The organism is Variovorax sp. ZS18.2.2 (assembly GCF_024701975.1).
Classification (GTDB): Bacteria; Pseudomonadota; Gammaproteobacteria; order Burkholderiales; family Burkholderiaceae_C; genus Variovorax.
Genome location: NZ_JANLNM010000001.1, coordinates 391065 through 446804, shown reverse-complemented (window position 1 = coordinate 446804; position 55740 = coordinate 391065). Strand labels below are relative to the sequence as shown.

At 65.6% G+C, this 55740-nt stretch carries 57 protein-coding genes and 2 tRNA genes (2 of these 59 running past the window's edge); 24 read left to right on the top strand and 35 right to left on the bottom strand.

The features are described 5' to 3' along the window. Positions 1 to 1068: the 5' portion of a phosphoenolpyruvate synthase gene (gene ppsA, locus NU688_RS02200; RefSeq protein ID WP_257858924.1), read on the bottom strand. Its footprint begins 1326 nt before the window's first position; 1068 of the gene's 2394 nt are visible here — the first part of the coding sequence; the start codon lies at positions 1066 to 1068; the stop codon falls past the left edge of the window. Between the two features lie 190 nt (positions 1069 to 1258). On the opposite strand from ppsA, the gene NU688_RS02195 reads away from it, so the two are divergent. Continuing rightward, positions 1259 to 2080: a pyruvate, water dikinase regulatory protein gene (locus NU688_RS02195; RefSeq protein WP_206178262.1), complete on the top strand. Its 822-nt coding sequence runs from the start codon at positions 1259 to 1261 to the stop codon at positions 2078 to 2080. 22 nt (positions 2081 to 2102) lie between these two features. Then, positions 2103 to 2861 carry a hypothetical protein gene (locus tag NU688_RS02190; RefSeq protein WP_257858923.1) on the top strand — a complete coding sequence of 253 codons (759 nt, stop codon included), beginning with the start codon at positions 2103 to 2105 and terminating at the stop codon, positions 2859 to 2861. Between the two features lie 21 nt (positions 2862 to 2882). Here the strand turns inward: NU688_RS02190 and NU688_RS02185 are convergent, their stop codons facing one another. The 8 genes from NU688_RS02185 to ahpC form a co-directional block, all read right to left on the bottom strand. Next, complete coding sequence (locus NU688_RS02185; RefSeq protein ID WP_257858922.1) at positions 2883 to 3692, bottom strand: heme ABC transporter ATP-binding protein; 810 nt, start codon at positions 3690 to 3692, stop codon at positions 2883 to 2885. Beyond that, complete coding sequence (locus NU688_RS02180) at positions 3689 to 4726, bottom strand: iron ABC transporter permease (protein ID WP_257858921.1); 1038 nt, start codon at positions 4724 to 4726, stop codon at positions 3689 to 3691. Before NU688_RS02180 ends, NU688_RS02185 begins: the two co-directional genes overlap by 4 nt. Before the next feature lie 55 nt (positions 4727 to 4781). After that, complete coding sequence (locus NU688_RS02175) at positions 4782 to 5681, bottom strand: hemin ABC transporter substrate-binding protein (protein WP_257858920.1); 900 nt, start codon at positions 5679 to 5681, stop codon at positions 4782 to 4784. A gap of 33 nt (positions 5682 to 5714) precedes the next feature. Beyond that, complete coding sequence (locus NU688_RS02170) at positions 5715 to 6095, bottom strand: VOC family protein (RefSeq protein ID WP_257858919.1); 381 nt, start codon at positions 6093 to 6095, stop codon at positions 5715 to 5717. Beyond that, complete coding sequence (locus tag NU688_RS02165; RefSeq protein ID WP_257858918.1) at positions 6092 to 7174, bottom strand: hemin-degrading factor; 1083 nt, start codon at positions 7172 to 7174, stop codon at positions 6092 to 6094. Before NU688_RS02165 ends, NU688_RS02170 begins: the two co-directional genes overlap by 4 nt. 38 nt (positions 7175 to 7212) lie before the next feature. After that, positions 7213 to 9429, bottom strand: a complete 2217-nt coding sequence (locus tag NU688_RS02160) for a TonB-dependent hemoglobin/transferrin/lactoferrin family receptor (RefSeq protein ID WP_257858917.1) — start codon at positions 9427 to 9429, stop codon at positions 7213 to 7215. A gap of 162 nt (positions 9430 to 9591) precedes the next feature. Continuing rightward, complete coding sequence (gene ahpF / locus NU688_RS02155; RefSeq protein WP_257858916.1) at positions 9592 to 11148, bottom strand: alkyl hydroperoxide reductase subunit F; 1557 nt, start codon at positions 11146 to 11148, stop codon at positions 9592 to 9594. A 91-nt stretch (positions 11149 to 11239) separates the two neighbouring features. Further along, positions 11240 to 11812: an alkyl hydroperoxide reductase subunit C gene (gene ahpC / locus NU688_RS02150; protein ID WP_257858915.1), complete on the bottom strand. Its 573-nt coding sequence runs from the start codon at positions 11810 to 11812 to the stop codon at positions 11240 to 11242. A gap of 255 nt (positions 11813 to 12067) precedes the next feature. Between ahpC and bfr the strand changes: the two genes are divergently transcribed. The 13 genes from bfr (at position 12068) to hemP (ending at position 23137) form a co-directional block, all read left to right on the top strand. Further along, complete coding sequence (bfr, locus tag NU688_RS02145; protein ID WP_013540512.1) at positions 12068 to 12544, top strand: bacterioferritin; 477 nt, start codon at positions 12068 to 12070, stop codon at positions 12542 to 12544. 118 nt (positions 12545 to 12662) lie between these two features. Continuing rightward, entirely contained in the window at positions 12663 to 13307 is a 645-nt protein-coding gene (locus NU688_RS02140) for a PepSY-associated TM helix domain-containing protein (RefSeq protein ID WP_257858914.1), read from the top strand. 65 nt (positions 13308 to 13372) lie between these two features. Then, positions 13373 to 13873 carry a DUF2271 domain-containing protein gene (locus tag NU688_RS02135; RefSeq protein ID WP_374684629.1) on the top strand — a complete coding sequence of 167 codons (501 nt, stop codon included), beginning with the start codon at positions 13373 to 13375 and terminating at the stop codon, positions 13871 to 13873. 47 nt (positions 13874 to 13920) lie between these two features. Continuing rightward, positions 13921 to 14730: a DUF4198 domain-containing protein gene (locus NU688_RS02130; protein ID WP_257858912.1), complete on the top strand. Its 810-nt coding sequence runs from the start codon at positions 13921 to 13923 to the stop codon at positions 14728 to 14730. 21 nt (positions 14731 to 14751) lie between these two features. Then, on the top strand, positions 14752 to 15750 hold the full coding sequence (locus NU688_RS02125; RefSeq protein WP_257858911.1) for an FAD:protein FMN transferase: 999 nt from the start codon (positions 14752 to 14754) through the stop codon (positions 15748 to 15750). Continuing rightward, complete coding sequence (locus tag NU688_RS02120) at positions 15747 to 17105, top strand: sulfite reductase subunit alpha (protein WP_257858910.1); 1359 nt, start codon at positions 15747 to 15749, stop codon at positions 17103 to 17105. Before NU688_RS02125 ends, NU688_RS02120 begins: the two co-directional genes overlap by 4 nt. Positions 17106 to 17348: 243 nt before the next feature. After that, positions 17349 to 19730, top strand: coding sequence for a catecholate siderophore receptor Fiu (locus NU688_RS02115; RefSeq protein ID WP_257858909.1), 2382 nt, complete (start codon positions 17349 to 17351; stop codon positions 19728 to 19730). Positions 19731 to 19817: 87 nt separating this feature from the next. Then, entirely contained in the window at positions 19818 to 20498 is a 681-nt protein-coding gene (locus tag NU688_RS02110) for a Fe2+-dependent dioxygenase (protein WP_257858908.1), read from the top strand. Between the two features lie 113 nt (positions 20499 to 20611). Further along, entirely contained in the window at positions 20612 to 20884 is a 273-nt protein-coding gene (locus tag NU688_RS02105; protein ID WP_093434223.1) for a bacterioferritin-associated ferredoxin, read from the top strand. Between the two features lie 80 nt (positions 20885 to 20964). Next, entirely contained in the window at positions 20965 to 21669 is a 705-nt protein-coding gene (locus NU688_RS02100; protein ID WP_374684607.1) for an energy transducer TonB, read from the top strand. A 22-nt stretch (positions 21670 to 21691) separates the two neighbouring features. Beyond that, complete coding sequence (locus NU688_RS02095) at positions 21692 to 22408, top strand: MotA/TolQ/ExbB proton channel family protein (protein ID WP_257858907.1); 717 nt, start codon at positions 21692 to 21694, stop codon at positions 22406 to 22408. 5 nt (positions 22409 to 22413) lie between these two features. Then, on the top strand, positions 22414 to 22827 hold the full coding sequence (locus tag NU688_RS02090; RefSeq protein WP_257858906.1) for a biopolymer transporter ExbD: 414 nt from the start codon (positions 22414 to 22416) through the stop codon (positions 22825 to 22827). Positions 22828 to 22924: 97 nt separating this feature from the next. After that, on the top strand, positions 22925 to 23137 hold the full coding sequence (gene hemP, locus NU688_RS02085) for a hemin uptake protein HemP (RefSeq protein WP_013540500.1): 213 nt from the start codon (positions 22925 to 22927) through the stop codon (positions 23135 to 23137). Between the two features lie 181 nt (positions 23138 to 23318). On the opposite strand, the gene NU688_RS02080 is transcribed toward hemP, so the two are convergent. Continuing rightward, a complete protein-coding gene (locus NU688_RS02080) occupies positions 23319 to 23726 on the bottom strand; it encodes a heme-binding protein (protein WP_013540499.1) in 408 nt (135 codons plus the stop codon). Positions 23727 to 23888: 162 nt separating this feature from the next. On the opposite strand from NU688_RS02080, the gene NU688_RS02075 reads away from it, so the two are divergent. Beyond that, on the top strand, positions 23889 to 24590 hold the full coding sequence (locus tag NU688_RS02075) for a Bax inhibitor-1/YccA family protein (protein ID WP_257858905.1): 702 nt from the start codon (positions 23889 to 23891) through the stop codon (positions 24588 to 24590). A 47-nt stretch (positions 24591 to 24637) separates the two neighbouring features. On the opposite strand, the gene rlmD is transcribed toward NU688_RS02075, so the two are convergent. From rlmD to surE, 5 genes are read right to left on the bottom strand one after another with little or no spacing between them, the layout of a single operon-like run. Then, positions 24638 to 26074: a 23S rRNA (uracil(1939)-C(5))-methyltransferase RlmD gene (rlmD, locus tag NU688_RS02070; RefSeq protein ID WP_257858904.1), complete on the bottom strand. Its 1437-nt coding sequence runs from the start codon at positions 26072 to 26074 to the stop codon at positions 24638 to 24640. Positions 26075 to 26117: 43 nt separating this feature from the next. Then, positions 26118 to 27140: a sigma-70 family RNA polymerase sigma factor gene (locus NU688_RS02065; RefSeq protein ID WP_257858903.1), complete on the bottom strand. Its 1023-nt coding sequence runs from the start codon at positions 27138 to 27140 to the stop codon at positions 26118 to 26120. A 4-nt stretch (positions 27141 to 27144) separates the two neighbouring features. Further along, entirely contained in the window at positions 27145 to 28053 is a 909-nt protein-coding gene (locus tag NU688_RS02060) for a peptidoglycan DD-metalloendopeptidase family protein (RefSeq protein ID WP_257858902.1), read from the bottom strand. A gap of 11 nt (positions 28054 to 28064) precedes the next feature. Further along, complete coding sequence (locus NU688_RS02055; RefSeq protein ID WP_257858901.1) at positions 28065 to 28838, bottom strand: protein-L-isoaspartate(D-aspartate) O-methyltransferase; 774 nt, start codon at positions 28836 to 28838, stop codon at positions 28065 to 28067. 1 nt (position 28839) lies between these two features. Beyond that, positions 28840 to 29598 (bottom strand): 5'/3'-nucleotidase SurE, encoded by a 759-nt coding sequence (gene surE / locus NU688_RS02050; protein WP_176658481.1) that lies wholly within the window; start codon positions 29596 to 29598, stop codon positions 28840 to 28842. Positions 29599 to 29725: 127 nt separating this feature from the next. On the opposite strand from surE, the gene NU688_RS02045 reads away from it, so the two are divergent. After that, positions 29726 to 30712: an NADPH:quinone oxidoreductase family protein gene (locus NU688_RS02045; protein WP_257860483.1), complete on the top strand. Its 987-nt coding sequence runs from the start codon at positions 29726 to 29728 to the stop codon at positions 30710 to 30712. An 81-nt stretch (positions 30713 to 30793) separates the two neighbouring features. Here NU688_RS02045 and NU688_RS02040 read toward each other — a convergent pair whose 3' ends face one another. The 3 genes from NU688_RS02040 to NU688_RS02030 all read right to left on the bottom strand — a co-directional run bounded on the left by NU688_RS02040 (position 30794) and on the right by NU688_RS02030 (position 32202). After that, positions 30794 to 31138 (bottom strand): H-NS family nucleoid-associated regulatory protein, encoded by a 345-nt coding sequence (locus NU688_RS02040; protein ID WP_206178239.1) that lies wholly within the window; start codon positions 31136 to 31138, stop codon positions 30794 to 30796. Between the two features lie 279 nt (positions 31139 to 31417). Beyond that, positions 31418 to 31493 (bottom strand) — tRNA-His (locus NU688_RS02035). A 76-nt stretch (positions 31494 to 31569) separates the two neighbouring features. Further along, complete coding sequence (locus NU688_RS02030; protein ID WP_257858900.1) at positions 31570 to 32202, bottom strand: YbhB/YbcL family Raf kinase inhibitor-like protein; 633 nt, start codon at positions 32200 to 32202, stop codon at positions 31570 to 31572. 205 nt (positions 32203 to 32407) lie between these two features. On the opposite strand from NU688_RS02030, the gene NU688_RS02025 reads away from it, so the two are divergent. Further along, positions 32408 to 32656, top strand: a complete 249-nt coding sequence (locus NU688_RS02025) for a GlsB/YeaQ/YmgE family stress response membrane protein (protein ID WP_013540415.1) — start codon at positions 32408 to 32410, stop codon at positions 32654 to 32656. A 51-nt stretch (positions 32657 to 32707) separates the two neighbouring features. Further along, positions 32708 to 33040 carry a hypothetical protein gene (locus NU688_RS02020; RefSeq protein WP_013540414.1) on the top strand — a complete coding sequence of 111 codons (333 nt, stop codon included), beginning with the start codon at positions 32708 to 32710 and terminating at the stop codon, positions 33038 to 33040. Between the two features lie 17 nt (positions 33041 to 33057). On the opposite strand, the gene NU688_RS02015 is transcribed toward NU688_RS02020, so the two are convergent. From NU688_RS02015 to NU688_RS01990, 6 genes are all read right to left on the bottom strand, one after another. Next, on the bottom strand, positions 33058 to 33732 hold the full coding sequence (locus NU688_RS02015; RefSeq protein ID WP_257858899.1) for a histidine phosphatase family protein: 675 nt from the start codon (positions 33730 to 33732) through the stop codon (positions 33058 to 33060). Between the two features lie 104 nt (positions 33733 to 33836). Beyond that, on the bottom strand, positions 33837 to 35753 hold the full coding sequence (locus tag NU688_RS02010) for a peptidyl-prolyl cis-trans isomerase (RefSeq protein WP_257858898.1): 1917 nt from the start codon (positions 35751 to 35753) through the stop codon (positions 33837 to 33839). 77 nt (positions 35754 to 35830) lie between these two features. Beyond that, a tRNA-Val gene (locus tag NU688_RS02005) sits at positions 35831 to 35906 on the bottom strand. 27 nt (positions 35907 to 35933) lie between these two features. Further along, the gene (locus NU688_RS02000) at positions 35934 to 36206 is read right to left on the bottom strand and encodes an HU family DNA-binding protein (RefSeq protein WP_007830705.1); all 273 of its coding nucleotides are present in this window, start codon (positions 36204 to 36206) and stop codon (positions 35934 to 35936) included. A 234-nt stretch (positions 36207 to 36440) separates the two neighbouring features. Next, complete coding sequence (locus NU688_RS01995; protein WP_257858897.1) at positions 36441 to 37526, bottom strand: tartrate dehydrogenase; 1086 nt, start codon at positions 37524 to 37526, stop codon at positions 36441 to 36443. Further along, entirely contained in the window at positions 37523 to 38434 is a 912-nt protein-coding gene (locus tag NU688_RS01990) for an alpha/beta fold hydrolase (protein ID WP_257858896.1), read from the bottom strand. The genes NU688_RS01995 and NU688_RS01990 overlap by 4 nt, the downstream gene beginning before the upstream one ends. A 70-nt stretch (positions 38435 to 38504) precedes the next feature. Here NU688_RS01990 and NU688_RS01985 point away from each other — a divergent pair, with 70 nt between their 5' ends. Next, positions 38505 to 39473 (top strand): LysR substrate-binding domain-containing protein, encoded by a 969-nt coding sequence (locus tag NU688_RS01985; RefSeq protein WP_257858895.1) that lies wholly within the window; start codon positions 38505 to 38507, stop codon positions 39471 to 39473. 3 nt (positions 39474 to 39476) lie between these two features. Here the strand turns inward: NU688_RS01985 and NU688_RS01980 are convergent, their stop codons facing one another. From NU688_RS01980 to NU688_RS01965, 4 genes are read right to left on the bottom strand one after another with little or no spacing between them, the layout of a single operon-like run. Then, complete coding sequence (locus NU688_RS01980) at positions 39477 to 40373, bottom strand: DMT family transporter (protein ID WP_257858894.1); 897 nt, start codon at positions 40371 to 40373, stop codon at positions 39477 to 39479. After that, a complete protein-coding gene (pgsA, locus tag NU688_RS01975; protein WP_176658491.1) occupies positions 40370 to 40936 on the bottom strand; it encodes a CDP-diacylglycerol--glycerol-3-phosphate 3-phosphatidyltransferase in 567 nt (188 codons plus the stop codon). The genes NU688_RS01980 and pgsA overlap by 4 nt, the downstream gene beginning before the upstream one ends. A gap of 48 nt (positions 40937 to 40984) precedes the next feature. Continuing rightward, on the bottom strand, positions 40985 to 42970 hold the full coding sequence (uvrC, locus tag NU688_RS01970; RefSeq protein ID WP_257858893.1) for an excinuclease ABC subunit UvrC: 1986 nt from the start codon (positions 42968 to 42970) through the stop codon (positions 40985 to 40987). A gap of 16 nt (positions 42971 to 42986) precedes the next feature. Next, positions 42987 to 43115, bottom strand: a complete 129-nt coding sequence (locus tag NU688_RS01965; RefSeq protein ID WP_257858892.1) for a hypothetical protein — start codon at positions 43113 to 43115, stop codon at positions 42987 to 42989. Between NU688_RS01965 and ggt the strand changes: the two genes are divergently transcribed. Further along, positions 43114 to 45162 carry a gamma-glutamyltransferase gene (gene ggt, locus NU688_RS01960; protein WP_257858891.1) on the top strand — a complete coding sequence of 683 codons (2049 nt, stop codon included), beginning with the start codon at positions 43114 to 43116 and terminating at the stop codon, positions 45160 to 45162. The genes NU688_RS01965 and ggt overlap by 2 nt on opposite strands. 52 nt (positions 45163 to 45214) lie before the next feature. Here ggt and NU688_RS01955 read toward each other — a convergent pair whose 3' ends face one another. Continuing rightward, entirely contained in the window at positions 45215 to 46666 is a 1452-nt protein-coding gene (locus NU688_RS01955; protein ID WP_257858890.1) for a M20/M25/M40 family metallo-hydrolase, read from the bottom strand. An 87-nt stretch (positions 46667 to 46753) separates the two neighbouring features. On the opposite strand from NU688_RS01955, the gene earP reads away from it, so the two are divergent. The 3 genes from earP to NU688_RS01940 all read left to right on the top strand — a co-directional run bounded on the left by earP (position 46754) and on the right by NU688_RS01940 (position 49584). Continuing rightward, the gene (gene earP / locus NU688_RS01950) at positions 46754 to 47863 is read left to right on the top strand and encodes an elongation factor P maturation arginine rhamnosyltransferase EarP (RefSeq protein ID WP_257858889.1); all 1110 of its coding nucleotides are present in this window, start codon (positions 46754 to 46756) and stop codon (positions 47861 to 47863) included. A 175-nt stretch (positions 47864 to 48038) separates the two neighbouring features. Next, positions 48039 to 48593, top strand: coding sequence for an elongation factor P (gene efp / locus NU688_RS01945; protein ID WP_257858888.1), 555 nt, complete (start codon positions 48039 to 48041; stop codon positions 48591 to 48593). Positions 48594 to 48720: 127 nt separating this feature from the next. After that, positions 48721 to 49584 carry a TIGR00730 family Rossman fold protein gene (locus NU688_RS01940; RefSeq protein WP_257858887.1) on the top strand — a complete coding sequence of 288 codons (864 nt, stop codon included), beginning with the start codon at positions 48721 to 48723 and terminating at the stop codon, positions 49582 to 49584. A gap of 13 nt (positions 49585 to 49597) precedes the next feature. On the opposite strand, the gene NU688_RS01935 is transcribed toward NU688_RS01940, so the two are convergent. The 6 genes from NU688_RS01935 to NU688_RS01910 all read right to left on the bottom strand — a co-directional run. After that, positions 49598 to 50284, bottom strand: a complete 687-nt coding sequence (locus NU688_RS01935; RefSeq protein ID WP_257858886.1) for a TetR/AcrR family transcriptional regulator — start codon at positions 50282 to 50284, stop codon at positions 49598 to 49600. Positions 50285 to 50301: 17 nt separating this feature from the next. Continuing rightward, on the bottom strand, positions 50302 to 50829 hold the full coding sequence (locus NU688_RS01930; protein WP_257858885.1) for a hypothetical protein: 528 nt from the start codon (positions 50827 to 50829) through the stop codon (positions 50302 to 50304). A gap of 15 nt (positions 50830 to 50844) precedes the next feature. Next, positions 50845 to 52374, bottom strand: coding sequence for an MFS transporter (locus tag NU688_RS01925; RefSeq protein WP_257858884.1), 1530 nt, complete (start codon positions 52372 to 52374; stop codon positions 50845 to 50847). A 111-nt stretch (positions 52375 to 52485) separates the two neighbouring features. Continuing rightward, positions 52486 to 53649 (bottom strand): MFS transporter, encoded by a 1164-nt coding sequence (locus NU688_RS01920; RefSeq protein WP_257858883.1) that lies wholly within the window; start codon positions 53647 to 53649, stop codon positions 52486 to 52488. Beyond that, complete coding sequence (locus NU688_RS01915) at positions 53646 to 55010, bottom strand: DNA recombination protein RmuC (protein WP_257860482.1); 1365 nt, start codon at positions 55008 to 55010, stop codon at positions 53646 to 53648. Before NU688_RS01915 ends, NU688_RS01920 begins: the two co-directional genes overlap by 4 nt. A gap of 28 nt (positions 55011 to 55038) precedes the next feature. Next, a protein-coding gene (locus NU688_RS01910) for a D-glycerate dehydrogenase (protein ID WP_257858882.1) crosses the window boundary here: on the bottom strand, positions 55039 to 55740 show its 3' portion. 285 nt of this gene lie beyond the right edge of the window; only the last 702 of its 987 coding nucleotides appear in the window; its start codon lies beyond the right edge, outside the window — the gene reads right to left on this strand; it ends in the stop codon at positions 55039 to 55041.

Genomic DNA, 55740 nt, shown 5'->3' with positions numbered 1-55740 from the left:
CTTGTAGCGCTGCTCGGCCTTGCCCTGCTGCTGGCTCTTCACCGTCTCGGGACGCGCCTGCAGGATGTAGAGCAGGCCGTCGGTGCCGTCCTTGCCCCACTCGATGTCCATCGGGCGGCCGTAGTGTTCCTCGATGACCAGCGCATACCGGGCCAGTTGCTCGACATCGGCGTCGCTCAGCGAGTAGCGGTTGCGCTGCTCTGCCTTCACGTCGGTGGTCTTCACCAGCTTGCCGCTCGCCTTTTTCTCTTCGGGCGTCGCGAACTCCATCTGGATCAGTTTGGAGCCGAGGTTGCGGCGAATGACGGCCTTCTTGCCGGCGCGCAGCGTGGGCTTGTGAACGTAGAACTCGTCGGGGTTCACGGCGCCCTGCACCACCGTTTCACCGAGGCCGTAGCTGGAGGTGATGAACACCACCTGGTCGAAGCCCGATTCGGTGTCGATGGTGAACATCACGCCGGCGGCGCCGAGGTCGGAGCGCACCATGCGCTGCACGCCGGCCGAGAGCGCGACCACGTCGTGCTCGAAGCCCTTGTGCACGCGGTAGCTGATGGCGCGGTCGTTGTAGAGGGAGGCGAACACCTCCTTCATCTTGTGCAGCACGTCGTCGATGCCGACCACGTTCAGGAAGGTTTCCTGCTGGCCCGCGAACGAGGCGTCGGGCAGGTCTTCGGCGGTGGCCGAGGAACGCACGGCAAACGAGGCTTCAGGGTTGCCGGCGCTCAGCGTGGCAAAGGCCTCGCCGATAGCTTTCTGCAGGTCGGCCGGGAAGGGCTGGGATTCGACCATGGCGCGGATCTCGGCGCCGGCCACGGCGAGGGCGCGCACGTCCTCGGTGTCCAGCGCGGCGAGGCGCTTGCTGATCTTGTCGGCCAGGCCGTCGTGGGCCAGGAACTGGCGGAAAGCGTGCGCCGTGGTCGCAAAACCGGTCGGCACCCGCACGCCTTGCGGCAGCTGCGAGATCATCTCGCCGAGGCTGGCGTTCTTGCCGCCAACCGCCTCGACGTCGGTCATTCTCAGGTTTTCAAACGGTACGACCAGGGCGGTCGCGTCGAAAAGTGCAGACATGGGGAAGCTCCAGAAGTTGAAACCGGTGCTGCATGCAGGCGGCACGGCACGATCGTTGTCGTTGCTTTGGGTGCGGAAGCGGCCTGCATGAGAAGAATGGGGGTTGGGAAAGCGGATTCCCGATAATGGACCGGATTGTAGGCGTGGCAAGGTCGCCCGCGCCGCAGGACAAGGCCGCAAGAGCAACACCATGCAGACACGCACTGTTTTCTTCATTTCCGACGGCACCGGCATCACCGCCGAGACTTTCGGCAACGCCGTGCTGGCCCAGTTCGAGATGAAGCCGCGCCATGTGCGGCTGCCTTTCACCGACACGGTCGACAAGGCGCACCAGGCGGTGCGGCAGATCAACCACACGGCCGAACTCGAGGGCGTGCGGCCCATCGTCTTCACCACGCTGGCCAACATGGACGTGCTGGAAGTGATCGAGACCGGCTGCAAGGGCATGCTGCTGGACATGTTCGGCACCTTCGTGCGGCCGCTGGAAATCGAGCTGGCGGTGAAGTCGAACCACCGCATCGGCCGCTTCAGCGACGTGAGCAAGAGCAAGGAATACAACGCCCGCATCGCCGCCATCGACTTCAGCCTGGCGCACGACGACGGCCAGAGCAACCGCGACCTGCAGGGCGCCGACGTCATCCTGGTGGGCGTGAGCCGCAGCGGCAAGACGCCCACTTCGCTCTACCTGGCGATGCAGCACGGCCTGAAAGCCGCTAACTACCCGCTGATTCCCGAGGATTTCGACCGCCGCCAGCTGCCGCCGGCCCTGATGCCACACCGCAAGAAGATCTTCGGCCTGACGATCCAGCCCGAGCGCCTGAGCGAGATCCGCAACGAGCGGCGCCCCGATTCGCGCTACGCGAGCCTGGAGAACTGCCGCCACGAGGTGAGCGAGGCCGAGGCGATGATGCGGCGCGCCGGCATCCGCTGGCTCTCGACCACGACCAAGTCGATCGAGGAAATCGCGACGACGATCCTGCAGGAGCTGCGGCCGGAGCGGCTGACGTACTGAGTTGCTGCATTTTTGATAGCAAATGGTCACGGATATCCGCCAACCCGCGCCTTTCCTGCATCCGTTCCCCGACCCGGTCGACGTCTTCAGCGACCCCGTCGACCGGTACGCGCGGCATCTGCATCCGCTGTGCACCATCGACCTGAGCGCCGTCGACCCCGCTTGGCAAGGCCGCATCCACATGCTGAGCCCGATCGAGCCCTATGAGGGATTGATCGGCCAATCGACGGTTGCCCACCACGGCGAGTTCCTGCGCCCCAACTGGCTGGCCTTCGAACTGAAGGACGACCGCTACACGCTGCTCGGGGATTGGCGGTACTTCGAGGTCAACGATCCGGACCTGTCGCCGTCGTTTCGCACCGAGCTCGATATCCGCCACGAGGATTCGCACCTGGCCTTTGCCGCGATGCAAGCGCACTACGCAGGCTGCCATCGACTGGACATCATGCGAACCGGCGCCAGGAATGTGCGCGACCCGGACACCCTCGCGCTGCTGCACAAACGCCGGGAAATTCGCGGCTTCGACAGCGACGGCGACCCGCTGCCCCTGCTGGCGCAATTGGGCGGAGAAGCCTTCGAAGGCAATTGGTCCGAGAGCAGCGAATGGCCTATCGACCGGAATCCTGCGGGCGACCCCGCCCCTCTCACGGCGGACGGCCGCCGCTTCCGCTTCATCGCGCACGTGCCGGGCTACAACTACTGTCTGCATGGCGCGGACAGCATCCTGCTGTTCTACGACCCGCAGGATTCGATCGCGCTCTTCACTTTCGATTGGACCTGAGCGCGCCCCGGTGCCGAGGCCTCAGCCGAACAGGTACTGCACCGTGCCGTCCGCGCTGGCGACCGGCTGGCAGGGCATACCCCAGACCGCCTCGATCAGCGCAGGTTGAAGCACCTCGGCGGTCGGCCCCTGCCGCAAACCATCCGCAGCACCCAGCACCACCACCTCGTCGGCATAGCGACGCGCGAGGTTCAGGTCGTGCAGCACGGCCACCACGCCCACGCCCCGTGCCGCCCAGGCACGCAAGAGGCGCATCGCCGAATGCTGATGCGCCAGGTCCAGCGCGGCAGTGGGCTCGTCGAGCAGCAGCCAACGCGTCGCGCCGTCGGAGCGCGGATGCCAGAGCTGCGCCAGCGCCCGCGCCAGATGAACCCGGGCCTTCTCGCCGCCCGACAGCGTGTTGAGCACGCGCGGCGCCAGCGCCGTCACGTCGGTCAGCGCCATCGCCTCGGCAATGATTCCGTCCTCGTCGCGATCGGGCGCCCGGCGGTGGGGGTAGCGCCCCAGCGCGACGATGTCGTGCGCGGTGAAGTCGAAAGCGACCGCGCTTTCCTGCGGCATCAGCGCGCGACGCAGTGCCAGCGTCGGCATGCCGTGGTCCGCGAGCGGCCGGCCGTCGAGAGTCGCCCGGCCCCGCGTCGGTTCGCGCTGGCCGGACAACACCGACAGCAACGTCGACTTGCCCGCGCCGTTCGGCCCGAGGATCGCGGTCACGCGGCCCGGCGCCAGTTCGACGGAGGCATTCGCCAGCAAGGTCTTCGCGCCGATGCGCACCTCGGCGCCCGCGCACGACAGCGCGCCCTGCCCCGCCTTCATATCCGCCGCCGTCATATGCGCCCCCTGAAGTGCCGCAGCATCAACAGGAACATCGGCACGCCGATGAAGGCGGTGAGCACGCCCAGCGGCAACTCTGCAGGCGCCATCACCGTGCGTGCCACCGTGTCGGCCGCCAGCACCAGCGCGGCGCCCAGCAGCGCCGAGGCCGGCAGCACGATGCGGTGATCGGGCCCCGCCACCATGCGCACCCAGTGCGGCGCGATCAGGCCGATGAATCCGATGATCCCGGTCGTGGCCGTCACCGCGCCCACGGCCACCGCCGTGATGACGATGGCGCGTCGCTTGGTGCGTTCGACGTCCACGCCGAGCAGTGCCGCCTGCGCCTCACCGAGCGCGATGGCGTTCAAGGGCGATGCGAGCGAGGCGGCCGCCCAGCATGAGAGAAACACTGCGACGCAGACCAGGATGACCGCGCTCCAGCGCGCACCGCCCAGGCTCCCCAGTAGCCAGAACTGCAAGCTGCGCAGTTGCTCGTCGGTGGCCATCACGCTCAACAAACCCAGCCCGGCGTTCGCCAGCGCATTGATCGCGATACCCGCCAGCAGCATCAGCGCCACGCGCGTGCCGCCCTCGCTGCGCGAAAGCCCGTAGATCAACAGCGTGACCAGGAAGCCGCCGCCGAAGGCCATGGCCACCAGCGTCCAGCTGCCGAGCGTGCGCGGCAGCACCGGCCAGAACCACGCACCCAGCACGATGGTGACGCCAGCCGCGAGCGCCGCGCCGCTGCTGATGCCGATGAGCCCGGGGTCCGCCAGCGGATTGCGGAACAGCCCCTGCATCAACGTGCCCGCCATGCCGAGCCCCGCGCCAGCCGCGATGCCGAGGACGAGGCGCGGCAGCCGGATGTTGAGAAACACGAGGTGTTCGGGCGACTGGTTGCCACCGCCCTGCCCCAATGAAGTCAGCACGTTCCAGAGCTGCGAAAGACTGATGGCATAGGCGCCCGACACGGCTCCCACCGTGAAGGCTGCGACGAGCAGCACCGCGCTGCCGCCCAGCACGGCACGCGCCCCAAAGCGTTGGCTCATTGCGTAGCCTTCGCGCTTCGCGCTGCGGTATTCGCCTTGGGAACGGCCCGGCGGCTCATGCCAGCGCGGCCTGGAATTTCTCGTGCAGCTCGCCGATGGCGCCCGGCAGCCGCGGACCGAAGCCCAGCAGCAGCAACGCGTCCTGCGTGATGAGTGCGCGCTTTTTATAAGCCGGCGTGAGCGCCAGTTCGGGCCGCTCCCAGAACCTGTCGATGCCGCCGTGCGCCTCGATGCTCTGCGTGCTGGTGAGGATGATGTCCGGTGCGGCGCTCGCCATCGCCTCGGCCGTCATCGGCCGGTAGCCGTGGAAGCCGCCCAGCGCATTCACGCCGCCGGCAAAACCGATCACCGAATGCGCCGCCGTCTTCTCGCCCGAGACCTGCGGGCTCGCGCTGTGCGAGAGCACGAACAGCACCTTGGGCTTGCGCCCCTTCGCCGCGCCCACGCGCTGCTGCACCTGGGCCCAATCGGCATCGAGCCGGGCCTGCAGTTCGCGCGCCCGCGCTTCCCTGGCGGAAGCACGGCCCACGGCCTGCACCTTGCGCTGCACTTCGCCCCAAGTGTGGTCGGCCTCGATGATCTCGACCTTCACACCGGCCGTGCGGACCTGGTCGAGCACCACGGCCGGGCCTGATTCGTTGGTAGCGATGATCGCGTCGGGCTTCAGGGACAGGAGTCCTTCGGCCGAGAGCTGGCGCATGTAGCCGACCTTGGGCGTGCCGCGCGCGGCGGCGGGATAGAGGCTGGTGGTATCGGTGCCCACCAGCTGGCCCTCGGCGCCGAGGATGTAGACCACCTCGGTGATCGCGCCGCTGACCGTCACCAGCCGCGGCAGGCGCTTGTCCTGCGCGAGCGCGGGCCAGGCGGCGGCGCCGAGTGCCGACGCGGAAAGAACGCGCAGCACATCGCGGCGGCGCGCCGAGGGAGGAAAAGGCAAGTCGTGTCGTTCGGTCATGAGGTCACAGCCGGCAATAGATGAAGGCGCGGATCAGCCGCGCCGGGGAATGTTGTGCGCGATGCGCCAGAGCACGCCGCTCGGGTCGGTCAACGTGAAATCGACCATGCCCCACGGGCGCTCGCCGGGCGGCGTGGTGCGGACGCCGTAGCGCTCGACCAGCCCCTGCGCCTGCACGTGGGCCCACCACGCGTGCGCGTCGTCGACCAGCAGATGCATCATGAAATTCTCGGCATGGCTGTGCACGTAGAACTGCTGCAGCAGGAAGCTGCTGTTGCCGTGCAGGAAGTAGGCGATGCCGTCTTCGTTCGACGCCATCGTGAAACCCAGGTCCCGGTAGAAGTCGCAGGACAGCGCGAAGTCCTTTGCCGGAACGAAGGCCTTGATTTCGACGACGTTCAGCGCGACGCTCACGATGCCTGCGCTCCGGACACGGCCAGCCGCGAGAGCTTGCGCACGATCTGGCGCCACTCCTGGCGTTCGGGAACGCCCGGCTTGCGAGCGCCGAAGAACATCGCCATCAGTTCGCCCTCGCCGTCGAAGGCCTCGACCGAGGTGACGATGCCGTCGCTGGTCGGCTTCTCGACGATCCAGACGCTTGCGATGCGGTCTTCGCGCAGATGCAGGTTGAAGTCGGGGTCGAGCACGTTGAGCCAGAGCATCCCGCGAATCTCCATCGGCTCGACGCGCACGACGGGACCGGAGTGGATCTGGATGCAGCCCGGGCTGCCGACGAACACCATGATGGGCGTTCCGTCGAACGTGGCCTCCTGCAGCAGCTCGCGCACCGCGGACGTTTCCGCGCGCTGCGTGAACTCGCCCTCGGTGAGGCGAAAGCTCTGCTGCCGCTCGACACCGAACTTGTTCAGGAGGCCGAAGAACTCGTGCGTGTCCTGCATGCCGCGCCAGGCTTCGGAGAGCCCACTCGCGTCGATGGCGCTGTCGTCGCGCGATGCGGCCTTGGGGTCGGCCGGCACGAACTGCACGGGTGCGTCGGGCGCGGTGTGCGTGTCGATGACCGACTGGAACGCGTCGCGGTCGGTGGCCTCGCGCACGAAGATCTTGTGGACCGCCACGCCGTTCGCATTGAAGAACTGCAGACTCAGCGAAGGCGGCACGCCGGCATTGGCCGCCGCTTCGCTGACGGCAAAGCCGGCATGCCAGCGGCTGAAGAAAAGGCGCAGGTCGATGGCCTCGCCCAGCGCGAGCCCCATCGCCTCGCTGCCGGAGACCTTCTCGTAGACGCCGGTCTTCTCGTGCACCGTGGTCTCGTTGCGCGTGAGCGCGAGCACCGGGCCGCAGAGTTCCAGCGCCTGCAGCAGGTCGACCCACGGGCCCTTCAGCGGCGTGGCGCGCAGCACCTTGTCGTGTGAGCCAGTGTGCGCGGCGATGGCTGCGCCTTCGGAGATACCCATGGCCGCCGCAGCGTCCTTGTGGCGCATGCCCTTGGCACGCAGTTCCGTGAATCGGGTCCGGGTTTCTTCAGCGTTCATCGGGTTTCCTTTGTTGTCGGCGGTTGCTTTGGCGCGGATCAGAAGTCCGCCATGAGCGAGACATTGAAGGCGCGCCCCGGCTGGGTGTAGGCATCGCGCAGGGCCGAGGTCGTCGTCAGCCCGCGCACGTCACTCCACATCCAGTAGCGCTTGTTGGTGAGGTTGGTCACCGAGGCGTTCAGGCGCAGGTCTTTCTTGATACGCCATTGCGCGCTGATGTCCAGCGTGGTGGCCTGCGGCGTGCGGAACTGCAGGCCGGTGGTCACCTCGCTGCGATCGACGTCGCTCCACTTCTTGGCGCCATGATGAACCGCATCGAGGCGAACGCTCCAGACCGGCGCCTGGTACTTGAGACCGGCGCTGAACTTCTGCGGGTCGATGGAATTGAGCGGCCGGTTGTTGGTGCGGTCGCGCCCGCGCGTCTGGCCGTAAGCGAAGGGCACGGAGAAGCCAGTGCCGTTCTCGGTGAAGTCGAGCTCGCCCTTGATCTCGAAGCCGCTGATGCGCGCGCGCCCGACGTTGACCGACTGGAACGTCGCCGGATTGACGCGAGAGCCGAACACGCCGCCAACTTGGCGGTCGTTCTCGATCAGGTCCTTGTAGTCGCCCGTGAACGCGGCCACGTCGTAGCTCAGGATGCCGGTGCGCCCGCGCATGCCCAGCTCGATGTTGCGGCTCTTCTCGGGCTTGAGGTTCGGGTTGGGAATCGTCTTGTAGCCCGAGATCACGTTCTCGAAGAAGTTGTTGACCTGGAACGCGTTGGGCGCCTTGAAGCCGGAGGCGTAGTTGCCGTAGACGCTGAACTGCGGCGTGGTGCGGAACAGCACGCCCAGCTTGGGCGACACCGCCGAGCCCGACAGCGACACCGCCTGCGCGTTGAAGCCCGCCTGCTTCGCATCGAGCGAGAAGCGATCGAAGCGGATGCCGGGCGTGATGCTCCAGCGGTCGTGGATGAACTCGTCCTGCACGTAAAAGGCCGTCGAGGTCTCGCGCGTGTCGGGGAAGCGCTTGAGCGGGTAGCTCTCGCCCGCCGGCGGCACCAGGCCGGTCTGCAGGTTCTCGACGTTGGTGCGGGTGTAGTCGAATCCGTAGGTGATCTTCTGCGCCCAGTCACCCATGCGGATGGTCTTGTCGGCCTGCAGGCCGAGCTGCCAGGTGTTCTCGTCGTATGTGACGTCGCGCGTGCGATCGGCGGCGGTGAAGCGGTCTTCGTAGATGTACTCGCGCGACTTGGCCTTCTGGTAGCTCACGACAGCCAGCAGGTTGTCGGCCACGACGGTGTTCAGGCGCAGGCGTCCTTCGTAGGTGAGGCGGTCGCGGTCGAGATCGGTCTTGGCGTTGAGCCCGACGACCGAGGTGGACGCGTACGGCGGCTTGGCGACGCCCGAGAGCAGGTCGTAGCGGCTGCTCTTCTCGACGTGCTCGAAAGTGAAGGCATGGCGCTGGTCGGCGTTGGGCGTGAGGATGGCCTTGGCCAGCAGCGAGCGGGTGTTGTCGCGCTGCGGATTGGGCGTGGTGCGGTCGACGTTGGGCACGTTGAGCCGGCCCATGTTCTCGAGCTCGCTCGCGCGGCCCAGGTTGGCGGAGATCAGCCACTCGAGCGCATCGTTCGCCTTGCCCGCAAGCGTGACGCCGCCGCGCACGCCGTTGTCGTCGCCGCTGTAGCCGATGTTCGCGCTGCCGCCGAAGGTGCGGCCGTCGCGCAGGAACGACGAAGGTTCGCGGGTGATGAAATTGACGAGGCCTGCGAGGCCGTCCGAACCATAGAGCGCCGACGCCGGCCCCTTGATGATCTCGATGCGCTCGACGAGGCCGATGTCGAAGTAGTCGCGGCCGAAGGCATTGGCGCTGAAGACGTAGCTGCGTGGCGTACGGATGCCGTCGGTCAGCAGCAGCACGCGGTTGCCGTCGAGGCCACGGACGTTGAAGCCCGCGTTGCCATCGCGGCCGGTGTTGCCCTGCGCAAGCCCGAAGCGCGCGGGCGAACGTTTGACCGAAACGTTGGGCAGGTCGCGCACCGCGTCACGGATGTCGTTGATCTGCTTGGATTCGATGTCGTTGCGGTTGATGACCTCGATGCTCAGCGGCAGGTCGTCCTTGGCCTGTTCCGAGCGCGATCCGCTCACCACCACCTCGCCGAGCGCCGCAACTTGCTGGGACCACGCCGTCGTCGTGGCCATGCCGAAGCCGGAGGCGATCAGCAGCTGCAGGAGCGCGAGGCGATGGGGAGAAGTTCGAGGGGAATGAGTGGCCACGAAAAAGGTCCAGAAAACAGTTGAAGAACTGCTTGCTGGACCTTGATGCGCAGGGAGACTGCGCGTGTGACCTGGCTGGCAATGAGGGGGCGAGAAAGAGGTAGTCGCCCGACCTTTTTATTGTATGAGAATAATTCTCATCTAAACAACTTAAGACTTATTTCACGCGGGGGCCGAAGTGCGGATCAGGTGGTCGAACGCACCGAGCGCCGCCTTCGCGCCGTCGCCGGCCGCGATGATGATCTGCTTGAACGGCACGGTCGTCACATCCCCCGCCGCGAACACGCCCGGCACCGAGGTCTGGCCGCGGGCGTCGACGATGATCTCGCCGTGCTTCGTCAGCTCGACCACGCCCTTGAGCCAGTCGGTGTTGGGCACGAGGCCGATCTGGATGAACACGCCTTCGAGTTCGACCTGCTTCAGCTCGCCCGATGCGCGGTCCTTGTAGACCAGGCCGTTGACCTTCTGGTCGCCGGTGATCTCGGTGGTCTGCGCGTTGGTGAACACGTCGACGTTTTTCAGGCTGTGGAGCTTGCGCTGCAGCACGGCGTCGGCGCGCAGCGCGGTGTCGAACTCGATCAGCGTGACATGGCCCACGATGCCGGCCAGGTCGATCGCCGCTTCGACGCCCGAGTTGCCGCCGCCGATGACGGCGACGCGCTTGCCCTTGAAGAGCGGGCCGTCGCAGTGCGGGCAGTAGGCCACGCCCTTGTTCTTGAACTCGTGCTCGCCGGGCACGTTGATGTTGCGCCAGCGCGCGCCGGTCGAGATGATGATCGACTTGCTCTTGAGCGAGGCGCCGCTTTCCAGCTGCACTTCGATCAGATCGCTGCCAGGCACCAGGGCCTTGGCACGCTGCAGATTCATGATGTCGACGTCGTAGTCGCGCACGTGCTCCTCGAGTGCATGGGCGAACTTCGGACCTTCGGTTTCCTTGATCGAGATGAAGTTCTCGATGCCCATCGTGTCGAGCACCTGGCCGCCGAAGCGCTCCGAGGCCACGCCGGTGCGGATGCCCTTGCGCGCCGCATACACGGCGGCTGCGGCACCAGCCGGGCCGCCACCGACGATCAGCACATCGAACGGATCCTTGGCGGCGATCTTCTTGGCTTCGCGCTCAACGCCGCTGGTGTCGATCTTCGCGAGGATTTCTTCCAGGCTCATGCGGCCCTGGCCAAACTCGGTGCCGTTGAGGAAGACGGTCGGCACGGCCATCACCTGGCGTTCCTTGACCTCGTCCTGGAAGGTGCCTCCTTCGATCATCGTGGTGCGGATGCGCGGGTTCTGGATCGCCATCAGGTTCAGCGCCTGGACCACGTCGGGGCAGTTGTGGCAGGTGAGCGAGACGTAGATCTCGAACTCGAAGTCGCCGTCGAGCGCCTTGATCTGGTCGAGCACGGCTTGCTCGACCTTGGGCGGGTAGCCGCCGACCTGCAGCAGCGCAAGGATCAGCGAGGTGAATTCATGGCCCATTGGCAGGCCGGCAAAACGCGGGCCGTGGTTTTCGCTCGGGCGGTTGACCGAGAACGAGGGCTTGCGGTGGTTGTCGTCGCGGCTCTCGGTCAGCTTGACCAGCGTCGAGGACTCCGCGACGTCCTTCAGCAGCGACAACATCTCGCCCGAGGCCTTGCTGTCGTCGAGCGAGGCAACGATTTCGATCGGTTGCGTGGCGCGATCGAGGTAACTCTTCAATTGGGCCTTGGTGCTGGCGTCGAGCATGACGAACTCACTTTCGATAACTGAAAACTATCAACTGGGAACAAAAAAGCCCGGGGCTTCGAGAGCGCCCGGGCTTTCGCACGGGGAGCGCTTAGATCTTGCCGACGAGGTCGAACGAAGGCTTCAGCGTTTCGGCGCCTTCGGTCCACTTGGCGGGGCAGACTTCACCGGGGTGGGCAGCCACGTACTGGGCAGCCTTCACGCGGCGCAGCAGTTCGGCGGCGTCGCGGCCGATGCCGTTGTCGTGCACTTCGATGGTCTTGATCTTGCCTTCGGGGTCGATCACGAAGGTACCGCGGTAGGCCAGGCCTGCATCTTCACCTTCTTCGATCAGCACCTGGAAGGCACGGGCCAGTTGCTGGCTCGGGTCGCCGATCAGCGGGTACTGGACTTTGGCGATGGTGTCCGAGGTGTCGTGCCATGCCTTGTGGGTGAAGTGGGTGTCGGTGGACACGCCGTAGATCTCCACGCCGAGCTTCTGGAATTCGGGGTAGTGGTCGGCCAGGTCGCCGAGTTCCGTCGGACACACGAACGTAAAGTCTGCCGGGTAGAACACCACGACCGACCATTTGCCCTTGAAGTTGTCGTTGCTGACGGGCACGAACTTACCGTTGTGATACGCGGTGGCCTTGAAGGGAATGATTTCGGTGTTGATCAGGGACATTGCTGCTTCCTAGTGATGGGGCTGATGAAAAAAGCGAAGTATCAGTATAACTACCAATCTCATATTATTAATAGTCATGAGCTATTAAAAGTATTGGAGCTTGCTATGTTTGCGATGAGGTCGCGATGCGTTTTGCAGCCCCTCAATACGAACGTGTATCACCATCACACGCATGCAGACCGGCGCAGCATGGGATTGCTTGCAAGCACGCATCGGCCCCTCTGACAATCACCGCTTTCAGAACAAGGAAAAATCATGAAGGGCGACCCCAAGGTCATCGAACATCTGCAGGCGCAGCTCAAGAACGAGCTCACTGCAATCAACCAATACTTCCTCCACTACCGCATGCTCAAGCACTGGGGTCTGGACAAGCTGGCCAAGAAGGAATACGAGGAATCGATCGGCGAAATGAAGCACGCCGACAAGCTGATGGACCGCATCTTCATGCTCGACGGCCTGCCCAATCTGCAGGACCTCGGCAAGCTGAACATCGGCGAGGACGTGCCCGAACTGCTGCGCTGCGACCTCGGTGCAGAAACCGGCGCGCAGGCCACCATCAAGGACGGCATCCAGCATTGCGAATCGGTGCGCGACTATGTCTCGCGCGATCTGCTGCAGGAAATCCTGGACGACACGGAAGAGCACATCGACTTCCTCGAAACCCAGATCGACCTGATCGACCGCGTTGGCCTGCAGAACTACCTGCAATCGCAGATGGGCGAGCTGGAATAAGAGAAGTCTTTGGATTTCAAACAACGGGGCTTCGGTCCCGTTTTTTATTGCTTTACGTAACTTAACGGCGGCCAAATAGCAGTCATTCTCATCTGCACGGATAGAATCCGCGCCTTCGATGACTGCCGCCCGCTCCGACAACCGCCGCCGTGCCTACTGGCTCAAGACCCTGCACGAATGGCATTGGGTGAGCTCAGCGATCTGCCTCATCGGGATGATCCTGTTCAGCGTCACGGGCTTCACCCTCAATCACGCGGGGCAGATCGAGGCCAAGCCGGCAATCACGAAGCTGAACGGCACGATCGACCAGCCTCTGCGCGCCCGACTCGAACAACAACTGCCCGCCGCCAAGGCGCAAAAAGGCAAGGCGCCATTGCCCGCCGAACTGCAAGGCTGGGTCCAGAAGAACTGGGACGTCAGCACCGCCGGCCACGACGCCGAATGGTCGGACGATGAGATCTATCTCTCGCTCCCCCGCCCCGGCGGCGACGCCTGGTTGCGCCTGAGCCTGGCCGACGGCGAGATCGAATACGAGCGCACCGACCGCGGCTGGCTCTCTTACCTCAACGACCTGCACAAGGGCCGCAACACTGGCGCCGCCTGGAGCTGGTTCATCGACATCTTCGCGGGCGCCGCGCTGGTCTTCTCGATCACCGGGCTGTTCATTCTCAAGATGCATGCGGGCAATCGACCGTTCACCTGGCCGATGGTGGGCATGGGGTTGGTCGTGCCGGTGCTGCTCGCGCTGTTGTTCATTCATTGATTGGCCGATTGATTCAGGAAAAGAGGTTTCCCGTGCACGTTCGCTACTCACTCGCGCCAATCGCCATGTCGGCGCTGCTCGCAACCCCGGCCTTCGCGGCGAGCCTGGCCGTCAACATCGAGATTCCGCGGCTGAACGTTTCCGAGTACCACCGCCCCTACGTGGCGACCTGGATCGAGCGCGCGGACAACACGGTCGCGGGCACGCTGGCCGTCTGGTACGACGTGCGCACCAAGACGAACAACCCCGAAGGCGAAGGCACGAAGTGGCTCAAGGACATGCGCCAGTGGTGGCGCCGCGGCGGCCGCGAGCTCGCGGTGCCGGTCGATGGCGTGACCGGGGCCACCAAGCCCGCCGGCAAGCATCAACTGAGCTTCACTGAAGGCTCTGCAGCGCTGCCGAAGCTCGCACCCGGCGCCTACAAGTTGGTGGTCGAAGCGGCCCGTGAAGTCGGCGGCCGCGAGGTCGTGAGCATTCCGTTCCAGTGGCCGCCCACCGCAGCAGCGCAGCCGAGCGCGGCCGGCAAGGAAGAGCTTGGCGAAATCAAGCTCGAACTCAAGCCCTGAGCGACGCCCGCCCCTTCACTGCCAGCTTCATCCATCAAGGACCTCCCATGACCCGCTCCATCCTGCGTGCCACCGGCCTCGCCATCGCCCTGTCGGCCATCGCTTCCGCCTCCATTGCGCACAACGCCTGGCTGCTGCCCTCGTCCACCGTGTTCTCCAAGGCCGACACCGTGTCCGTCGATGCGGCCGTGTCGAACGACCTGTTCGTCGCGAACCACGCGCCGCTGCGGCTCGAGGGCCTGCAGATCACCGCACCCGATGGCAGCACCGTCAAACCCGAGAGCGAAGCCAAGCTCAAGCTGCGCAACGTGTTCGACGTGAGCGTCGCGCAGCCGGGCACCTACCGCATCGCCGTGGTCAACGCAGGCGCCTTCGCGAGCTGGAAGGACAAGGCCACGGGCCAGAACAAGCGCGCACGCGGCACGGCCGAAACCATCGGCAAGGACATCCCGGCCGATGCGCAGGACGTCACCATCACGCAGTCGTCGGGCCGTATCGAGACCTTCGTGACGGTCGGCAAGCCCTCGGCGCTCAAGCCGATCGGCCAGGGTCTGGAACTGATCGTCGCTGGCAGCCCGACCGACCTGGTCAAGGGCGAGAAAGCCAGCTTCACGCTGAACCTCGACGGCCAGCCCGCGAAGAACCTCGAAGTGACCGTGACCGCCGGCAACACGCAGTACCGCGACAAGCTCGAGGAAATCAAGCTCAAGACCGACGACAAGGGCCAGTTCAGCGTGACCTGGCCGACGGCCGGCATGTACTGGCTCGATGCCAGCACCAAGGACAACAAGACCACCGTGCCGCAAGCCAAGGAACGCCGCCTGACCTACGCGGCCACCCTTGAAGTGATGCCCTGATCCCTGAAGCGGCGCGCTCCCTTGGGACTTTCCTTCAGCACCTGGCGCGCAGGCGGCTACGCCAACGCGGCCGTACCGCGCCGCGCGGACCCCGCCACCCTGCAGCAGCTGGGTGGGCAGACCATGGGCACGACCTGGTCGCTGCGCTTCGACAACCCGCGGATGCTTCCGCTGGAACAGGTGCGCGCAACAGTAGAAACAGCGCTTGCGCGGGTCATCGCGCAGATGAGCCATTGGGAGCCGGCGTCGGACATCAGCCGCTTCAACGCGGCGCCTGCGGGTTCGCGGCATGCGCTGCCCGAGGAGTTCGCCGAGGTGATGCGCTGCGCCCTTCACTGGGCGCGCGTCAGCGGACGCGCGATCGATCCGACCGTCGGTCCCCTGGTCACTTGCTGGGGCTTCGGCCCCGACGCGGAAGAGAACGGCTTGCCCGCGCCCGAAGCCATCGCCGAACTGCGCGCGCACACGGGCTGGCAGCGGCTGGAGTTCGACGAAGCGCGCGGCACCCTACTGCAGCCAGGGAACGTCGTGCTTGACCTCTCGGGCATTGCGAAGGGCTTCGCGGTCGATCATGGCGTCGAGGCATTGCGCGGGCTCGGCCTCGGCGATCTGCTGTTCGAGATTGGTGGTGAACTGCGCGGTATCGGGCGCCGTCCTGATGGGCAGCCGTGGCAGGTGCTGGTCGATGGCGAATCGCCCGCCCCGCAGCGCATCCCACTTGCCGACATGGCCATCGCCACATCGGGCGACCGCTGGCATCGCCGCGAGCACGAAGGACGCCACTGGTCGCACACCATCGATCCGCGCAACGGCGAACCGGTCGCGCATGCGCTGGCGAGCGTCACGGTGCTGCATGCGCAATGCATGCAGGCCGACGCGCTGGCCACCGTGCTGACCGTGCTGGGGCCGGACGATGGCCTGGCCTTCGCAGAACGCCACGACATCGCAGCCCTGTTCATCGGCCGCGGTGACGCGGGTCCACGAACCACCCGCGCCTGGATCGCGCAGACCGGCGCATGACCGAGGCGATGTTGCGCACGCTGGGCGCGGGCGCCACGGCGACGGCCTACGCGGCGCTTTGCCTTGCCGTCTACGCGCGGCAGCGTCGACAGCGCACCGCGGCAGCCCGCGAAGCGGCCACGCTGTCGACCGACAGCGAAACGCGCCCGACCCTCGTGCTGTTCGCCAGCCAGACCGGCCAGGCAGAGACGATCGCCTGGCAGACGGCGCGGCAATTGCGTTCAGCGGGGACACCGGTGCGCGTGATGGAGCTCAACGCCCTCGACGCCGCCACGCTCGGCGCCGCCGACCGCGCGCTCTTCGTGGCCAGCACGTATGGCGAGGGCGATGCGCCCGATGGCGCCAGCGTGTTCGCGGAGCGGGTGATGGATTCACCTGTCGCCTTGTTTTCGCTTCGCTATGCCGTGCTGGCGCTCGGAGACCGCCAGTACAAGAACTTCTGCGGCTTCGGTCGCGCACTCGATGCGTGGCTGCATGCGGCCGGTGCCAGGCGCGATTTCGAATGTCTCGAGGTCGACAACAGCGATCCCGCCGCAATGGCCGACTGGCAGGCTCGATGGGGCGACGTTGCCGCCGCTCATGAAGATCCGGTCGATGCATTCGCACCATGGCGGCTCTCAGCGCGCGAGTTGCTCAACGCCGGCAGCGCCGGTGCGCCGGTCTTCCAGTTGGGTCTGGTGCCGCAGTCGGGCGCGATGCCCCGTTGGGCTTCAGGCGACCTGGTGCAGATCGCCGTGGCAAGCGATCCGGCGCGGCCTCGCGACTATTCGATCGCGTCGCTGCCTGCCGATGGCGAACTGCAATTGCTGGTGCGCCAGGAACAGCATCCCGATGGCACCTTGGGTACGGCGTCAGGCCTGCTCACCTCGACGCTCACGGTCGGCGATACGGTTGCATTGCGCCTGCGACCGCATCGCACCTTCCGCCTCGACGGCAATGAGATGCGGCCGCTGATCCTCATCGGCAATGGCACCGGACTGGCCGGCCTTCGCGCCCACCTGCGCGCCCGCGCGGCGGCGGGCCGCAACGACAACTGGCTGGTGTTCGGCGAACGGCAGGCGGCCCACGACTTTCTCTGCCGCGAAGAGATCGAAGCCTGGCAATCCACCGGCGTGCTGCAGCGGCTCGACATGGTGTTCTCACGCGACCAGCCCGAACGCCTCTACGTGCAGCACCGGCTGCTGCAATCGGCCGACCAGTTGCGCGCATGGCTGGACAAAGGTGCGGCTGTTTACGTTTGCGGAAGCCTCCAGGGCATGGCGTCGGGTGTGGACGCGGCCTTGAAGCAGATTGCCGGCGAGGCGTTCTGGCGCGATTTGTCGGCGACCGGACGGTATCGCCGCGATATCTACTGACCCGCCCGACTGCCTCGTAGGCACCTTTTGTCAGTTGCTCATTGGCAACAACATAAGAAGACTTATGGGTTAACTCTTCATTTGTTAACCAAAGGTTAATGAGAAACACTATTATTCGCGTCGATTTGCGTTCCCTCGCAAATTGACTCACCCAGCCAGTCCCCGGTTTTCTCTTTCGAAAGCGCGCGTGCGGACACCGCCAGTCGAGTCCTCCCGCTCGCCGCCCTTTTCGGAGAAAACTACATGGCCTACATCAAGAGCCGCAAACACGCCGTCGCGCGCGCCGTTCCCCACCTCTCCGGCGCTGCCGCCGCCACCCTGATGGCCATCGCGGCGCCCGCCGCCTTTGCCCAGTCTGGCGGCGCGTTGCCCGAAGTGCGTGTGCAGGACTCTTCCGCAGCCGACTACAAGACCGACACCTCGGCCAACCCCAAGTTCACAGCACCGCTGCTGAACACGCCGCAAACCGTCCAGGTGATCAAGGAACAGGTCATCCGCGAACAAGGCGCGACGACGCTGACCGAAGCGCTTCGCAACACGCCCGGCGTGGGCACCTTCTTCCTCGGGGAGAACGGCAACACCAACACCGGCGACGCCGTCTTCATGCGCGGATTCGACAGCTCGAGCAGCATCTTCGTCGACGGCATCCGCGACCTCGGCTCGATCTCGCGCGACGTGTTCAACATCGAGCAGGTCGAAGTCGTGAAGGGTCCGTCGGGCACCGACGTCGGCCGCACCTCGCCTACCGGCTACATCAACCTCGTCACCAAGAAGCCGAAGCTCGAAGACAACTTCACGGGCTCGATCGGCTTCGGCAGCGCAGACTACAAACGCGGCAGCATCGACTGGAACAAGTCGCTCAGCAGCGCCAACGGCATCGGCGCCGCGTTCCGTTTGAACGCCGTGGTGGAAGACTCGGGCGTTGCCGGCCGCGACTTCATCAAGAACAAGCACACGGCCATCGCACCGTCGCTCGCGCTCGGTCTGAACTCGCCCACGCGCTTCTACTTCGACTACCTGCATGTGGACCAGAACAACGTCCCCGACGGCGGCGTGCCGACGATCGGCCTGCCCAGCTATTCGAACCCCGACCCGACGGCGCTCGGCGCACGTCGCCGCAGCTTCCTGAACTATGCGGCGCCGGTCGATCCGAAGAACTTCTACGGCACCGCCTACGACTTCAACAAGGTCACGGCGGATATGTTCACCGCGCGCGTCGAGCACGACTTCACGCCCGACGTCACGCTGCGCAACACCACGCGCTACGGCAAGACGAAGCAGGACTACATGCTGACGTCGTTCATGCTCGGCGGCCTGGGAGCCAACGGCAATCCGCCTCCCTCGGCGAATACGGCATTCCTCAGCACGCCGGTTCCGGGCCTGCCCTCCACCTGGTCGGTCACGCGCAACTCGCCGACCAACAAGAACCAGGAAAACACGATCTTCGTCAACCAGACGAACATGACCGCCAAGTTCGACACCGGCAGCATGAGCCACTCGCTCAGCGCGGGCGTCGAGCTGATCCGGGAAGAACAGACGAACCTGGGCTATTTCGCCCCCGGCGCGTTGTTCAACGGCAAGGCGGTGCAGAACGGCGCCTGGCCGGCCGCGAACCTGTACGCGCCCAACCCCTATGTCAACGGCTACAGCCGCATCCAGAGCGGCGCCGACAGCAAGGGCGTGACCAACACCGTCGGCCTCTATGCCTTCGACACCGTCAAGCTCAACGAGCAGTGGCAGATCACGGGCGGCCTGCGCTTCGACCACTACAACACGTCGTTCCAGGGCTCGACGCTGTCGACCGCAACGACCAATCCGGGCCTGCCGGTCGGAACGCTGGTGCCCTCGTCGCTGAAGCTTTCCGACAACCTGTTCACCGGCAAGATCGGCGTGGTCTACAAGCCCGTGAAGAACGGCAGCATCTACGCGGCCTACGGCACCTCGGCCCAGCCTCCGGGCGGCGCGAACTTCTCGCTGTCGGCCGCCGGCTCGGGCAACAGCGCCGCGCGCACCGACTTCCTGCCGCAGAAGGCCAAGACCTTCGAAGTCGGTACGAAGTGGGACGTGATGAACGACAAACTGTCGCTGACCGGCGCGATCTATCGCACGGACGTGACGAATGAGGTGGTACAGGACCCGACCAATACCGCGGCCTTCTACCAAAGCGGCAAGAAGCGCGTCCAGGGCATCGAGCTGGGCCTCGCGGGCAACATCACCGAACGCTGGGGCGTGACGGCCGGGTTCACGACGATGGACACCAAGGTCCAGAACGGCCCCAACGTCACCGCCGACGGCACCAACGTGCTGGTCTACACCCCGAAGAACGCCTTCACGGCCTGGACCACCTACCAGTTCCCCTTCGGCCTGGCCATCGGCGGCGGCGCGCGCTACAACGGAAAGCTGCACCGCGGCACCGACGGCGCGGTGGGTACGCCGCTGTACATCGATTCGTACTGGGTGTTCGACGCCATGGCGTCCTACCGAATCAACAAGAACGTCGACATCCAGCTGAACGTCTCCAATCTGTTCGACAAGCAGTACGCGGCGGCCATCAACAAGAGCGGCTACCGCTACACGCCGGGTACGCCCCGTTCGGCAAAGATCACCGCGAACTTCGCGTTCTGATCCATGCCTGCCGGGTTCGCCCGGCACGGTGCGAAACTCGAGCCCCGGTCTGCGCCGGGGCTTTTCTCTTTGCGGAGTGCCTGAAAAATGATGCTGCATGTGCCCGATGTCTTGAGCCCCGTCCAGGCGCGTGAGATGCGCGCGGCGCTGGATGCCACGAACTGGATCGACGGCCGCGAGACCGTGGGTGAACAAGGCGCGCAGGTCAAGCGCAATCGACAGTTGCCGGAGTCATCGGCCATCGGACGCGAACTCGGCAGCACGATACTCGCCGCGCTGGCGCGGCATCCGCTCTTCTTTTCGGCAGCGCTGCCCTCGCGCTTCGTTCCACCGCTGTTCAATCGGTATGAGGGGGGCGAGCACTACGGCGTTCACGTCGACGGCGCGGTGCGCGCGCTGCCTGGAGGCGGTCAGCAAATGCGCACCGACCTGTCCTGCACGCTGTTCCTGTGCGATCCGGAAGACTACGACGGCGGCGAGCTCGAGGTGATCGACACCTACGGGTCGCACGAGGTCAAGCTGCCGGCCGGCGACCTCATTCTTTATCCGGCGAGCAGCCTGCATTGCGTTCACCCCGTGACGCGCGGGGCGCGCGTTTGCTCGTTCTTCTGGCTTCAGAGCATGGTGCGCAACGACCAGCAGCGCAGCATGCTGTTCGAGCTCGACCAGAACATCCAGAAATTGCGCGCCAGGCTGGGCGAATGCGAGGAGACGGTGGCACTGACGGGCCACTATCACAATCTTTTGCGGCTCTGGTCGGAGGTATAGCGGGCGGTCGGGGAGTCGTCGAAAGCCCAGTAACACCATAGTTATTGCAAATGCGACGGATTCTTATTTATAATCATCCAACCAACAGCCAGCCAACTGCCGCTTTTACAGCCATGATCGTTTGCGTCTGCCGCCGAGTCTCCGACCGTGAAATCGCACGTCATGTGCGAGCCGGCATGACGTTCGACGAAGTCCAATTCGAGCTTGGCGTGGCCACACAATGTGGTCAGTGTGAAGGTTGTGCGCGCGATATCGTCGCGCAGTGCAGCGCTTCGCACCCGGTCGCCGCGTTGAATCGCGAATCGGGTCCGAGGGCGATTCAGCTTGCCAGCTCCATCACGGAAAGCAAGGCATGGAACTCGTCTCGGCACTCGGCGGCAGCCTGATCCTGGTCGCAGGCTCGGTCTGGTGGATTTTTCGCAAGTAACGTCGTAGCGGTTTTGCTGCAATCGGGGCACGTTTTGACGTGCCCGCATTCGAATGGTTGATCGTGTCTGACCGCTTTGCCCCCCCTCCCTCTGCTTTTGGCCTTTCGCGCAATGTCATCATTGCGGGCAGCGTCATCCTGTTTCACGCGGCTGCGCTCTGGGCACTGCAAAGCGGGCTGCTGCGACGCGCTGCCGAAGTGGTGATTCCAGTCGAAATATTGAGCCAGTTCGTCGAACCGCCGAAACCCAAGGTGGATCCCCCCCCTCCGCCGCCCCCCCCGCCGAAGGTGGCCAAGGCGCCGCCTCCACCGCGGCCGCAAGCCATCCGCGAATCGAAGCCCACACCAGCCCCGCAGGCGCCCGTGGGCACCACGGAGCCGCCTCCCCCGCCAGCGCCGCCGGCTGCGCCCACGCCACCGGCTCCTCCTGCATTGCCGCCAGCTCCTCCGGCTCCGCCTGCGGTGCAACTGCCCTCGAGCAACGCCGACTACCTCCAGAACCCCAAGGCGGTCTACCCCGCCATGAGCAAGCGGCTCGGCGAACAGGGCAAGGTGATCGTCAAGGTGCTCGTCGGGGTCGACGGGCTGCCCAAGAGCGCCGAGGTCAAGAGATCCAGCGGCTTCGAGCGCCTCGACGAGGCGGCCATCGAATACATCATGAAATGCCGGTTCGTGCCCGGCAAGGTCAACGGCGTGGTACAGGCCATGTCCTATGACGCCCCCGTCAACTACGTCTTGAACTAATTTTTCTCTGGAGCAACTTCGTATGGATTCCCAATTTGGCTTGATGAACGTCTGGAATCAGGGCGATTTCGTCACCAAGGCCGTCGCGGTGCTGTTGATCGGCATGTCGCTTGCATCGTGGATCGTGATCATCGTCAAGGCAATCGACGTCATCAAGTACAAGCGCCTTGCCAAGCAGTCGCAGGACTTCTGGCACAGCGAAGACTTCGCCACCGCACTGAACAAGCTCGGCAAGGACGACAGCAACCCCTTCCGTGCACTGGCACTCGAAGGCCGCGAGGCGGCAGCCCACCATCGCAACACCAAGGCCCATCTGCACGATGCGCTCGATGTGAGCGACTGGATCACGCGCGCCCTCCGCAACGGCATCGACGCATTCACCGCTCGCCTTCAGACCGGTCTGGCCATCCTGGCATCGGTTGGCTCCACGGCGCCGTTCATCGGCCTCTTCGGCACGGTCTGGGGCATCTACCACGCACTGATGAGCATCGGCTCGGCCGGTCAAGCCACCATCGACAAGGTGGCGGGCCCGATCGGGGAGGCGCTGATCATGACGGCGCTCGGTCTGGCGGTGGCGATCCCCGCGGTGCTCGGCTACAACGCGCTGGTTCGCGGCAACAAGTTCGTGCTGACCAAGCTCAACAGCTTCGCGCACGACCTGCATGCCTACTTCGTGACCGGCGCCCGCGTGCAAAGCGGTAGCGGCGACGCGATCGTGGTTCCGCTCAAGAAGGGCTGAACGCCATGGCCTTCGGAACACAAGACGAACCCGATGAGGTGATGAACGAGATCAACATGACGCCGCTGGTCGACGTCATGCTGGTGCTCCTGATCATCTTCATCATCACCGTGCCGGTGATGAAGCACGCGGTCAACATCGACCTGCCTCGTGCCAGCAGCGAGCCCGAGCTGCCCAAGCCGCAGAACATCCTGTTCAGCGTCACGGCCGACGGCAGCTACTACTGGAACGAGCAGAAGATCGACGACAGCGAACTGCCCAATCGCCTCGCCGCCGAAGCCGCCAAGGAGCCACAGCCCGAACTCCATATCCGCGGCGACAAGGCCGTGCGCTATGAACGCGTGGCCAAGGCCATGTCGGAAGCGCGAGAAGCTGGCGTTCGGAAGATCGGTTTCATCACCGAGCCCGACGCGAAGTGAACTGAATTCGAAGCGTGTGAAAAAAATCAATCTTCGCGATTGACTTCTTGTTGAGAATCATTATCATTCAATCATCGCTTCGATACGGGAACCTCAAATGCCAGCCACACCGAACGCCTTCACTGTTCTGAACCATCCTTCGCTCGACCAATCGGGTGGCGGTCATGCGTCGATCCAGGCATCGCGTCCGGTGCCGATGGTCGAAAGCACGGAGCTTCTCAAGGGAAGCAAAACCGTGGGCATCATGCACAACGGTTCGCTCTACAGGCTCCAGGCCACCAAACTCGGCAAGCTGATCCTGACCAAGTAAGTCGCTCAGCTCGCCCTTCGCGCAAGTTTCATCGTGGGGCGACTCAAGGAGATTTATCTCCGAAGGGTCGTTTTTTGCTAGCCAACGGTTCGCCGACTAGCCAAGCTTTTTTTCACGCTGAACGCTCCAAAGAAAACGCCGACCTCGAAGTCGGCGTTTTGCTTTGTGCGGAGAGAAAGACTCAGAGGCCGATCGCGGCAATGCCCGCCTTGGCAATCTGCGCGTCTTCGTTCGACTTCACGCCGCTCACGCCGACTGCGCCGATGACCTGGCCGTCCTTCACGATCGGCACGCCACCTTCGAGCAGACCCTGGACAGCAGGCGCCGTCAGGAACGCGGTGCGGCCGCCATTGATGATGTCTTCATAGACCTTGCTCTCGCGGCGACCCATGGCGGCGGTGTGCGCCTTGGCGGGGGCGATGTGCGACGACAGCGCTGCGGCGCCGTCTAGGCGCTGCAGCCAGAGCAGGTTGCCGGCATCGTCCGAGATGGCGATGGTCACGGCCCAGTTGTTCTTGAGAGCCTCGGCTTCGGCCGCTGCGGCGATGGCCTTGACGTCGGCAAGTTCGAGGAATGATTTGGTCTTCATGTTGAGCTCAGGTTGCGTAAAAACCCGACAGCATAACGGCCACCCGCCTCGAAACCGCCAGGACGCTTAAGAACAACCTGGATACGGTCTTTCAGGCGCCCTCCTCTTGCAGACACCTAGAATGCGCCCAACTGCGTAGCAGCAACCACAGGAGCTTCGGCCATGAACGACCGCGTCACCACCCTCGACACTTCCACAGGCTACGGCCAGACGTTGCCGCAGGCGGAGCGCCAACGCGTCCTGCGCAACACTTACTGGCTGCTAGCACTGAGCCTGCTGCCCACCGTGCTGGGCGCCTGGCTCGGCGTGAGCACCGGCCTCACGCGCTCGCTCACCGGCGGACTCGGCCTGATCGTCTTCCTCGGCGGCGCATTCGGTTTCATGTTCGCCATCGAGAAGACCAAGAACTCGGCGGCCGGCGTGCCGGTGCTGCTGGCCTTCACCTTCTTCATGGGCCTGATGCTGTCGCGCCTGATCGCGATGGTGCTCGGTTTCAAGAACGGCTCCGAACTCGTCATGACGGCCTTCGGCGGCACGGCAGGTGTGTTCTTCGTCATGGCCTCGCTGGCCACCTTCATCAAGCGCGACCTGTCGGGCATGGGCAAGTTCCTGTTCGTCGGCGCGATGGTGCTGATGTTCGGCGCGATCATCAACGTGTTCGTCGGCTCGACCACGGGCATGCTGGTCATCTCGGTGGCCGCCATCGGCATCTTCTCGGCCTACATGCTCTATGACCTGAAGCAGATCATGGACGGCGGCGAAACCAACTACATCACCGCCACGCTGGCCCTGTACCTGGACCTGTTCAATGTGTTCCAGAGCCTGCTGGCGCTGCTGGGCATCTTCGGCGGCGAACGCGACTGAGCGAGCGACAGCTTGCTTCAAAACAAAGGGCCCCGAGGGGCCCTTTTTCATTCGAGGTCGAAGACGGCAATCGACTCGACATGCGCCGTGTGCGGGAACATGTTGACCACCCCCGCGAACGTGCACCGATACCCCGCCTGATGCACAAGCAAACCCGCATCACGCGCCAGCGTCGATGGATTGCAACTCACGTAGACGATGCGCTTGGGCGGCGTCCAACCATCGGTGCGGAGCTCCGGCTGCTGATGAAGATCGGCCATCGCCTTGGCGAGCGCGAAAGCACCTTCGCGCGGCGGATCGACCAGCCACTTGTCGGCGCTGCCATCGGCCACCAGCATGGCCGGCGTCATCTCGAACAGGTTGCGCGCCACGAACTGCGTCGCCGAAAGCGCTCGACGCGCACTCGTTGCGGGCTGGTTCTTCTTGAAGTTGTCGGTCGCGCGCGCCACCAGCGTGTCGCTGCCTTCGATGCCCAGCACCTCGCGCGCCTGGCTCGCCAACGGCAAAGTGAAGTTGCCCAGACCGCAGAACCAGTCGATGACCCGTTCGTCGGATTGCACGTCAAGCAGGCGAAGCGCCTTGCCCACCAGCGCGCGGTTGATGTGCGGATTGACCTGCGTGAAATCGGTCGGCTTGAACGGCATCGTGACGCCGAATTCGGGCAGGCGGTAGGCGAGCGGTGTGCCGCCTTCTTCCAGCAACTTCACCGTCTCCGGCCCCTTGGCCTGCAACCACCATTGCACGCCTTCGTTCTTTGCAGCGAACGCCTTCAGCCGGTCGATATCGGCGCCTGACAAGGGTTGCAGGTGACGCAGCACTAGGGCGATGGTGCCAAGCGCCGTGGAGCCCGGCGCATCGCCGCAGGCCAGCTCGATCTGCGGGCAGGTCTCGCGTGCATCCATCGACCCGATCAGCGCGCGCAGCGGCATCAGCATGTCGCTGACCTGCCTGGGCAGCACCGGGCACACCTGCATGTCGGCCAGGTACCGGCTCTTGCGCTCGTGAAAGCCGATCAGCACCGTGCCCTTTTTGACCACATGGCGCACCGACAGGCGCGCGCGGTAGCGGTAGTGCCATGCCGGCCCTTCGAGCGGCCGCAGCACGTTGTCGGGGCGCACCTTGCCCAGGTGCCACAGGTTGTCCTCCATGGCGCGCTGCTTCACGGCCACCTGCGCGACCGCATCCAGGTGCTGCATCTTGCAGCCGCCGCAAGCGCCGGTGTGCAGGCCGAAATGCGGGCAGCCCGGGCGCACCCGCTGCGACGATTCGCGCCGGATGTGGGTGACCGTGCCCTGCTCCCAGTTGTTCTTGCGGCGATGGACGTTGAACTGCACTTCCTCGAAAGGCAGTGCGCCCTCGATGAACACGACCATGCCGTCGGCCTTGTGGGAAACGCCCTGCGCGTCGAGGTCGAGCGACTCGACTTTCAGCCACTCTTCGCCGGGATTCGTGGGGACTTTCTTTTCTTCGATGGATTCCGTCATCCCCCGATTGTCTCAGCGCGGCCGCCCCCGCTTTTTCGCCCCCTTAGAACAGCGCATCCCGCCCGATGCCCGAGCGCGCCAGCTGGCGCCGCATCTTGGTCAGCGCCTCGTTCTGGATCTGCCTGACACGCTCCCGCGTAAGACCCAGTCGTACGCTCAGCACCTCGAGCGTTTCAGGCTCCCGGTCATGCAGGCCATAGCGGCCTTCCAGCACTTCGCGCTCGCGCGCGTCGAGCGCATGGACCCACTGGTCAAGCAGGCGCTCCACCTCGTGCGTCTGCGTCACACCGCTCGGATTGCCCTGCTCGTCGTCGGATGCCACGGTGTCGGCAAGCGTGAAGCCCTCGTCCCCGCGCGCGTCGCCGGCATCGAGCGAGCGCGGTGCTTCGGAAAGGGCCAGCAGGTCGGCCACCTCCTGCACGTTGCGGCCGAGCAGCGCTGCGATGTCTTCCACGCGCACGCCGTCGGGGCGGCGTGCAACGAACTCCGCGTCACCTTCGAGTGCACGGCGGGCGCGCAGCACCTGCTGCAGTTCGCGCACCACATGCACCGGCAGGCGAATCGCGCGCGCCTGCGTCATGACCGCGCGTTCGACCGACTGGCGGATCCACCAGGTCGCATAGGTAGAGAAACGAAAGCCGCGCTCGGGTTCGAACTTGGTGATGGCATGCATCAATCCGAGATTGCCCTCTTCGATGAGGTCCGACAGCGGCACGCCGCGGCCCAGGTAGCCCTTGGCAATGTTGACCACGAGCCGGAGGTTGTGCTCGATCATCGATTGCCGTGCCGCGAAGTCGCCGGACCGCGCGGCGCAGGCGGTCTGGAATTCCTCGTCGGGGGTGAAGAGCTCGGTACGCCTGACCTGGCGCAGGTAGATGGTCAGCGCGTCTGCGCCTTCGCCGCCGATCAGCTCGGCCCTGGCGCCGCGCGGCAACCCCGCATTGAGCGCTAGAGGATCAACGGGGAGCGCCTCGTCGGGCGCGATTTCCTTGTCGCCAGAGGACCGGCCACCTCGGCCCGCCAGCCCACGCACGGGCAGCGTGCGACGGGGGCGGGAGGCAGCCATGGCATCACCGGCCGGGCAGGTAGCGTGACGGGTCGACGGGCTTGCCCTGGCGGCGGATCTCGAAATGCAGCTTCACGCGATCGGCGTCGCTGTTGCCCATCTCGGCGATCTTCTGGCCCTTCTGAACCGACTGGTCTTCCTTCACGAGCAACGCTTGGTTGTGCGCATACGCCGTGAGGTAGGTGTTGTTGTGCTTCAGGATGATCAGGTTGCCGTAGCCGCGCAGGCCCGCACCGGCATACACCACACGCCCATCGGCTGCGGCCAGCACGGGGTCGCCCGCTTTGCCGCTGATGTCGTAGCCCTTGTTCTTGGCTTCGTCGAAGCCGGCGATGAGCGAGCCGCTCGCGGGCCAGATCCAGCCGAGGTCTTCGTCGCCGGAGCTTCCGCTGCCGGGACTTGCCGGAGAAGCCGTGACAGGCGCGGCCGGCTTCACCGGTGTGCTTGTGCTGCCTCCCGGAACAGCTGCGATCACTGGAGGGGGCGTGACTGGCTTGGTAACGGCGCCTTCCGAACCCGAAGCCGCGGGAGCGGTTGCAACGGCCGTGCCCGAACCCGATGGCGGAATCACGCGCAGCACCTGCCCGACTTCGATCAGGTCGGGGTTGTCGAGATTGTTCCAGCGGGCGATGTCCTGCCAGCGTTGTCCAGTCTCGCTGCCGATGCGGCGGATCGTGTCGCCGGGTCGCACGGCGTAGTAGCCCGGCTTGCCGTAGTTCTCGATGCCCTGGAGCGGTTTGCCGTTGGCATCGACCGTGATGGGAGAACCACCCGGCGTGGCGCTGGGCGCTCGCGACATGGTGCCGCGGTCCTCGACGGGTGCCGGCCCGCGCGGTGCGGAGCAGCCCGCGATCACGAGCACAACGGCCAACGTGATGCCCGCGAACAAACTCCGATTGCCAAAACCCTGCATTTGTTATTCCTTCAAGCGATGCCCGATTTTAGGGGGACAAAGTGAACCGCCTCAAGAATGAGGCGCTCCAGTCCACGGGCCGTCTTGTCGATGACGACCAGGGCCTGTCCGCCCTTGGCCGAATGGGTCGGCGCAACGATGCGCCCGCCGACCGCGAGTTGTTCGATCCAGGCCTCCGGAACGGCTTCGCCGCCGGCCGCCGCGATGATGCCCGCGTAGGGTGCGCCCTTGGCGTAGCCGACCATTCCGTCGCCCAGCATCAGGTGCACCGTGGCCAGCCGGAAGTGCCGCAGATTGGCCCGCGCGCGCTCATGCAGGCCGCGCAGGCGCTCGATGCTGTAGACCTCGGTCGCCACATGGTTCAGCACCGCGGCCTGGTAGCCGCAGCCCGTGCCGATCTCGAGCACGCGGCCGAGCCGGTCCTGCGGCTTGCCGGCCAATGCAGGCGCCGCCAGCAGGAGCTCGATCATGCGGGCCACGACGCTCGGCTTGGAAATCGTCTGCCCCAGACCGATCGGCAGGCTGGTGTCTTCGTACGCCTGGTTGACCAGCGCGCTGTCGACGAAACGATGCCGCTCGACGGCCCCCATCGCGCGCAGCACGCGCGGATCGGAAATGCCCTGCGCCGCGAGCTTCTGCACCATGCGGGCACGCACTGCGTCAGAAGCCATCGAGGGCGTGGATGGCACCATGGGCTTGGCCGGCACGGCGGGCATGCGCCCGCGCGTGGCTGCCGAAGCGGTGGGTGTCAGTCGAACCGGGAAACTGGGCCGTTGCGTGGCCATGTCAATTGCCGAGACGGGCCACCGTCTCGCGCCATTGGCCCAGGTTGGCGTGGTCGGTCAGGTCGATCTGCAGCGGCGTGAGCGCAATGTGGCCGGCAGCGGTGGCGTGGAAGTCGGTGCCCTCGCCGCTGTCCTTGGCGCTGCCCGCGCCGGCGATCCAGTACATCGTCTCGCCCCGTGGGCTGTCCTGCGTGATGACCTTCTCCGCGGCGTGACGCCGACCGAGCCGACAGACCTTGACCGGCTTCAGCTCGTCGAACGGCCGGTTCGGCACGTTCACGTTGAGCAGGAAGGCGGGACCGCCGATCATCTTCTCGCGCTCGATCTGCTGCACCAGACGACGCGCGACTTGCGCGGCAGCATCCACATGCGCCCAGCCCTTTTCGATCTGCGAGAAAGCGATGGCCGGAATGCCGAAGAGGTAGGCCTCCATGGCCGCGCCGACGGTGCCTGAATAGATGGTGTCGTCGCCCATGTTGGCGCCGTTGTTGATGCCGGAGACCACGAGGTCGGGCCGGTAGTCGAGCAGGCCCTTGAGCGCGATGTGCACGCAATCGGCCGGTGTGCCGGTCACGTAGCGAAAGCCGTTGTGCGCCTTGTGCACGTAGAGCGGTGCTGCCAGCGTCAGTGCGTTCGACTTGGCGCTGTTGTTGTGTTCGGGTGCGACCACCTCGACTTCGGCAATGTCCTTGAGCGCGTCGTGCAGTGCGACGATGCCCGGTGCCTGGAAGCCATCGTCATTGGAAATAAGTATCTTCATGGTGCTTTTCGGTGCACCGGATTGTAGGCGTCGGGTGCGTCGCAGCAGGGACAAGGACGCCCCGCCGCGACCCCTATCATGCCCGCAGTCATTGCCTCAACATTACCCATCCGAAGGAGACCCGAGCATGCACGCATGGCTTTGCGAAAACCCCATTGGCGTCGACGCGCTGACCTGGAAAGAACTGCCGACGCCCACGCCGGGCCCGGGGCAGGTGCTGATCGAGATCAAGGCCGCCAGCCTGAACTTCCCCGACCTGCTGATCGTGCAGAACAAGTACCAGATGAAGCCGCCCCTGCCCTTCGTTCCCGGATCGGAATACGCGGGCGTCATCCAGGCCGTCGGCGAAGGCGTGACGCACCTGAAGGTGGGCCAGAACGTGGCGTGCCTGTCGGGCACCGGTGGCTTCGGCACCCATACGCTGGCCCCCGCGGCGCTGTGCATGCCGCTGCCCGAGGGCTTCGGCCATGTCGACGCGGCCGCGTTCATCATGATTTACGCCACCTCATGGCACGCACTCATGGACCGCGCACAACTCAAGGCGGGTGAAACCGTGCTGGTGCTCGGCGCGGCAGGCGGCGTGGGAACTGCGGCCATCCAGATTGCAAAGGCCGCCGGCGCAAAGGTGATTGCAGCCGCCTCCACCGACGAGAAATGCGAACTCTGCCGATCCATTGGCGCCGACGCCACGATTAACTACACGACGCACGCTCTGCCCAACGGTTTTCGCGATGCCGTCAAGGCCGCAACCGACGGCAAGGGCCCGGATGTCATTTACGACCCCGTGGGCGGCGATTTTGCAGAGCCCGCATTTCGCTCCATTGGCTGGCGCGGTCGCTATTTGGTGGTGGGTTTTGCGTCGGGCCCCATTCCATCGCTGCCATTGAATCTGACGCTGTTGAAAGGCGCTTCGCTCGTGGGCGTGTTCTGGGGCGATTTCGCCAGGCGCGAACCCAAGGCCAATGCACAGATGATGGCCGAATTGGCGCAGTGGTACGGCCAGGGAAAGATCAAGCCGGTGATCGACAGCACGATGCCGATGGCCGAATTGAAGGCCGCGTATGCGCACATGGGTTCGCGCGGCGTCAAAGGAAAACTCGTGATGGTGAACTGAGCGAAGCTCGTTTCAGCGCCCAATAAAAAAGCCCGCATGCGCGGGCTTTTTTATTGATAAAAGTTCGGCGATTCGGGCTACTTACTTGATCTCGTAATCGGAAAGCGACTTGCCGGCAGCCAATGCTTCGGTCACCCAGCGCGGCTTGCGGCCACGGCCACCAGACCAGGTTTCGCCGGTCGGGCCGCGGTATTTGGCGGCTGCCTTGGGCGCTGCAGCACCTGCGCTGCGTTTGGCGGCTGCACCGCGGCCGCCGAGTTTCAGGTCGGAAGCGGTCAAACCGAATTCCGCGATCTTCTTGCGCAACTCCTCGATCACGCCTGCGCGTTCGTGGTTGCGCAGGTCTTCAGCTTGCTTCCGCAATTGAGCAATCTGCTCGTCGTGCTTCTTGATCTGGGAATTGATATCGGCGAGGGTCGAAGCCATTGTTGGACTCCTGTAAATTGAAAACGGGTGGATTTTAATTCAATTTGCATTTGTCACAAGCACCCCGACACCAGAAAAAATGCCCACCCAATGGGGTTAATGCAACAGCGCGCAACGTAAAGCGGACCGCTTTGGCTCTGTATATCGAGGGAAAACAGGGGAGAGAAGTCGACGGGCAAGTGCTGCAACGAACACTGCGCCGGAAATGACAACGCCGGGTAAACCCGGCGTTGGAATCCCTTGAATGCTATTGCGCAATAGCGACAGGGAGATATTTTTTGGGGTGGCTGATGGGACTCGAACCCACGACGACCAGAATCACAATCTGGGACTCTACCAGCTGAGCTACAGCCACCGCAGAGCCCGCAATTGTAGCGTCAAAAATCGCCGTTTCGGCTTCACCGGGCAACGGCGTGGTTTGAAATTCACATTCAGCCTGCCGCCAGAGGGCCTGAGGTGCCAACGCCCTCCTCTATCTTGATCGAGCCATCGGATCGCTCGCAGGTGCCGATCAAGAGGCCGCTGGCAATGGCGTGGTCGCGCAATTCGCCGAACACCTCGTCGCGCCCTGGTTCTTCGGAAAACACGGGAACGCTGTCGAGCGCGAACAGTTGGAAGGCGTATCGATGCACGCCGTGGCCGGGCGGCGGGTCCGGCGGCAGCCAGGTGGCCTGCAGGCTCGAATTGCGCCCGACGTGCAAACCGGCGCCTTCCCGGTCGCTGCTCGGAATGGCAGCCTCCACCAACCTGTCGTCTTCAGGCCCCAGGCCGACCACGATGGCAAGCACCAACGGATTCGGCGTGGGCGAGTCGGCGTCTTCGACGATCAGCACCAGCGATGCGACGCCCGCAGGCAACCCCGTCCATTGCAAAGGCGGCGAGACACCTTCTCCGTCAGCCGTGTAGCGGGCCGGCATGGGCGCATGGTCGGCAAAGGCCACGCTGGTCAGCACCATCGACGCCATGCCTTCGCGGAGGCCCAGCGTATTGAAAACGATGTTGTCCAGACCAGCACGCACGCCCTGCAATGCGCGGCCGACGGCTTCGGGTAGTTTTTCAAGCATGCATCCGGTATAGCCCTGCATGCGCCCACCCGCTGTAGGACGCCGCAGCGCCCGCGCCGCCGCCCTTGCGGCAAGAATCCTCGTTCACATGCACCGATATGGACCACGGGTGCGACCGCTCACATGGCTCCGCTATCATCGACGCGGCCCGCGCAGGCGGGCGCGGCTTTCGCCACTTCCACTTCACCACCAAAGGAATTTCTTCATGAGCATCGTCTGGACTATTCTGATCGGGTTCGTCGTGGGTCTGGTGGCACGCGCCGTCAAGCCGGGCGACGATTCCGCCGGCTTCATCGTCACCACGCTGATCGGCATTGCGGGTTCGCTGATCGTCACCTACGTCGGACAGGCCATGGGCTGGTACACCGCGGGCCAGGGCGCCGGCTTCATCGCTTCCGTGCTGGGCGCGATCGTGCTGCTGATCCTCTACGGCCTGATCAAGCGCAAGAGCTGATACCCGCGCGGCCTTGCCAGCGCCGCTCAGTGCGGCGAGGTCGCGACCCCCATGCCCCGCAAGCCACGCGCCAAACACCACGTCTATGTGGTCGAACTCGACGATCGCGTGTGGAACAGCAGCCGCTTCAGGCGCGCCAACCCCGACTACCAGCTCGGCAAGCCCTTCGTCTATGTGGGCATGACCGGCCTGGACCCCGACATCCGTTTCGACAAGCACAAGGCCGGCATCCAGGCCAACAGCTTCGTGCAGGAGTTCGGCCTGCGCCTGCTGCCCGCGCTCTACGAGCGCTACAACCCGATGCCCTATGACGACGCACGCCTGATGGAAGTCGACCTCGGCATCGCATTGCGCAAGGCCGGCTACGGCGTCTGGCAGGCCTGACGCGGCGCGCGCGCGAATCAGGCGTATGTGACCCAATCCTCGTACGCCGGCCCGTCGAGATGCGGCAGCGTGTTGTAGGTGACCAGCATGTGGCGCTTCGGCGTGAACGCAAATTCCGTCACCGAGGTGTTGCGGATGCGCAGGTTGAGCTCGATGGTCGTCTCTGCGCTCGTACCCAGCACGTGGCCGACCGCAGTACTGATCGGCCCTCCGCTCGACACCACCAGCACCTTCGCGCCATGGTGCCGGTCGCGCACATGGTCCAGCGCCGTCGTCACGCCGGCGAGAAAGTCGACATAGCTAGGCATGCCGACTGGCGCTGTCTTGCCCTGCATCCAGGCGCCCAGGCCCTGGCGCAACAAGCGGAAGTGATGGCGGTACATCTCGGGCGAATCCGGCTTCTCGAGCTTGCCCTCGTGGATCGTGGCGATGACCGCCTCGCTGTCGTATTCGTTGAGTCCGGGCCACGGCAGCACATCGTCGCGTTCCAGTCCGAGGCCCTTGGCAATGCCTTCCCAGGTCTGGCGATGCCGCTTCAAGGTGCCGGTGATGACGGCATCGAATGCCATGCCGCGCTCGCGCCAGTACTCGCCCAGGCGCACAGACTGCCGGTGTCCGAGTTCGCTCAGGTTGTCATAGTCGGCAGCGCCGAAACTGGCCTGTCCATGGCGCACGAGGTAGAGGGTTCCCATGCGTCGGATTCTGGCAAGAAGCGGAAGCGGCGCTTGTCCCACGGGCGACCAAAAAAAAAGCCCGGGTCATCGACCCGGGCGTTCGTTCTGCGCGGCGCCTTGCGTCAGCGCGCGGATGCGACAGGCAGCGTGTCCGCCGGCTTCGGCACGAGGATCTCGGCCTTGAAGCGTTCCTTCAGCAGCTTGTAGTAGGCATCGGCCTCGGCCGCGGTCACCGACTGGCCGACCTGCGCGCTTTCCTGCTGCGCCTGCTCGGGCGGCGGCGGCGTGCGCGGAACTACCTTGGCCACACGCACCACCACGTAGCCTTGCGTGCCCAGGTCCACGCCCACCAGCGAAGGCAGCTTGGCTGCATCGGCACGCAGCGCGGCGTCGATCACCGGCATGGGTTGCGACTGCGCATCGATGCGCGAGACCGTGACCGGGGCAGCGAAGGTCGCGCCGTCCGCCTTGTTGGTCCAGGCCGCGAGCTTGGCTTCGCCTTCGGTCTTGGCCAGCACCGCGGCACGCTCGGTGATGAGCTGCGCGCGGATCTTGTCCTTGACCTCGGCCAGCGGAATCGGATGCGCGGGCGTGTACTGCGTCACGCGGCCCGAGGCGAGCTGGCTGGAACCGACCTCGATGGCCTCGGTGTTCTGCTTGCGCTCGAGCGAATCGCTGGCATACAGCGCGCTCAGGAAGTTGCGGCTGGCCAGCGGACCCTTGGCACCCGGCGCGGGGATACGCGGGACATTGGTCGCGGTCTGGATCGTGAGCTTGAGCTTTTCCGCGGCGGGCTTGAGGCTGTCGGGCTGCTGGTAGACCGCATCGGTGAAGGCCTCGGCGGCCTTCGCGAACTCCTGCGCGGCCTGCGCGGCGCGGACTTCGCTTTCGATGGTCGCGCGCACCTGCTCGAAGGGCGGCACCACAGCCGGCTTGATGTCGACGAGATGGATGATGTGATAGCCGAACTCGGTTTCGACGATGCCGCTGATCTCGCCCTTCTTCAGCGCGAACAGCGCGTCTTCGAACGGCTTGACCATCGCGCCCTTGGTGACGAAATCGAGGTCTCCGCCCTTCTCTGCCGAGCCCGGGTCCTGCGAGTTCTTGCGCGCTACGTCGGCGAAAGTGTTCGGCGATTTCTTCACGTCGGCGAGCAGTTGCTCGGCCTTGGTCTTCGCCTTTTCGCGATCGGCGGCGGCCATGCTGGTCGGCGCGGTGATCAGGATGTGGCTCGCGCGGCGCTCTTCCTTTGTGCCGAAGCGCTCCTTGTTCGCTTCGTAGTAGGTCTTGAGATCGGCTTCGCTGACGACGACGTTCTTCTTAGCCGCATCGAGGTCGAGCACGAGGTATTCGATGTTGGCCTGCTCGGGCGCCTGGAACTGCGAGGTGTGGTCCTTGTAGTAGGCCTCGATGTCGGCATCGCTCACGGTCACCTTCGAGGCGAAGCTCTCGGGGGCGAAGCGGGCTACCTGGATTTCGCGGCGGTCGTAGAAGGCGTTGACCGTGGCGGCCACCAGCGCGGGCGGCGTGAGGGCCGTGCCCGACACGCCGAGCAGCACCTGCTGCGTGGACATGTCGGCGCGCACCTGCGCTTCGTACTGCTCGGGCGTGCGGCCCGTCACGCGAAGGAAGGTCTCGCGGTCGAACTTGCCGTCGGGCGTGCGGAAGGATGCAAGGCCCGGGTCCTGCGCGAAGATGCGCGAGAGGCGATCTTCGGAGACGGTCATGTTCGCCTTGGAGGCTGCTGCAGCCAGCACGCGGTCGCGGACCATGCGCTCCAGCGTGGCATAGCGCAAGGCGTCGGAGTCGAGCACCGTCGGATCGACGTTGGGCGACTGCTGGCGGATGCGGTCCGCCTCGATGCGGTGCTGCGCATCCCACTCGGGCTTCGTGATGTCGTGGCCCTCGATGCGGGCAACCTTCTCGTCGCTGCCGGAGCCCTGATAGCGTTCGACGCCGAAGAGCACGAACGAGGGAATGATCAGCAAGAACAAGAAAATCATGACGATCTTGTTGTACTTGCGGAAGAAATCAAACATGCTTGAACACTCTTTTTCGACGGAAGTCGGACGGCAATAAAAAAGGCGAACTGGTGTTCGCCTTTGCATCTGGGTGGTGGTGGGTGCTGAGGGGCTCGAACCCCCGACCTACGCCTTGTAAGGGCGCCGCTCTACCAACTGAGCTAAGCACCCCACCGGGAATACTTTCCGAGTCTAGTCTTAGTTCAGCGCGTCTTTCAGCGCCTTGCCCGGACGGAACTTCGGAATCTTGGCTGCCTTGATTTTAATCGCGTCGCCGGTGCGGGGATTCCGGCCGGTGCGGGCGGCCCGTTTGCCTACTGCGAAAGTGCCGAAACCGACGAGCGAAACAGAGCCGCCCTTTTTGAGCGTGGTACGAATGGCGCCGATGGTGGATTCGAGCGCGCGGGTGGCAGCTGCTTTGGAAATATCGGCGTTCTTTGCGATGTGCTCAATCAGTTCGGTCTTGTTCACAAGGGCCCCTTGTAGAGAAAAAGTTGGTCGGCTTTCGTCAGCTGCGACCTGGCCGCGGGTGGGTGCGACTCAAGAGCTTGGCAGGCCTGACGCCTCGGCAGCGCACTGCCAGCGAGGATTACAACCACTGCCCTGCAGGGTGTCAATAAGACACGAAGCCATGCAGAACAGCGGAGCGCGCGATTTTAGGGGCGTTTCGTCGCGCACTTTCCGGGACGATTCGTGAAGTACTTTTCAAAGCGCTTCGGCGATCGCCTTTCCGAGGTCGCTGGTGCTGGCGGTGCCGCCGATATCCGGGGTGCGCGGTGCTCCGCTTTGGGGCGCGAGCACCTTTTCGATGGTCGAGAGGATCGCATCGTGCGCCTCCTTGTGGCCGAGGAACTCCAGCATCATCGCGCCGCACCAGATCTGTCCGATCGGGTTCGCGATGCCCTTGCCAGCGATGTCCGGCGCCGAGCCGTGCACCGGTTCGAACAGCGAGGGCGTGGTGCGCTCGGGGTTCAAGTTGGCGCTCGGCGCGATGCCGATGGTGCCGGTGCAGGCCGGCCCGAGGTCCGACAGGATGTCGCCGAAGAGATTGCTCGCCACCACCACGTCGAAGAAATCGGGGCGCTGCACAAAGTGCGCGGTGAGGATGTCGATGTGGAACTTGTCGAGCTTCACGCCGGCGTAGTTCTTCGCCATCTCGGCCACGCGCTCGTCCCAGTAGGGCATGGTGATCGAGATGCCGTTCGACTTGGTGGCGCTCGTCAGGTGCTTCTTCGGCCGCGATTGCGCGAGCTCGAACGCGAACTTGAGCACGCGGTCCACGCCGATGCGGGACATCACGGTTTCCTGCACCACGATCTCGCGCGGCGTGCCTTCGTACATGCGCCCGCCGATGCTGGAGTACTCGCCCTCGGTGTTCTCGCGCACGATGTACATGTCGATCTCGCCGGGCTGGCGCAGCGTGCCGTCGCGGCGCACCACGGGCGCGACGATGCCGGGCATGAGGCGCGCGGGACGCAGGTTGATGTACTGGTCGAACTCGCGGCGGAACAGCAGCAGCGAGCCCCAGAGCGACACGTGGTCGGGAATCTTCTCGGGCCAGCCGACCGCGCCGAAGAAGATCGCATCGTGGCCGCCGATCTGGTCCTTCCAGTTGTCGGGCAGCATCTTGCCGTGCTTCTCGCAGTAGTCCCAGCTGGAGAAATCGAAGTGGTCGAACTTCAGGTCGATGCCGAACTTGCGCGCCGCCGCATCGACCACGCGCAGGCCCTCGGGCATGGTCTCCTTGCCGATGCCGTCGCCGGCGATGACTGCGATTCTGTGGGTGCTCATGGGGTGGCTCCTGCGGGTTGGAGAGATGAAAAGAATGCGAGCGCCTCGGCGAGCAATTCGCCAGGGGCTTCTTCGGGAACATAGTGGCCGCACGGCAGCGCGCGGCCCGAAACATCGCCGGCGCACGCGCGCCACAGCGCGAGCACGTCGAAGCACTTGCCCACCGCGCCATGCTCGCCCCAGAGCACGCGCAGCGGCTGCGCGAGCTTGCGGCCGGCGGCGATGTCCGCGCGGTCGTGCACGAGGTCGATGGTGGCGGAGGCGCGGTAGTCCTCGCAGATGGATTCGGCCGTGCCGGGAATGACCGCGCAGCGCTCGTACTCGGCCAGCACTTCGGGCGCGAAAGGCGCGAGACCCGCGTGCCGCCCACCCATCACGCTGCGCACGTAGCGCACCGGATCGGAGGCAATCAGCGCTTCGGGCAACGGCGGCAGCTGGATCAGAAAGAACCAGTGCCAGTAGGCTTTTGCGAAAGCCTCGGAGGTGTTCTCGTACATCGCGAGCGTCGGCGCGATGTCGAGCAGCAGCATGCGCTCGACCGCCGCTGCATGGTCTGCCGAGAGCCGATGCGCCACGCGTGCGCCGCGGTCGTGCGCCAGCACGCCGAAGCGCTCGAAGCCGTGGTGCCGCATGGCGGCGAGCGCATCGAGCGCCATCTCGCGCTTGCTGTAGGCCGCGTGCTCGGCATCGGCCGCCGGCCGGCCCGAGTCGCCGTAGCCGCGCAGGTCTACTGCAACCACGGTGAACTGCTCGGCCAGCTGCGGTGCCACGCGATGCCAGATCGCATGCGTCTGCGGATGGCCGTGCAGCAACAGCAGCGGCGCGCCCGTGCCGCCGATGCGGCCATGGATGCGCACGCCGTCGCGCTCGATGTCGAAGGTGGGGAATGAGAGGAAGGAGGCAGTCACGGAACGATTGTGCGTTGCGCCCTCGCGATCATCAAGCAACAATCAGCCAATTCATACTTTCCGGATTGGCATGAATCCATCCTCGCTGGAACGCAGCGATCTCGAACTGGTGCTGGCGATTCGCGACCAGGGCAGCCTTGCCGGCGCGGCGGCCACGCTCGACGTCGTGCCCTCTGTCATCACCAAGCGGCTCGGTGCGCTCGAGGGTCGGCTTGGTCAACGTCTGTTCGACCGCACCACGCGCCGGCTCAGCGTCACCGCCGAGGGCGAGGCCGTGTGCCTGCACGCACGCACATTGCTCGAAGGTTTCGCAGCGCTCGAAAGCGAACTCGGCGAACGGCAGAATGAGCTGGTCGGCACGATCCGCCTCGCCGCCACCTTCGGTTTCGGAAGGCGCTGGCTCGGGCCGACGCTGGCCGCCTTTCAGGCACGGCACCCTGCCCTTCAAATCGAACTGCTGCTGACCGAACAACTCCCCGATCTCGGGGCCGAGGGTTACGACGGTGCGCTCTGGCTGTGGGCCGTGCAGCAGCATCGCGCGGCCGACTGGGTCACGCGCCGCATCGCGCGCAACCAGCGCGTGCTGGCGGCCGCGCCGTCGTACATCGCGCAGCACGGCATACCAGCGACGGTCGATGCGTTGACCTCGCATGCCTGCCTGGTCGCACGCGAGAACGGCGAGGTCAACCAGCGCCAGTTCGCACTCTGGACGCTGCGACATGCACGCGACGGCAGCACCGCGCGCGTTCGCGTGCAGGGGCCGCTCGCGAGCAATTCGGGAGAGATGGTGCGCGACTGGTGCATGGCGGGCCACGGCATCATGCTGCGCAGCCTCTGGGACATCGCGCCGCAACTGGCCAGCGGCGAACTGGTGCGGGTGCTGCCGCAGTACACGATGCCCGATGCCGACATCCACTGGGTCGCGCCCTGGCGGCCGAAGACGCCGCGCCGCGTGCGCCTCTTGCTCGATCACCTGGCGGAGCAATTCCGCGGTGAGCCGTGGAAGCCGGGAAAAACAGGGAAGACGGGCGAGCGCTGAGATTCAGCGCTCGCTGCGCACCACCAGGCTCACGCCGACCGCGGTGAGCCCGATGCCCAGCAGCGTCACCAGCGTGATCGGCTCCGCGAACAGCAGCCACGCCATCACTGCCGTGCATGGCGGCACCAGATAAAGCAGGCTCGTGACCGCGGTGGCCGTGCCGCGCTGGATCAGCATGTAGAGCAGCGAGCTGCCGCCCAGCGACAGCGCCAGCACCGACCAGGCCATCGCGCCGGCAGAGTGCGCGGTCCATTCGATGCCCTGCGTTTCCATCGCGGCGAAAGGCAAAGTCACGAGCAGCGCCGCCGCCATCTGCACCGCGCTCGCGCTGCGCACGTCGCATGGCGCGACGAAGCGCTTCTGGTACAGCGTACCTGCCGTGATCGAAAGCAACGCGAAGACGGCGAGCCCCAACGTCAACGCATTGACCTCGGCGCCCTGACCGAACTTGCGCGAAACCACGAGCACCAGCCCCGCAAATCCGAGAACGAGCCCGGCCCATTGCCGCTTCGAAATGCGTCCGCCATTGAACGACAGCCAGATCGCGGTGAGCACCGGCTGGATGCCGACCAGCAGCGCCACCAGTCCCGCGCCCATGCCGGCATGCACCGCGGCCCAGACGCCGCCCAGATAACCCGCCTGCATCAACACGCCCGTGACTGCGAGGTGGCCCCATTGCGAACGCTCCTTCGGCCACGCGACCTTCGCGAGCACGACCCACATGCCGAAGCAGATGAGCGACAGCGCATAGCGCACAGCGAGAAATTTGAGCGGCGGCGCATAGGGCATGCCATAGCGCGCAACGATGAAACCCGTGCTCCAGATCAGCACGAAGACCGCCGGCATGGCCCGCAGCCACCCCGAGCCACCCGGGCCGGGTACGGCGGCCGCCGCCGTCATTTGGAGTGGGCCCGGATCTCCGGAATGGCCTTCTGCAGGTAATAGACCATCGACCAGACGGTGAGCACCGCCGAGATCCAGATCAGCCACTGGCCCCAGAGGCCGGTGTCGATCACCTTGAACAGCTGCCCGTCATAGAGCAGGAAGGGAATCGCGACCATCTGCACGGTCGTCTTGACCTTGCCGATCATGTGGACCGCCACGCTCTTGCCGGCGCCGATCCGCGCCATCCATTCGCGCAGCGCCGAGATGGCGATCTCGCGGCCGATGATGATGAGCGCCACGAACACATCGGCGCGCTGCAGGTGCACCAGCACCAGCAGCGCGGCGCATACAAGGAACTTGTCGGCGACGGGATCGAGGAAGGCGCCGAAGGCCGAGGTCTGGTTAAGCTTGCGTGCCAGGTAGCCGTCGAGCCAGTCGGTGGCGGCGAAGACGATGAACATGACCGTGGCGATCAGGTTGCGCATCGGCTCGGCCATCGGCAGGTAGAACACACCGACGATCAAAGGGATCGCGACGATGCGCGTCCAGGTCATGATGGTCGGTAGGGTCCAGAACATGCGGGCGATTGTGTCACGGCGGGATGACCCCGCAGCTTGGCTCGTCTCTCAGTGCAGGGCCTTGTAGATCTCCTCGGCGAGTTCGGCGGCGATGCCCTCGACCGAGGCGATGTCTTCCATGCTCGCCGCGGCCACGCCGCGGATGCCGCCGAAGCGCTGCAGCAGCCGTGCCCGGCGCTTCGGGCCGATGCCCGGAATATCTTCCAGCTGGCTGCCGCCCACGCGCACCTTCGCGCGCTTGGCCCGCATGCCGGTGATGGCGAAGCGGTGCGCCTCGTCGCGGATCTGCGCGACCAGCATCAGCGCCGCCGAGTCCTTGCCCAGGTAGACCTTCTCGCGGCCGTCGGCGAACACGAGCTCTTCGAGGCCGACCTTGCGGCCCTCGCCTTTCTCGACGCCGACGATCAGCGAAAGCGGCAAGCCCAGTTCGCTGAATACCTCGCGCGCCATCGACACCTGGCCCTTGCCGCCATCGACCAGCACCAGCTCGGGCATGCGCGCGGTCCGCGTCTTGGGCAGTGCTTCGGTGCTCTCGATCCCCTCGACGCCTTCGCTCTCGGCGTCGCCGGGCGGCAGCGCCTCGGTCTCGGCCGCCATTGCCTCGGCCAGCTTGCCGTAACGGCGGTGCAACACCTGGCGCATCGCGGCGTAGTCGTCACCGGGCGTGATGCCTTCGATGTTGTAGCGGCGGTATTCCTTGTTCTGCATCGTGTGGTGCTCGAACACCACGCACGAGGCCTGCGTGGCTTCGCCCGCGGTGTGCGAGATGTCGAAGCATTCGACGCGGAAGTTGTCCAGGTCGTCGCACGCGAGCTCGAGCGCCTCGACCAGCGCACGGGTGCGCGCCTGCTGCGAGCCTTCTTCGGCCAAGAGGCGAGCCAGTTGCAGGCCGGCATTCGTCTCGGCCATCTCGAGCCAGTGGCGGCGCTGCTCGCGCGGCTGGAACACGGCCGTCACACGCCCGCCGGCCTGCAGCGAGATCGCCTCGATCAGCTCGCGGCTCACGAGGTGGCTCAGCACCAGCGTGGCCGGCACCGGCACGTCGATGTAGTGCTGGGCGATGAAGGCCTCGAGCACCTGCACTTCGATGGGGTCGGCCGCGACCGCTTCCACGCCCTCTTCCGCGTCCACGTCCATCTCGCCGTGGTGGATCTGCGCCGCGTCTTCCACATGCACCGGAAAGTAGGGCCGGTCGCCCAGGTGCCGCCCACCGCGCACCATCGCGAGGTTCACGCAGGCCTTGCCGCCCTGCACCTTGACCGCGAGGATGTCCACGTCCTTGTCCGACGCAATTTCGATCGACTGCTGGTGCAGCACCCGCGAGATCGCCGACATCTGGTTGCGCAGCTCGGCCGCCTGCTCGAACTCGAGCTTCTCGGCGTGCGTGGTCATGCGCTGTTCGAGCCTGGAGAGCACGAGCTGCGTGTCGCCCATCAGGAAGGCTTCGGCGCTGGCCACGTCCTGCGCATAGGCCTCGGGCGTGATGTAGTCCACGCAGGGGCCGGTGCAGCGCTTGATTTGGTACAGGAGGCAGGGCCGCGTGCGGTTGGCATACACGGTGTCCTCGCAGGTGCGCAGCTTGAACACCTTCTGCAGCAGCTGGATCGATTCCTTCACCGCCCACGCGCTCGGGTACGGCCCGAAGTAGCGGTGCTTCTTGTCGACCGAGCCGCGGTAATAGGCGAGCCGCGGAAATGCGTGCGACGCGATCTTCAGGTAGGGGTAGCTCTTGTCGTCGCGAAACAGGATGTTGTAGCGCGGCTTGAGCGTCTTGATGAGGTTGTTCTCGAGCAGCAGCGCCTCGGCCTCGGAGCGCACCACGGTGGTTTCCATGCGCACGATCTTCGAGATCATGTGGCCGATGCGGGTGCCGCCGTGGCTCTTCTGGAAGTAGTTGGCGACCCGCTTCTTGAGGTTGCGCGCCTTGCCCACATAGAGCACCGCGCCGGCTGCGTCGAAGTATCGGTACACGCCCGGCAGTTGCGGCAGCGCCGCGACCTCGCTGAGCAGTTGATCGGAATGCACGTCTGACATGGCGGCTATTGTGGCTTCACGCGGAACCCGCGTCGCAGGCCTGCGCGCAAACCCCGAGGTGGCTGGAATGAAATGTGCTGATGATGAAGACGGGCGCGAGGAGCGCCCGTGTCATTTCATCAAAACCATTCGGGAAGAATTCCATGACGAATAAGATCCGGGCGCGCGCCTGGTGGGTACTTTCACCCCTGGCGCTTGCATTGACCGTGGCCGGCTGCGGCGGCGGTGGTGGCGGACAGAACAACGACGCTGCGCTCGTCGCGGCGATCGTCGCCATCAACGCGGCCAACGACGCTGCGGCTGCGGCCGAAGCCGCCAAGGGCTGTCTGATCGGCGACAGCGGAACGCCTGTCGTGGTGGGTTCCGGCGATCCAGGCGACCCCGCCGCACCCGAGCCCGCCTCGGGCTACGTGCTCGGCCACAAGCTGGTCTATGCGAAGAACTACATGGTGGTGGCCAACCATCCGCTGGCCACGCGCGCGGGCTGCGACGTGCTCAAGGCCGGCGGCAGCGCGGTCGACGCGGCGGTGGCGGTGCAGGCCGTGCTCGGCCTCGTCGAGCCGCAATCCAGCGGCCTGGGCGGCGGTGCGTTCATGCTTCACTACGACGCGGCGACCAAGAAGGTGCAGGCCTACGACGGGCGCGAGATGGCGCCGGCCGCGGCCACGGAAAACTACCTGCGCTACGCCGTGCAGACCGACTCCGCCAGCGGGCTGCCCAAGCCCAGCGCCCGCGCCAGCGGCCGCTCGATCGGCACACCGGGCGCGGTGCGCATGCTCGACATCGCCTACAAGGACCACGGCAAGCTGCCCTGGAAGGACCTCTTCGGCTACGGCATCACGCTGGCATCGGACGGCTTCTCGATCGGTGGCCGCATGGCCGCCGCGATCGCCTCCTCCGAAGCCAGCCTGAAGCGCGACGCCGAGGCGACGGCCTACTTCTTCAACGCTGACGGCACGCCCAAGGCGCTGGGCACAAAGCTCAAGAATCCGGCCTATGCCAAGACGCTGACCACCCTCGCGACCGAAGGCGCCAACGCCTTCTACACCGGCCCGATCGCGCAGGCCATCGTCGACAAGGTCGGCATCACGACCACGGCGAGCGACAGCTCGGCCATCACGCCCGGCGTGACGACCATGGCCGACATGGCCAACTACGTGGCCAAGCGCCGCGACCCGGTCTGCGGCACCTACCGCGACTACTACGTGTGCAGCATGTCGCCACCCTCCTCGGGCGGCATCGCGGTGGTGCAGGCGCTGGGCATCCTGGAGACCTTCAACATGAGCCTCTACAAGCCCACCGCCATCGACATCGAGGGCGGCAAGCCGACGGTGATGGGCGTGCACCTGGTGAGCGAGGCCGAGCGCCTGGCCTACGCCGACCGCGACAAGTACGTGGCCGACACCGACTTCATCCCGCTGCCGGGTGGCTCGCCCGACACGATGCTCAATAAGCCGTACCTGCAGCAACGCGCCAGCCTGATCAGCCTGTCCAAGAGCATGGGTACGGCAACGGCGGGCAATCTGGGCAGCGTGCCGCTGGGCATCGACAAGACCGAGGAGCACGGCACCACGCACTTCACAGTGGTCGACAAAGAGGGCAACGTCGTGACGATGACGACCACGGTCGAGAGCACGCTCGGCTCGTTCCACATGACGCAGGGCTTCATGCTGAACAACCAGCTGACCGACTTCGCCGCGAACCCGAACGACACCGTGGACCCGAGCATCAAGGTCGCCAACCGCGTCGCCCCGGGCAAGCGCCCGCGCAGCACGATGGCACCCACGATGGTGTTCAGGAAGAACGGCGACGGCAGCATGGGCGAGTTCGTGATGGGCACGGGCTCGCCGGGCGGCGGCACGATCATCCAGTACGTGGTGAAGACCGTGGTCGGCGCGCTCGACTGGGGCCTCGATGCGCAGCAGGCCACCTCGCTGGTGGACTTCGGCGCCACCAACAGCCCGAACACCAACGTGGGCGGCGAGCACCCGGCCATCGACACCTCGAACACGGGCAACAACGATCCGCTGATCACCGGCCTGCGCGCACTCGGCCACACGGTCAACTTCGGGCCGCAGTCCAGCGGCATCAGCACCATCATTCGCACGACCGTCGGCGGCAAATCGGTGCTCACCGGCGGTGCGGACCCGCGGCGCGAAGGCATCGTGCTGGGCGATACCTTCACGCCCTGAGCGGCAAAGAGGCACAGGGGCAGGCGCAACGCCTGCCCTCTGCTCTGTCTGATTACTTCGCGACTTCCGATACCAACCGGTACAGGAACTCGCGCCCGTCGTACAGCCGCTGGATCTCGATGCGTTCGTCCAGCCCGTGCGCGCGCGCATCGGCCGGCTCCAGGAACATGCCGGTCACGCCGTACATCGGGATGCCGGCGTTGCGCAGGAACCGGCTGTCGGTGGCACCAGTGCTCATCGCGGGCACCACGGGCACGCCGGGCCACATCTGCTGCGTGAGCGATTCCACCGTCTTCACCAAGTCGCCGTTCAGCGGCGAGGCCGGGCTGCGCAGCGGCTTGCCCATGTTGCGCACCACGATCTTGTCGTTGCCCACGGCCTGGGTCAGCAGGCGTTCGACTTCCTCGGGGTCGTCGTGCGGCAGGATGCGGCAGTTGACCGTCGCCTTGGCCGATTGCGGCAGCGCGTTCTCGGCGTGGCCGGCCTGCACCATCGTCGCCACGCAGGTGGTGCGCAGCTGCGCGTTGTAGGCCGGGTTGGCCGTCATGCGTTCGAGCACGCCAGCATCGGGATTGCCGCTGCCGATGGCGCGCATGTCGTCGGCGAGCTGGCCGGTGGCGAACGGGGCGCTGCGCGCGAAGTAGGTCTTGGTGACGTCCGCGAGCTTGATCGGAAAGGCGTAGTTGCCCAGCCGCTCCAACCCCGCGGAGAGCGCGTAGATCGGATTGTTCTTGGTCGGCACCGAGCTGTGGCCGCCCACGTCGCGCGCCTCCAGCATGTAGGTGGTGTACATCTTCTCGGCCACCTGCAGGCGGTGCAGGTTGGGTTTGCCGCCGCGCAGCTCGCCGCCGCCGCCCTCGTTGATACCGAACTCGGCCTGCAGCAGCTCGGGCTTGTTGCTGATGAGCCAGAAGGCGCCGTTGCTGAGCGCATCGCCGCGCTCTTCGTCGGCGGTGAGCGCCAGGATGATGTCGCGGCTGGGCTTGAAGCCCTCCTGCTTGAGTTGCCCCAGCACCGACACCAGCGCCGAGGCCATGGCCTTGTCGTCGATGGAGCCGCGTGCGGTGAAGTAGCCGCCGGTTTCCTGCAGCTTGAACGGATCGGTCTTCCAGTCTTCGCGCCGGGCCTCGACCACGTCGATATGCGCCAGGAGCAGCAGCGGCTTCTTGCTGCCGTTGCCCTTGAAGCGCAGCACCAGGTTGCCCTTCTTCGGGAAGGGTTCGAAGATCTGGATGTCGCCGGGCGCGAAGCCCGACTCGACCAGGCGCTTTTCCATGGCGCGCGCCGCCAGCGTGTTGTCGCCCACCGAATGGGTGGTGTTGATCTCGATCAGCTCTTTGTAGATGTCGTGAAAGCGCTGTTGCTGGGGCGTGAGCGACACCGGCGCGGTGCTCGTCTGGGCCGACGCACCGGTCATGCCGGCGATGCCGCAGAGGGCCAGCGACAGGGCGAGCACGGTCCTGGTGGAACGAAGGGAAAACTGCGAACGGGTCTGCATCCTCATGGTCTTTCTCTCTCCGGTGGTTGTTGTGGCGGCCAGCATAGCAAGCCAGGCCCCAAACAGCCTCCCGAGACAGGCACACTCGCGACCATGGGCACGCGCATGCAATGGGACATCTTCTGCAAGGTCATCGACAACCACGGCGACCTGGGCGTGTGCTGGCGGCTGGCCTCTCAACTGGCCGCGCTCGGCGAACGCGTGCGGCTGTGGATCGACGATGCGACGGCGCTGAACTGGATGGCGCCTGCGGGTTGCGACGGCGTGAAGGTGATCGACTGGAGCGACCCCGTCGCAATAGTGCAAACGGCCGTGGCCGGGCCAGCGCCGGACGTGCTGATCGAGGCCTTCGGTTGCGAGCTCGCGCCCGAACTGATCGCGCGATTCGCCGGGGCATCGGACGCCGACGGGCCCCGGTCGTGGATCAACCTCGAATACCTGTCGGCCGAGCCGTACGTCGAGCGCCTGCACGGCTTGCCCTCGCCGGTGTTCAAGGGGCCGGGCGCCGGGTTGACCAAGCGCTTTTTCTATCCGGGCTTCACGCCCGCGACCGGAGGGCTGCTGCGCGAGCCCGGTCTCGCGGAACGCCGGGCCGGTTTCGAGCGCGACCTATGGCTGGCGGCACAGCAGGTTCCCTGGAAAGAGAACGAGCGCCTCGTCTCCCTGTTCTGCTACGAGCCGCCCGCACTGGCGTCGCTGCTCGACCAGCTGGCAGAGGGACCGGAGCCGACCCGGCTGCTGGTGACGGCAGGCCGCGCCGCCAACGCCGTGAAGGCCCACTTTTCGAACATTTCACCGGAGAACGGCATGCCCCATGGGCACGGCGCGCTATCGATTTCATACCTCCCCTATCTGACACAACCAGATTTCGACCATCTGCTCTGGGCCTGCGACCTGAACTTCGTGCGGGGCGAGGATTCGCTCGTGCGCGCGCTCTGGGCCGGCGCGCCGCTGGTCTGGCAGATCTATCCACAGGACGACGACGCCCACCACGCCAAGCTGAACGCCTGGCTCGACTGGCTCGGCGCCCCGCCCTCGCTGAGGCGTTTTCACCACGTCTGGAACGGATTCGACGACGGCCCCCTGCCGCCCCTGGAAACGCAGGGTCCGTGGCGCGAAACGGCTCGGGCGGCGCGCGACAGGCTGTACGCACAGGACGATCTGGTCACCCAACTGCGGCATCTGATCGTCCAAAAAAGCTAAAATAGCGGGCTTTGCGGATTTCGGCCCGGGTCGTCAGGACCCGAGATGCTCTCCGCCAAACCTGCCGCGGGACCTGTACCGCGGGGCCAGACACACCCGGCAAGAACGTTTCGAACGTCGCCAAGCGTCGCAGAAGGCCCCGTGCACCGAGCGGCCAACATCCAGAGAACCTGTTATGAAAATCGCTCAAGAAATCCGCGCCGGCAACGTCATCATGCACGGCAAGGACCCGATGGTCGTCCTCAAGACCGAATACAGCCGCGGCGGCCGCAACTCCGCCACCGTGCGCATGAAGCTCAAGAGCCTGATCGCCAACTTCAACACCGAAGTGGTCTTCAAGGCCGACGACAAGATCGACCAGATCGTGCTCGAGAAGAAGGACTGCACCTATTCCTACTTCGCCGACCCGATGTACGTCTGCATGGACACCGAGTACAACCAGTACGAAGTCGAAGCCGAGAACATGGGCGACGCCCTGAGCTACCTCGAAGACGGCATGGCTGTCGAAGTGGTGTTCTACGACGGCAAGGCCATCTCGGTCGAACTGCCCACCAGCGTCGAGCGCGAAATCACCTGGACCGAGCCGGCCGTCAAGGGCGACACTTCGGGCAAGGTCATGAAGCCCGCCAAGATCGCCACCGGTTTCGAAATCGGCGTGCCGCTTTTCGTGGCGCAAGGCGACAAGATCGAAATCGACACCCGCACCGGCGAATACCGCAAGCGCGTCTGAGCGTTCCCGGCTTTTCGGCCGGTCACCTCCTCTCTGAAAAAAGGCTCCGGAAGGAGCCTTTTTCGTTGATTGGGCACGGCGGTTGCAACGCTGCACAATCCCTAAGGTCCTTCTGTCCGAGTCCTTCATGAACAACACGCACGATCTTCACGACAAACGCCTCGCCGACGCCTGGGCCACGCTCCAGGCCCATTCCGAAAAAGGTCTCCCGCTCGATCCCGATCCCTCGCGCATCGCCTTCGCCGACCCCGAGTTCCTGCTGCGCCGCGAGACGCGCGGCATCCGCATGCAGCTGGAGCTGATGAAGCCCGACGTCGAGCAGCGCGCCCATGGCATCGAGAACACCGTGGTGGTCTTCGGCAGCGCCCGCTTTCGCAGCGAGGAAGATGCCGCCGCGCTGATCGCCCAGGCCGATGCCGCCGGCGATGCGGTGGCCGCCGAGCGCTGGCGCCGCCTCGCGCGCAACTCGCACTACTACGAGAAGGCGCGCACCTTCGGCAAGCTGGTCGCGCAGTACAGCAACGGCAAGGAGCCGCAGGACAAGCTCTTCGTCTGCACCGGCGGCGGCCCCGGCATCATGCAGGCCGCCAACCGCGGTGCGCATGAAGGCGGCGGCATCTCGGTCGGCCTCGCGATCGCGCTGCCGATGGAGGAAGAAGCCAACCCCTATGTCACGCCGGCGCTGAGCTTCAAGTTCCACTACTTCGCGATCCGCAAGATGCATTTCATGATGCGTGCGAAGGCGCTGGTGGCGTTCCCGGGCGGCTTCGGCACGCTCGACGAACTGTTCGAGGTGATCACCCTGGTGCAGACCAAGAAGTCGAAGCCGGTGCCGATCGTGCTGTTCGGCTCGGATTACTGGAAGCGGATGATCGACTTCGACTTCCTGGTCGACGAGGGCGTGATCTCGCCCGGCGACGTGAAGCTTTTTGAGTATGTGGACGCGCCCGAAGACGCGTGGGACTACATCAAGCGCTTCTACAAGCTCTGAGTCGCACCGGCACTCAGGCGTCGTTGTCGTCGACGACGTCCGGGTGCAGCGCCTGCTCGAAGAAGCGCGTGAGCGCGCGGGCGCGGCGGCGGCGGTCGGCAAGGCCGGCAGCAGGGTCGCCGGCCGGGCCCATGGCCACCGCATCGTCGGCCACGCCGTGCAGCGCATTGAAGAGGATCACGGCCGTCAGCGTCGCGTCCTCCACCTCCCACACCCCCGCGGCATCACCTTGCTTGAGCAAGCCGACCAGCTGCGTGATGACCGCGTTGTCGTTACGCATGCGCCTGTCTTCGGGTCGGTACTCGTGGAACACCACATCGTGCAGGGCGACGTTGTCGAGGTAGGTTTCCAGGCCCGTCTCCACCCAGGCCTTCAGGCGTGCGTGATGGTTGTCGGGGCGATGGCGGTCCATGGCGTTCTGCAGGCGCTCGCAGAAGGTGTCGACGAAGCGCTGCTGCAGCGCACCGAGCATCGCCTCCTTCGACGGAAAGTACAGGTAGAACGTGCCCTTGGCCACCTGCGCGCCGGCCGCGATGTCGTCGATGCTGGTGCTGGCGATGCCCTTGGAGATGAAGAGGCGCTCGGCGGCGTCCATCAATGCGACGGCGCGCGTTTCGGGCGCCTTGGTGCGACGGCGCGGCGCCGCGGGTTCGGCCTCGCCTGTCGGGGTGGGATCGATGGCCGGGTCGCTTCGTGTCATGGCAAGTCTTTGGAAACTCAGGAAACAGGGGTGGCGCGCACGGCGCCGATGGCCGCACGCACGGCCGCCGAATCGAGTCGCAGGCCACGCGGGGCCAGCACGCTTTCGCCGAGCCAGGTCAGCGCATCGTCGGTGGAGACGAAGGTGCTGGCTGGCACACCGAAGAGCTTCTCGACATTCATCTTGCTGATTTTCTCGTATTGCGTGGCGGGCACCACGCTCGCCATGCCCATCATGTGGCGGCGGATGTCCTCGCCCCGTGCCTGCAGCCACTGTTTCGCGCGCTGGGCGCTGCCTTCGGGATGGACCAGCGCGTCCGCATCGGCGAACACGCGCAGCGAGGCGAAGGGCTCGCCGCGATCGAGCCAGCGGTTCCAGTCCTCGGTGAAGGCGTTCATGCTCTCCAGCGTCTGCAGGCCGGATGAAATGCTGATGACCAGCGGCCACTGGCTGAGTTCGTGACGGATCATGGAAAGCTCCTTGGTGAATTTCGATCGAAGCCGCGCGCGCAGGCGCAGGCGTACGGGCACGAGTGCGGCGGGCATGGCGAATGCGCAGCCTCAGGCCCGAACCGGCAACGCGGCGGCGCGCGGCCTGACGCGCACCAGCAATCCCGCAGCCAGCAGGCCGGCGACTCCGGCGCAGGCCATGGCGGCGTGGAAGCCACCGGAGAGCGCGCCGGCCAGCAGGGTGTGCGCCGTATCGGCATCGAGCGAGGCCAGCGCAGCGAGGTCGTGCCGCGAGACGGCCGCCACAGCCGCCTGTTGCGCATTGCGCAACCCGGCCTGTTCGAGTGCGGTGGCCAGCAGCGCGGTCGCCCGCGTGCTCATCAGTGTGCCGAGCAGCGCGATGCCGATCAGCATGCCAGCCTGGCGCAGCGCGTTCATCGTGGCCGAGGCCATGCCCGAGCGTTGCGCGGGCACGGAGGCCATCACCGCCATGCTCGTGGACGGCACCGCGAGGCCCGTGCCCACGCCGAGGAACACGAACAGCAGCGCCAGCAGCACATAAGGCGTATCGGCCGAGAACAGCGTCAGCAGCAGCATCGAAGCGCCGATGAGCGCATAGCCCGCGACCATGAGCGTGTGCACGTCGTAGCGCCGCGCCAGCCGGCCGAACTGCGAGGCGATGAGGCCCGTCGCGACGAACTGCGGCACCAGCCGCCAGCCGGTGTCGCTGGGCGACCAGCCCTGCACCTGCTGCAGGAAAAGCGAGAAGAAGAACAGGCTCGCGTACGACGAGAAGCCGAGCACGAACGAAGCGAAATTGGTGGCCGAGAAGCGCGCATCGCGGAACAGCGCGAGCGGCAGCAGGGGCCGCTCCACGCGTGCTTCCACCATCAGGAACAGTGCGAGGCCGATGGCCGCCGCGACCAGCGCGGTGGCGGCGCGGCCGGAACCCCAGCCGTATTCGCCGGCTGCGATCAGCCCATAGGTCAGCGCACCGAGCCACAGCACGCTGAGCACCTGCCCGAGCGGATCGAGCGCCGCATGCTCGGGGTGCGAACTCTCGCGGATGCCCCAGAGCCCGAGCCCCACGGTCAGCACGCCGATCGGCAGGTTGATGAGGAAGATGCTCTGCCAGCCCGCGTGGTCCACCAGCAGTCCACCCAGCATCGGCCCGAGGATCAGCGACAGCGCCGTGAACGACGACCAGCCGCCGATCACCCACGCCCGGCTGGCCGGCTCCGGAAACGCATGCGCCAACAGCGACAACGCGCCGGGAATCATCAGCGCGCCGGCCACGCCCTGCACCGCGCGCCCGGCAAGCAGCGTGGGGAGGTTGCCGGCCATCGCGCACATCGCCGAGCCCAGCGTGAACACGACCACGCCGGCGAGCCAGGCGCGCTTGCGGCCGTAGCGGTCGCCGACCGGCCCCGCCGACAGGATGAAGGCCGAGAGGCACAGCGCGTAGATGTCGATCACCCACTGCAGCCCGGCCAGGTCGGTGGACAGCGCGCGCTGCAGCGTGGGCAGCGCGACGTTGACGATGCTCACGTCGAGCGTGGCGATGAAGCTGCCGAGGTACACCGCCGCCACGAGCGCGATGCGGCGGCGCGGATCGGTCTGGGCCGAATTCGGGGAGTCCATGGACGCCTTCAAGTTGTTGAAGAAGGCGCCGATACTGACTTCGAGTCAGTTAAAAGTCAACTCAGATGAGAATTGATCTTATTTGTAACGTGGATTTCAAACCAAAGCGACTCAAAGCTTCAAACCCCAGGTCGCCCGCGCCCCCAACGCCAGCACGCCGCCCACGACCCAGAACACACCCGCAATCCCGATCAGCGCCCCAAGCGATCCGAACAGCATCGGCATCGCCACGCTCGACGCGTTGATGGTCATCAGCCGCAGCCCCAACGCCTCGCCGTGCCGCGCGTGCGGGGTGATCTGGTGCAGCATGCTCATCACCATCGGCTGCACCGCGCCGAGCGCGAAACCGAGGACCACCGAGCAGACGCCCATGGTCCAGGCCGAATCGAGCAGCGGGTAGATCGCGAACACCGCCGCCGTGACGATGGTGGAGCTCAGGATCACGCTGCGCTCGGAGTGGCGCGAGGCGATGAGCGGCAGCACCACGCGGATCGCCGCCGCCGCGATGGCGAATGCGCCCAGGATCGAGCCGATCACCGAGGCGCTGATGCCGCGTTCGTGCCCCAGCACGGGCAGCACGAAGGCGTGCACGTCCCAGCTCGACGACTGCAGCCAGTTCACGAACAGCAGGCGCCTGAACATCGGCTCGCGCAGCAGGTCCCAGGCCCGCGTCGGCACGGCGCCGGGTGTCGGTGCGGTACGCGGCGGTTCGTGCGCGCCGCGCGCGAGCAGCCAGCAGAGGATCGGCAGGAAGGCCATGACCGCGAAACAGACGCGAAACGCCAGCATGTCCGCGGGCGCGCGGCCGGCGTGGTCGATCAGCATGCCGGCCAGGAACGGCCCGACGAAATTGGCCGCTGCAGGCGCGATGGCCAGCCAGCTGAACACGCGCTTGAGCTGCGTCGCGTTGGTGGCGGAACGGCCGACGTGCCGCTGCAAGGCAATGACGGTCGCGCCGGTAGCCCCCCCCGTCAGCAGCGCCGAGATGCACATGACCGGAAAGATCGGAAAGACCAGCACCAGCCCCGCACCGCCCGAGGCCGCGATCACCGACCACCAGAGCGGCCGCTTGAACCCGTGCCGGTCCGCGAAGCGTCCCGCCGGCAGGGCCAGAAACACCTGGGTCAGCGCAAACAGCGCGATCAGCACACCGACCGCCGCCGCACTGTAGCCCCGTTGCAGCGCCAGCAGCGGTGTTGCCAGGCGCATGCCCGCCATCGTGGCGTGCAGGCAGACCTGGGCGCCGATGACACGCAGCAGTTCGGAGCCTTTCACGGGGTGTCGTCGCCCTCACTGTCAGCGGTGGGAGGCAGCAGCACCTGCGATTGAGCCTCGGGCAATGCCTCCACCTTGCGCAGCGCGAGACGCATCTGCTTGGCGCGCGTGTCGGCCTTGTCGAGCGTGTCGGAGGCCTTGGCCACCTGCTCCTTGATGCGCGCGACCCATTCGCCATAGCGCTCGAACTCGGTCTTGACCGCGCCGAGCACCTTCCACACCTCGGAGGCCTGCTGCTCCAGCGCGAGCGTGCGAAAGCCCATGTGCAGGCTGTTGAGCATCGCGAGCAAGGTGGTCGGGCCGGCCAGCGTCACGCGGTGCTGGCGCTGGATGGCGTCCATCAGGCCGGGACGGCGCAGCACCTCGGCGTAGAGGCTCTCGACCGGCAGAAAGAGGATCGCGAAATCGGTGGTGTGCGGCGCGGCGAGGTAGTTCTCGGCGATCGAGCGGGCCTCCAGGCGGATGCGCGCTTCGAGCGCCTTGGCCGCGAGTTCGGCGGCGGGCGCGTCGGCGCGCTCGTGCGCATCGATGAGGCGCTCGTAGTCGTCGCGCGGAAACTTCGCATCGATCGGCAACCACACCGGCGCGCCGTCGTCGCCACGGCCCGGAAAGCGGATCGCGAAATCGACGCGCTGGCCGCTGCGTGGCTTGGTCTCGATCTGCTTGGCGTACTGCTCGGGCGTGAGCACCTGCTCCAGCAGCGCTTCGAGCTGCACCTCGCCGAACACGCCGCGCGTCTTCACGTTGGTCAGCACGCGCTGCAGGCTGCCGACGCCGACGGCCAGCGTCTGCATTTCGCCCAGGCCCTTGTGCACTTGCTCGAGCCGGTCGGCCACCTGCTTGAAGCTCTCGCCCAGGCGCGCCTCGAGCGTGCTCTGCAGCTTCTCGTCGACGGTCTTGCGCATCTCGTCGAGCTTGGCGGTGTTGCTCTGCTGCAGCTGCGCGAGCTGCGTTTCCATCGTCGTGCGCACTTCGGCCAGGCGGCGCGCGTTCGACTCGCTCAGGCCCTGCAGCTGGGTATTGAGCGTGTCGGCCAGCGACTTCTGCAGCGAGGCAAGCTGCAGCGAGAAGGCGTCGAGCTGTGCGTTCTGCGTGCGCGTGGCCTCGGCGCCCTGCTGCACCAGCGACTGCTGGAAGGTGGCGAAGGCCTGCGCGGTTTCCTGCCGCGTGCCGCGCGAGCTTTCGCCGATGTCGTTGCGCAGTTCGCGTTCGGTGCGCTCGTTGGCCGAGGCCAATGCGGCCAGCAGGCCCAGCATCTCGCTGTGGTCGGGCTTGGGCTGCCGGCGCGCGAGCAGCCAGATCACCAGCACGAGCTGGACGACGGCGAGCGCAGCCAGCGCGAGAAGAATCAATTCCGTCAGTTCCAAGGCGCGTCGCTGTGTCGGGTGTTTACTTCGTGGCCGCCGGAACGGGCGTGACGGGCGTGAGCGGCCCCTTGCCGCTGAAGTACGCGATGAGGTTGTCGGCCGCGAGGTCGGCCATGGCGCGTCGCGTGGGCACGGTCGCGCTCGCGATGTGCGGCGTGAGCACGACATTGGGCACGGTCAGCAGGTCGGGATGGACCTTGGGCTCGCCCTCGAACACGTCCAGGCCCGCCGCCGCGATGCGCTTCTCGCGCAGCGCCACGGCCAGCGCGGCGTCGTCGACGATGCCGCCGCGCGCGATGTTCACCAGCGTGGCGTTCGGCTTCATCAGCGCGATTTCGGCGGCACCGATGGTGTGGTGCGAGGCCGGCGAGTAAGGCACCACGAGCACGACGTGATCGGCCGTCTTGAGCAGCTCTTCCTTGCTCACGTAGCTGGCCTTGCAGTCGGCTTCGAGCGCAGCGTCCAGGCGCGAGCGGTTGTGATAGATCACCTTCATGCCGAAGCCGTGCGCGCCGCGCTTGGCAATGCCCTGCCCGATGCGGCCCATGCCGATGATGCCGAGCGTGGCGCCGTGGATGTCGGAGCCAGCGAACATGTCGAAGCTCCACTTCTCCCATTTGCCCGCACGCAGGAAATGTTCGCTCTCGGTGATGCGGCGCGCCGTTGCCATGAGCAGCGCAAAGCCGAAGTCGGCGGTAGTCTCGGTCAGCACGTCGGGCGCGTT

Coding starts and splice junctions, on each gene's coding strand:
- NU688_RS02175 (WP_257858920.1), bottom strand. CDS start 5,681: ATGACCGAACGACACGACTTGCCTTTTCCTCCCTCGGCGCGCCGCCGC.
- NU688_RS02015 (WP_257858899.1), bottom strand. CDS start 33,732: ATGGGAACCCTCTACCTCGTGCGCCATGGACAGGCCAGTTTCGGCGCT.
- NU688_RS02040 (WP_206178239.1), bottom strand. CDS start 31,138: ATGGCTTCGACCCTCGCCGATATCAATTCCCAGATCAAGAAGCACGAC.
- NU688_RS01935 (WP_257858886.1), bottom strand. CDS start 50,284: ATGACACGAAGCGACCCGGCCATCGATCCCACCCCGACAGGCGAGGCC.
- NU688_RS02130 (WP_257858912.1), top strand. CDS start 13,921: ATGACCCGCTCCATCCTGCGTGCCACCGGCCTCGCCATCGCCCTGTCG.
- NU688_RS02135 (WP_374684629.1), top strand. CDS start 13,373: ATGTCGGCGCTGCTCGCAACCCCGGCCTTCGCGGCGAGCCTGGCCGTC.
- hemP (WP_013540500.1), top strand. CDS start 22,925: ATGCCAGCCACACCGAACGCCTTCACTGTTCTGAACCATCCTTCGCTC.
- bfr (WP_013540512.1), top strand. CDS start 12,068: ATGAAGGGCGACCCCAAGGTCATCGAACATCTGCAGGCGCAGCTCAAG.
- rlmD (WP_257858904.1), bottom strand. CDS start 26,074: ATGACGGAATCCATCGAAGAAAAGAAAGTCCCCACGAATCCCGGCGAA.
- NU688_RS02140 (WP_257858914.1), top strand. CDS start 12,663: ATGACTGCCGCCCGCTCCGACAACCGCCGCCGTGCCTACTGGCTCAAG.
- NU688_RS02105 (WP_093434223.1), top strand. CDS start 20,612: ATGATCGTTTGCGTCTGCCGCCGAGTCTCCGACCGTGAAATCGCACGT.
- NU688_RS01930 (WP_257858885.1), bottom strand. CDS start 50,829: ATGCCCGCCGCACTCGTGCCCGTACGCCTGCGCCTGCGCGCGCGGCTT.
- NU688_RS02095 (WP_257858907.1), top strand. CDS start 21,692: ATGGATTCCCAATTTGGCTTGATGAACGTCTGGAATCAGGGCGATTTC.
- NU688_RS02020 (WP_013540414.1), top strand. CDS start 32,708: ATGCCCCGCAAGCCACGCGCCAAACACCACGTCTATGTGGTCGAACTC.
- NU688_RS02185 (WP_257858922.1), bottom strand. CDS start 3,692: ATGACGGCGGCGGATATGAAGGCGGGGCAGGGCGCGCTGTCGTGCGCG.
- ahpC (WP_257858915.1), bottom strand. CDS start 11,812: ATGTCCCTGATCAACACCGAAATCATTCCCTTCAAGGCCACCGCGTAT.
- NU688_RS02055 (WP_257858901.1), bottom strand. CDS start 28,838: ATGGCCACGCAACGGCCCAGTTTCCCGGTTCGACTGACACCCACCGCT.
- NU688_RS02165 (WP_257858918.1), bottom strand. CDS start 7,174: ATGAACGCTGAAGAAACCCGGACCCGATTCACGGAACTGCGTGCCAAG.
- ggt (WP_257858891.1), top strand. CDS start 43,114: ATGACGAATAAGATCCGGGCGCGCGCCTGGTGGGTACTTTCACCCCTG.
- NU688_RS02090 (WP_257858906.1), top strand. CDS start 22,414: ATGGCCTTCGGAACACAAGACGAACCCGATGAGGTGATGAACGAGATC.
- NU688_RS02110 (WP_257858908.1), top strand. CDS start 19,818: ATGATGCTGCATGTGCCCGATGTCTTGAGCCCCGTCCAGGCGCGTGAG.
- NU688_RS02010 (WP_257858898.1), bottom strand. CDS start 35,753: ATGTTTGATTTCTTCCGCAAGTACAACAAGATCGTCATGATTTTCTTG.
- NU688_RS02180 (WP_257858921.1), bottom strand. CDS start 4,726: ATGAGCCAACGCTTTGGGGCGCGTGCCGTGCTGGGCGGCAGCGCGGTG.
- NU688_RS02075 (WP_257858905.1), top strand. CDS start 23,889: ATGAACGACCGCGTCACCACCCTCGACACTTCCACAGGCTACGGCCAG.
- NU688_RS01995 (WP_257858897.1), bottom strand. CDS start 37,526: ATGAGCACCCACAGAATCGCAGTCATCGCCGGCGACGGCATCGGCAAG.
- NU688_RS02065 (WP_257858903.1), bottom strand. CDS start 27,140: ATGGCTGCCTCCCGCCCCCGTCGCACGCTGCCCGTGCGTGGGCTGGCG.
- uvrC (WP_257858893.1), bottom strand. CDS start 42,970: ATGTCAGACGTGCATTCCGATCAACTGCTCAGCGAGGTCGCGGCGCTG.
- NU688_RS02030 (WP_257858900.1), bottom strand. CDS start 32,202: ATGCTTGAAAAACTACCCGAAGCCGTCGGCCGCGCATTGCAGGGCGTG.
- NU688_RS02025 (WP_013540415.1), top strand. CDS start 32,408: ATGAGCATCGTCTGGACTATTCTGATCGGGTTCGTCGTGGGTCTGGTG.
- NU688_RS01940 (WP_257858887.1), top strand. CDS start 48,721: ATGAACAACACGCACGATCTTCACGACAAACGCCTCGCCGACGCCTGG.
- NU688_RS01965 (WP_257858892.1), bottom strand. CDS start 43,115: ATGGAATTCTTCCCGAATGGTTTTGATGAAATGACACGGGCGCTCCTC.
- NU688_RS02195 (WP_206178262.1), top strand. CDS start 1,259: ATGCAGACACGCACTGTTTTCTTCATTTCCGACGGCACCGGCATCACC.
- NU688_RS02120 (WP_257858910.1), top strand. CDS start 15,747: ATGACCGAGGCGATGTTGCGCACGCTGGGCGCGGGCGCCACGGCGACG.
- NU688_RS02045 (WP_257860483.1), top strand. CDS start 29,726: ATGCACGCATGGCTTTGCGAAAACCCCATTGGCGTCGACGCGCTGACC.
- NU688_RS02060 (WP_257858902.1), bottom strand. CDS start 28,053: ATGCAGGGTTTTGGCAATCGGAGTTTGTTCGCGGGCATCACGTTGGCC.
- pgsA (WP_176658491.1), bottom strand. CDS start 40,936: ATGTTCTGGACCCTACCGACCATCATGACCTGGACGCGCATCGTCGCG.
- NU688_RS01955 (WP_257858890.1), bottom strand. CDS start 46,666: ATGAGGATGCAGACCCGTTCGCAGTTTTCCCTTCGTTCCACCAGGACC.
- NU688_RS01925 (WP_257858884.1), bottom strand. CDS start 52,374: ATGGACTCCCCGAATTCGGCCCAGACCGATCCGCGCCGCCGCATCGCG.
- NU688_RS01980 (WP_257858894.1), bottom strand. CDS start 40,373: ATGACGGCGGCGGCCGCCGTACCCGGCCCGGGTGGCTCGGGGTGGCTG.
- NU688_RS02115 (WP_257858909.1), top strand. CDS start 17,349: ATGGCCTACATCAAGAGCCGCAAACACGCCGTCGCGCGCGCCGTTCCC.
- NU688_RS02080 (WP_013540499.1), bottom strand. CDS start 23,726: ATGAAGACCAAATCATTCCTCGAACTTGCCGACGTCAAGGCCATCGCC.
- ahpF (WP_257858916.1), bottom strand. CDS start 11,148: ATGCTCGACGCCAGCACCAAGGCCCAATTGAAGAGTTACCTCGATCGC.
- surE (WP_176658481.1), bottom strand. CDS start 29,598: ATGAAGATACTTATTTCCAATGACGATGGCTTCCAGGCACCGGGCATC.
- NU688_RS01985 (WP_257858895.1), top strand. CDS start 38,505: ATGAATCCATCCTCGCTGGAACGCAGCGATCTCGAACTGGTGCTGGCG.
- earP (WP_257858889.1), top strand. CDS start 46,754: ATGGGCACGCGCATGCAATGGGACATCTTCTGCAAGGTCATCGACAAC.
- NU688_RS02190 (WP_257858923.1), top strand. CDS start 2,103: ATGGTCACGGATATCCGCCAACCCGCGCCTTTCCTGCATCCGTTCCCC.
- efp (WP_257858888.1), top strand. CDS start 48,039: ATGAAAATCGCTCAAGAAATCCGCGCCGGCAACGTCATCATGCACGGC.